This window comes from Candidatus Zymogenus saltonus, from assembly GCA_016929395.1.
Lineage (GTDB): Bacteria > Desulfobacterota > Zymogenia > Zymogenales > Zymogenaceae > Zymogenus > Zymogenus saltonus.
The window spans coordinates 1-57671 of sequence record JAFGIX010000003.1 but is presented as its reverse complement, the minus strand read 5'-3'; the positions used below and the strand labels follow the sequence as shown (position 1 = coordinate 57671).

The 57671-nt window shown below is 52.3% G+C and carries 52 protein-coding genes and 1 other RNA gene (1 of these 53 running past the window's edge); 35 read left to right on the top strand and 18 right to left on the bottom strand.

What is annotated here, in order from left to right:
• Positions 1 to 275, bottom strand: partial view of a 50S ribosomal protein L21 gene (gene rplU / locus JW984_00635; protein ID MBN1571684.1) — the 5' portion only. The gene continues 37 nt to the left of window position 1, outside the view; only the first 275 of its 312 coding nucleotides appear in the window; it begins with the start codon at positions 273 to 275; the stop codon falls past the left edge of the window.
• Between the two features lie 396 nt (positions 276 to 671).
• Here rplU and JW984_00630 point away from each other — a divergent pair, with 396 nt between their 5' ends.
• The 27 genes from JW984_00630 (at position 672) to rsfS (ending at position 30508) form a co-directional block, all read left to right on the top strand.
• Positions 672 to 1637 (top strand): diguanylate cyclase, encoded by a 966-nt coding sequence (locus tag JW984_00630; protein MBN1571683.1) that lies wholly within the window; start codon positions 672 to 674, stop codon positions 1635 to 1637.
• 58 nt (positions 1638 to 1695) lie between these two features.
• Positions 1696 to 2139, top strand: coding sequence for a DUF1178 family protein (locus JW984_00625; protein ID MBN1571682.1), 444 nt, complete (start codon positions 1696 to 1698; stop codon positions 2137 to 2139).
• Positions 2140 to 2459: 320 nt separating this feature from the next.
• Positions 2460 to 2750 carry a septum formation initiator family protein gene (locus tag JW984_00620; GenBank protein MBN1571681.1) on the top strand — a complete coding sequence of 97 codons (291 nt, stop codon included), beginning with the start codon at positions 2460 to 2462 and terminating at the stop codon, positions 2748 to 2750.
• A gap of 3 nt (positions 2751 to 2753) precedes the next feature.
• Positions 2754 to 4646 carry a tetratricopeptide repeat protein gene (locus JW984_00615; protein ID MBN1571680.1) on the top strand — a complete coding sequence of 631 codons (1893 nt, stop codon included), beginning with the start codon at positions 2754 to 2756 and terminating at the stop codon, positions 4644 to 4646.
• A gap of 556 nt (positions 4647 to 5202) precedes the next feature.
• A complete protein-coding gene (locus tag JW984_00610) occupies positions 5203 to 6165 on the top strand; it encodes a peptidoglycan DD-metalloendopeptidase family protein (protein MBN1571679.1) in 963 nt (320 codons plus the stop codon).
• A gap of 223 nt (positions 6166 to 6388) precedes the next feature.
• Entirely contained in the window at positions 6389 to 9313 is a 2925-nt protein-coding gene (gene secA / locus JW984_00605; protein MBN1571678.1) for a preprotein translocase subunit SecA, read from the top strand.
• Positions 9314 to 9551: 238 nt separating this feature from the next.
• Complete coding sequence (gene argJ / locus JW984_00600; protein MBN1571677.1) at positions 9552 to 10751, top strand: bifunctional glutamate N-acetyltransferase/amino-acid acetyltransferase ArgJ; 1200 nt, start codon at positions 9552 to 9554, stop codon at positions 10749 to 10751.
• Positions 10752 to 10754: 3 nt separating this feature from the next.
• Positions 10755 to 11675: a prenyltransferase gene (locus tag JW984_00595; protein ID MBN1571676.1), complete on the top strand. Its 921-nt coding sequence runs from the start codon at positions 10755 to 10757 to the stop codon at positions 11673 to 11675.
• A 336-nt stretch (positions 11676 to 12011) separates the two neighbouring features.
• Positions 12012 to 12893 (top strand): 30S ribosomal protein S2, encoded by an 882-nt coding sequence (gene rpsB / locus JW984_00590; GenBank protein ID MBN1571675.1) that lies wholly within the window; start codon positions 12012 to 12014, stop codon positions 12891 to 12893.
• Between the two features lie 83 nt (positions 12894 to 12976).
• On the top strand, positions 12977 to 13576 hold the full coding sequence (gene tsf / locus JW984_00585; GenBank protein MBN1571674.1) for a translation elongation factor Ts: 600 nt from the start codon (positions 12977 to 12979) through the stop codon (positions 13574 to 13576).
• Positions 13577 to 13613: 37 nt separating this feature from the next.
• The gene (locus tag JW984_00580; protein MBN1571673.1) at positions 13614 to 14336 is read left to right on the top strand and encodes a UMP kinase; all 723 of its coding nucleotides are present in this window, start codon (positions 13614 to 13616) and stop codon (positions 14334 to 14336) included.
• Positions 14333 to 14890, top strand: a complete 558-nt coding sequence (gene frr / locus JW984_00575) for a ribosome recycling factor (GenBank protein ID MBN1571672.1) — start codon at positions 14333 to 14335, stop codon at positions 14888 to 14890. The genes JW984_00580 and frr overlap by 4 nt, the downstream gene beginning before the upstream one ends.
• The gene (locus JW984_00570; protein ID MBN1571671.1) at positions 14887 to 15639 is read left to right on the top strand and encodes an isoprenyl transferase; all 753 of its coding nucleotides are present in this window, start codon (positions 14887 to 14889) and stop codon (positions 15637 to 15639) included. The genes frr and JW984_00570 overlap by 4 nt, the downstream gene beginning before the upstream one ends.
• A 298-nt stretch (positions 15640 to 15937) precedes the next feature.
• Positions 15938 to 16738 (top strand): phosphatidate cytidylyltransferase, encoded by an 801-nt coding sequence (locus tag JW984_00565; protein ID MBN1571670.1) that lies wholly within the window; start codon positions 15938 to 15940, stop codon positions 16736 to 16738.
• A gap of 9 nt (positions 16739 to 16747) precedes the next feature.
• On the top strand, positions 16748 to 17908 hold the full coding sequence (locus tag JW984_00560; protein MBN1571669.1) for a 1-deoxy-D-xylulose-5-phosphate reductoisomerase: 1161 nt from the start codon (positions 16748 to 16750) through the stop codon (positions 17906 to 17908).
• Positions 17908 to 19002, top strand: a complete 1095-nt coding sequence (rseP, locus tag JW984_00555; protein MBN1571668.1) for an RIP metalloprotease RseP — start codon at positions 17908 to 17910, stop codon at positions 19000 to 19002. The genes JW984_00560 and rseP overlap by 1 nt, the downstream gene beginning before the upstream one ends.
• Positions 19003 to 19044: 42 nt before the next feature.
• On the top strand, positions 19045 to 19788 hold the full coding sequence (gene tsaB / locus JW984_00550) for a tRNA (adenosine(37)-N6)-threonylcarbamoyltransferase complex dimerization subunit type 1 TsaB (protein MBN1571667.1): 744 nt from the start codon (positions 19045 to 19047) through the stop codon (positions 19786 to 19788).
• A gap of 97 nt (positions 19789 to 19885) precedes the next feature.
• Complete coding sequence (locus JW984_00545) at positions 19886 to 20110, top strand: DUF465 domain-containing protein (GenBank protein ID MBN1571666.1); 225 nt, start codon at positions 19886 to 19888, stop codon at positions 20108 to 20110.
• Positions 20111 to 20168: 58 nt separating this feature from the next.
• The gene (gene ilvB / locus JW984_00540; protein MBN1571665.1) at positions 20169 to 21860 is read left to right on the top strand and encodes a biosynthetic-type acetolactate synthase large subunit; all 1692 of its coding nucleotides are present in this window, start codon (positions 20169 to 20171) and stop codon (positions 21858 to 21860) included.
• Between the two features lie 269 nt (positions 21861 to 22129).
• Positions 22130 to 23146 carry a ketol-acid reductoisomerase gene (gene ilvC, locus JW984_00535; GenBank protein ID MBN1571664.1) on the top strand — a complete coding sequence of 339 codons (1017 nt, stop codon included), beginning with the start codon at positions 22130 to 22132 and terminating at the stop codon, positions 23144 to 23146.
• A 1-nt stretch (position 23147) separates the two neighbouring features.
• Complete coding sequence (locus tag JW984_00530; protein ID MBN1571663.1) at positions 23148 to 23813, top strand: phosphatidylserine decarboxylase family protein; 666 nt, start codon at positions 23148 to 23150, stop codon at positions 23811 to 23813.
• Positions 23810 to 24619, top strand: a complete 810-nt coding sequence (gene pssA / locus JW984_00525) for a CDP-diacylglycerol--serine O-phosphatidyltransferase (protein MBN1571662.1) — start codon at positions 23810 to 23812, stop codon at positions 24617 to 24619. Before JW984_00530 ends, pssA begins: the two co-directional genes overlap by 4 nt.
• Positions 24620 to 24830: 211 nt before the next feature.
• A complete protein-coding gene (locus tag JW984_00520; protein MBN1571661.1) occupies positions 24831 to 26369 on the top strand; it encodes a 2-isopropylmalate synthase in 1539 nt (512 codons plus the stop codon).
• Between the two features lie 321 nt (positions 26370 to 26690).
• The gene (leuC, locus tag JW984_00515; protein ID MBN1571660.1) at positions 26691 to 27959 is read left to right on the top strand and encodes a 3-isopropylmalate dehydratase large subunit; all 1269 of its coding nucleotides are present in this window, start codon (positions 26691 to 26693) and stop codon (positions 27957 to 27959) included.
• 195 nt (positions 27960 to 28154) lie between these two features.
• The gene (locus JW984_00510) at positions 28155 to 29411 is read left to right on the top strand and encodes a glutamate-5-semialdehyde dehydrogenase (protein ID MBN1571659.1); all 1257 of its coding nucleotides are present in this window, start codon (positions 28155 to 28157) and stop codon (positions 29409 to 29411) included.
• A 15-nt stretch (positions 29412 to 29426) separates the two neighbouring features.
• Positions 29427 to 30095 carry a nicotinate-nucleotide adenylyltransferase gene (locus tag JW984_00505; GenBank protein MBN1571658.1) on the top strand — a complete coding sequence of 223 codons (669 nt, stop codon included), beginning with the start codon at positions 29427 to 29429 and terminating at the stop codon, positions 30093 to 30095.
• A gap of 80 nt (positions 30096 to 30175) precedes the next feature.
• The gene (gene rsfS / locus JW984_00500) at positions 30176 to 30508 is read left to right on the top strand and encodes a ribosome silencing factor (GenBank protein MBN1571657.1); all 333 of its coding nucleotides are present in this window, start codon (positions 30176 to 30178) and stop codon (positions 30506 to 30508) included.
• A gap of 53 nt (positions 30509 to 30561) precedes the next feature.
• Here the strand turns inward: rsfS and JW984_00495 are convergent, their stop codons facing one another.
• The 4 genes from JW984_00495 to JW984_00480 all read right to left on the bottom strand — a co-directional run bounded on the left by JW984_00495 (position 30562) and on the right by JW984_00480 (position 34824).
• On the bottom strand, positions 30562 to 31065 hold the full coding sequence (locus JW984_00495) for a hypothetical protein (GenBank protein MBN1571656.1): 504 nt from the start codon (positions 31063 to 31065) through the stop codon (positions 30562 to 30564).
• A 96-nt stretch (positions 31066 to 31161) separates the two neighbouring features.
• Positions 31162 to 31881: a hypothetical protein gene (locus JW984_00490; GenBank protein MBN1571655.1), complete on the bottom strand. Its 720-nt coding sequence runs from the start codon at positions 31879 to 31881 to the stop codon at positions 31162 to 31164.
• A 100-nt stretch (positions 31882 to 31981) separates the two neighbouring features.
• Positions 31982 to 33385 (bottom strand): phosphomannomutase/phosphoglucomutase, encoded by a 1404-nt coding sequence (locus tag JW984_00485; GenBank protein ID MBN1571654.1) that lies wholly within the window; start codon positions 33383 to 33385, stop codon positions 31982 to 31984.
• A gap of 17 nt (positions 33386 to 33402) precedes the next feature.
• Positions 33403 to 34824, bottom strand: coding sequence for an NTP transferase domain-containing protein (locus JW984_00480; GenBank protein MBN1571653.1), 1422 nt, complete (start codon positions 34822 to 34824; stop codon positions 33403 to 33405).
• Positions 34825 to 35024: 200 nt separating this feature from the next.
• Here JW984_00480 and JW984_00475 point away from each other — a divergent pair, with 200 nt between their 5' ends.
• From JW984_00475 to JW984_00455, 5 genes are all read left to right on the top strand, one after another.
• On the top strand, positions 35025 to 35885 hold the full coding sequence (locus JW984_00475) for an SDR family oxidoreductase (GenBank protein ID MBN1571652.1): 861 nt from the start codon (positions 35025 to 35027) through the stop codon (positions 35883 to 35885).
• Between the two features lie 33 nt (positions 35886 to 35918).
• Entirely contained in the window at positions 35919 to 36725 is an 807-nt protein-coding gene (locus tag JW984_00470; GenBank protein ID MBN1571651.1) for a DUF72 domain-containing protein, read from the top strand.
• A gap of 81 nt (positions 36726 to 36806) precedes the next feature.
• A complete protein-coding gene (gene tsaA, locus JW984_00465; GenBank protein MBN1571650.1) occupies positions 36807 to 37361 on the top strand; it encodes a tRNA (N6-threonylcarbamoyladenosine(37)-N6)-methyltransferase TrmO in 555 nt (184 codons plus the stop codon).
• Between the two features lie 280 nt (positions 37362 to 37641).
• Positions 37642 to 38586: an alpha/beta fold hydrolase gene (locus JW984_00460; protein MBN1571649.1), complete on the top strand. Its 945-nt coding sequence runs from the start codon at positions 37642 to 37644 to the stop codon at positions 38584 to 38586.
• A gap of 55 nt (positions 38587 to 38641) precedes the next feature.
• Complete coding sequence (locus tag JW984_00455; GenBank protein ID MBN1571648.1) at positions 38642 to 39151, top strand: VOC family protein; 510 nt, start codon at positions 38642 to 38644, stop codon at positions 39149 to 39151.
• Between the two features lie 354 nt (positions 39152 to 39505).
• Here JW984_00455 and JW984_00450 read toward each other — a convergent pair whose 3' ends face one another.
• The 12 genes from JW984_00450 to hemB all read right to left on the bottom strand — a co-directional run bounded on the left by JW984_00450 (position 39506) and on the right by hemB (position 53233).
• The gene (locus JW984_00450) at positions 39506 to 40132 is read right to left on the bottom strand and encodes a carbonic anhydrase (GenBank protein ID MBN1571647.1); all 627 of its coding nucleotides are present in this window, start codon (positions 40130 to 40132) and stop codon (positions 39506 to 39508) included.
• Positions 40133 to 40530: 398 nt separating this feature from the next.
• Positions 40531 to 41775, bottom strand: a complete 1245-nt coding sequence (locus tag JW984_00445) for a tyrosine--tRNA ligase (protein MBN1571646.1) — start codon at positions 41773 to 41775, stop codon at positions 40531 to 40533.
• Complete coding sequence (locus JW984_00440; GenBank protein MBN1571645.1) at positions 41759 to 42592, bottom strand: TIGR00282 family metallophosphoesterase; 834 nt, start codon at positions 42590 to 42592, stop codon at positions 41759 to 41761. Before JW984_00440 ends, JW984_00445 begins: the two co-directional genes overlap by 17 nt.
• 70 nt (positions 42593 to 42662) lie before the next feature.
• The gene (gene rny, locus JW984_00435; GenBank protein MBN1571644.1) at positions 42663 to 44222 is read right to left on the bottom strand and encodes a ribonuclease Y; all 1560 of its coding nucleotides are present in this window, start codon (positions 44220 to 44222) and stop codon (positions 42663 to 42665) included.
• A 32-nt stretch (positions 44223 to 44254) separates the two neighbouring features.
• Positions 44255 to 44851 (bottom strand): 5-formyltetrahydrofolate cyclo-ligase, encoded by a 597-nt coding sequence (locus JW984_00430; GenBank protein MBN1571643.1) that lies wholly within the window; start codon positions 44849 to 44851, stop codon positions 44255 to 44257.
• A non-coding RNA gene (gene ssrS / locus JW984_00425) (6S RNA) lies at positions 44850 to 45032 on the bottom strand. The genes JW984_00430 and ssrS overlap by 2 nt, the downstream gene beginning before the upstream one ends.
• A gap of 537 nt (positions 45033 to 45569) precedes the next feature.
• Positions 45570 to 45788 (bottom strand): cell division protein ZapB, encoded by a 219-nt coding sequence (zapB, locus tag JW984_00420; GenBank protein MBN1571642.1) that lies wholly within the window; start codon positions 45786 to 45788, stop codon positions 45570 to 45572.
• Positions 45789 to 45937: 149 nt separating this feature from the next.
• Positions 45938 to 46861, bottom strand: coding sequence for a signal recognition particle-docking protein FtsY (ftsY, locus tag JW984_00415; GenBank protein MBN1571641.1), 924 nt, complete (start codon positions 46859 to 46861; stop codon positions 45938 to 45940).
• Positions 46861 to 47217, bottom strand: coding sequence for a roadblock/LC7 domain-containing protein (locus JW984_00410; GenBank protein MBN1571640.1), 357 nt, complete (start codon positions 47215 to 47217; stop codon positions 46861 to 46863). Before JW984_00410 ends, ftsY begins: the two co-directional genes overlap by 1 nt.
• Positions 47204 to 50770 carry a chromosome segregation protein SMC gene (gene smc / locus JW984_00405; protein MBN1571639.1) on the bottom strand — a complete coding sequence of 1189 codons (3567 nt, stop codon included), beginning with the start codon at positions 50768 to 50770 and terminating at the stop codon, positions 47204 to 47206. Before smc ends, JW984_00410 begins: the two co-directional genes overlap by 14 nt.
• A 150-nt stretch (positions 50771 to 50920) precedes the next feature.
• A complete protein-coding gene (locus JW984_00400; GenBank protein MBN1571638.1) occupies positions 50921 to 52057 on the bottom strand; it encodes a radical SAM protein in 1137 nt (378 codons plus the stop codon).
• 198 nt (positions 52058 to 52255) lie between these two features.
• A complete protein-coding gene (hemB, locus tag JW984_00395) occupies positions 52256 to 53233 on the bottom strand; it encodes a porphobilinogen synthase (GenBank protein MBN1571637.1) in 978 nt (325 codons plus the stop codon).
• A 163-nt stretch (positions 53234 to 53396) separates the two neighbouring features.
• Here hemB and JW984_00390 point away from each other — a divergent pair, with 163 nt between their 5' ends.
• From JW984_00390 to JW984_00380, 3 genes are all read left to right on the top strand, one after another.
• Positions 53397 to 54167: a hypothetical protein gene (locus JW984_00390; protein ID MBN1571636.1), complete on the top strand. Its 771-nt coding sequence runs from the start codon at positions 53397 to 53399 to the stop codon at positions 54165 to 54167.
• A gap of 183 nt (positions 54168 to 54350) precedes the next feature.
• Entirely contained in the window at positions 54351 to 54797 is a 447-nt protein-coding gene (locus tag JW984_00385) for a MerR family transcriptional regulator (GenBank protein ID MBN1571635.1), read from the top strand.
• A 105-nt stretch (positions 54798 to 54902) separates the two neighbouring features.
• Entirely contained in the window at positions 54903 to 55400 is a 498-nt protein-coding gene (locus JW984_00380; GenBank protein MBN1571634.1) for a hypothetical protein, read from the top strand.
• A 556-nt stretch (positions 55401 to 55956) separates the two neighbouring features.
• On the opposite strand, the gene JW984_00375 is transcribed toward JW984_00380, so the two are convergent.
• Positions 55957 to 57666, bottom strand: coding sequence for an AMP-binding protein (locus tag JW984_00375; GenBank protein MBN1571633.1), 1710 nt, complete (start codon positions 57664 to 57666; stop codon positions 55957 to 55959).
• Positions 57667 to 57671 lie beyond the last annotated feature (5 nt).

The following is a 57671-nucleotide window of genomic DNA, read 5'->3' as shown; positions in this document are numbered from 1 at the left end:
TCCTGCCTGTGTCCCTGCTTTCTCCTGTATCCCTTTCTTCTCTTGTACTTAAGGACGGTTATCTTCTTCCCCTTCCCCTGGGAGACGATGGTCCCTGAAACCTTTGCGCCCTTTACATTTGGAGAGCCGACCTTCGGCTCTTTATCCCCCCCAACCATAAGGACGTCTTCAATATCGATCTTATCCCCGACGTTTCCCGACAGCTTTTCCACGGAGATGGTATCTCCGGAAGACACCCTGTACTGTTTACCGCCGGTCTTGATTACTGCATACATACTTTTTCTGCTCCCCTCCCTAAAACATAAAGACAACCTAAGGCATAGGTTGATTAAGAACTTAAAAAACTAAATAGATTCAATAGAAACTATTAATTATATTTCTTTTTGAATTATCTTGTCAAGATAATTGTTGAAAAATTTTGATACAAAATATATGATCCCCCTCTTGCGATATTTTGTAATATTTTCATTTCAATCCCCTTTAGGCCTTAGCCTTGAAGGTTTTAGTACTCTAAAGGGGATTATCAAATTGAAGGTTGTGCCATTTTTTCTGACAACGCCCTTTTTCATTCTTAATCGATAAGGGATGTCGGGGATAAATCTTGACTGGAAATGTTATTACTGTTATAATGTTTTTGGGGTTTTACTATTATTAAAAAGGTCGGGGGCACATTGAAAAAAGTATTGATAGTAGAAGATTCCGAACTCACGCGGGAGATGGTTAAGGATACGCTCTCCACAAAAGGCTACGAAGTCGTCGAGGCGAAGGACGGGCTCGAGGGGATCAGGCTTGCCTACGAGCAAAATCCCGATCTCATCATATTAGATGTGATTATGCCGAGGATGGACGGGATATCTCTATGTAAGATCTTAAGCCAGGGCTCGGAGACCAGGGATATACCGATAATAATGCTGACTTCCAGGACATCCTCGAAGGATGTGAAGAAGGGTCTCGATGCGGGAGCGGTTGATTATATAAAAAAGCCATTTGACGAGATCGAGCTTCTTGCCAGGGTGAAATCGGCGCTCAGGGTCAAGTCGTACAAGACACAGATAGATTTTCTCAAGGCCAAGCTTAATGAGCTCTCGACCACCGACGAGCTGACCGATCTCAAAAACGCCGGCTACTTCTGGGATTACCTGAACCGCGAGATAAACAAAATCCCCCGACTCAAAAAGCCTCTTTCGCTGATCATTATTGACATCGATAACTTCAAGCGGGTAAACGACAATTTCGGGCATCTCGTGGGAGACAGGGTGCTGAAAGAGATCGCGACAATTTTAACGGTGAACCTGCGCAAATACGACCTACTGGCAAGGTACGGCGGGGAAGAATTTGTGGTGGTCCTTATAGACACCGACGAGGACGGGGCCTTCAAGGTGGCCGAAGACCTTAGAAGAAAGATCGGGGAAAATGTATTCAAAGAGAATGGAAAGAACTTTCATCTCTCAGCGAGCGCAGGGGTGGCCTCCGTCGTGCCGGATATGCCTAAGAACGCGATAAACACCATATCCCTTTTTGAACGGGCCGACAAGGCCCTAAACGAGGCCAAGACGAAAGGGATGGGGATGAGCGTGATTACGCCTATCTCATACGATGAAGATAAATTCGAGAATGAGGCAATAAATAAAGTGTAATCACGGATAAAAACCAAAGACTCGAAAAGGGCGTTTTTTTCTTGAAGCAAATAATAAAATGATAGCAATCGATATAAAGTGCGACAACGGCCACATCTTTGAAGGATGGTTTTCCGACAGCGATTCGTTTAAGGAGCAGAGGGAAAAACTCCTTATAAGCTGCCCGTATTGCGGCTGCAACGATGTCGAGCGGATACCGTCGACCTTTTCCATCGGCAACAGGTCGATCCCGGCAAACTCAAACGCCTCGGTAAATAAAGCAGGGGACAATAAGGGAAAGGTTCCGATACCCATCCAGGCAAACCTCTACGAGCTCCAGGAATACATAAGCAAGCACTTCGAGGATGTGGGGACCGGCTTTGCGGAGGAGGCGCTGAAAATCCATCTCGGTTTCGAGGAGAAGAAAAATATCCGCGGCACCACTACCGAAGAAGAGGAGAGGGAGCTTATGGAAGAGGGGGTTCCCTTTGTAAAGATCCCGATAATCAAGTTCGACAGCTGAGGGGAGATCGATTATTGTCAAAGGGAGCATTGACACAACGACTCATTGGACTGCGTTTTTAAAAGACTGCATTCCTGTTAAATACGGATTGAAGCGCCGACGATCTTTTCGGTCGGAAGGCCGAACTTTTATTAATAAATTGATTACGTAGCGACCTTCCCCGAATAGTCCACAGAAGATCGTCTCAAAGCATAAAGTAGCACTTTAAGAACGAGCCTGCAGGAAATATTAGTAATATTTTTACTTTCAATCTTTATACTCTTTAACCTTGACTTCCTTCTCCTTTTTGTTATAATTCGGGTAAAATGATTACCCGATAAGTGAAGATAGTGAAAAATCTCAGGCAAACCCTCACGATTGCATCCGTAGTCGTCTCCTTGACGATTTTGGGCTTTACCGTCTTCGGAAAGCGTGGATTCATCAGTTTTATGACGATGAAAGAGAGGAAAAAGAGCATCTCCCTCGAAATCGAGAGCCTGCAGAACCAAAACAGCGCCCTAAAGGACGAGCTCATCCGCCTTAAGAGCAAGGAATATCGTGAGCGCGTCGTCAGGTCAAAGATGGGGATGGCAAAGGATGGGGAAGTTATTTACATTTTCACCCCAGAGTAAGTCATGTTTTGTAATCTATGCGGAACAAATCTTCCGGATGGCTCACTCCAATGCAGTAAGTGCAAGAATTTCTTTCCGATAAACCTCGAAGAGCGAAGCTACAAGGTAATCCTCGAATCCTTTACCGACTATAACGCAAAAAAGGAGACGGCGAAGTACCTTGCCTCTCGCTCAAAAGAGAGCAATCTAAAAAGTATCTTATTGAGGCTCGATAATCTCCCCCTTGTCATCTCGAACAGAATGCCAAAGGGAAGGGCCGCCGAGCTTGAGCGCAACTTCACCAAGCTTGGGGCCCGGGTGAAGTTCGTCCCCGTAATCGAGAGTCCAGAGGATAAACAGAGGCTAATCGAGGAGCTGAGACGTCCCTTAAAAAGGTCTTATCTCAACGAAATGAAGCTCGAGATCCCGGAGTCGGTCGAGAAGCTCGAAGCGGAGACAAAATCTATAAATCCGAGCCTCAGGTATTTCATTTTATTACTGGTTTTTCTTTTGATTGGGCTCTCCCTGGCGTTCATGTACCAGTACTACAAGAAATTCTACGAGACCAATCAGCCGATCGGCCCTGGGGTTTCCCCCACCTCTCCCGCAGAAACTCCCTCGGAGGCTCCCGTCTCCCCGTTGCCGGAGACAACTCCGGAAGAAAAAAACGAGGGGGAAAATCCGACCATTGACACGGGTACGCTTAAGAAGGAACCGGAAATAGAGATCCCCGATTTGACGGCAAAATCCTCCCGTTCGTCATATGCCGAGGGAGTGGAACTTTTTCAAAAGGGGCGGTTTGAAGAGGCCCTGAAGATATTTCTCAAGGCGCTCGGTGAAAATCCAAACGACACGGCGCTGAAGAGGAGCGTCTCAATATGCTATTCGGCCATGGGATGGCAGGAGTTGAAAAAAAACAACATCGAGGGGGCGAAAGTCCACTTCAGCAATTCCCTTCATTATTCAAATCAGGAATTCTCGACGTATAAGGGGTTGGGACGGATCTCCGAAGTCGAGGGCGATTTAAGATCGGCGGAGAAATACTACAGAACCGCAATGAAGCTGAATCCCGAGGACGACGATATTTTGATGTACCTCGGGTATGTTTTATATCAGCAGGAAAAACTCGAAGAGGCGCTGGTATTCATCAAAAGGTATTCCGAAAAACACCCCAACGACGAGCTCGCCAAGCAATATCTTGCCAAGATCGAGCGCGAGTATTCCATCGAGGGCGCCTTCGACAAAAAGGAGGGGAGCCACTTCGTCATCAAGTACGAGGGGGGCTCCCGGGAAGTTGTAGGGAACTTTCTCTTGACCACCCTCGAGGAGGTATACGAGAAGGTCGGGGTGACCCTCGGCAGATACCCCACGAAAAAACTCACCGTAGTCCTATACGCAGACAAGGAGTTCAAGGAGGCGACAAAAACCCCTGACTGGGCGGGCGCCCTGTTTGACGGAAAGATACGGATTCCGATAAAGGGGCTGACCGGAAAAACCGAAGAGCTAACCGCAATGGTCACCCACGAATACACCCATGCCGTGATCTTCGACATCGCCGGCTCGGGATGCCCGGTCTGGCTCCATGAGGGATTGGCCCAATATATGGAGGGAAAGTCGACAGTGGAGGCCGACGAGCTCGTTCTCGAATATTACAGACGATACAAAGACCTCCCGTCGCTGAGACAGTTCTCAGGGGGATTTATGGGCCTTGGGACGACTCAGGCCTATTTCGCATATATGTACAGCCTCTCCGGCACCAACTACATGATAAAGACGTACGGAATCGGCTTTATAAGGGACCTCCTGGAAGCGATCGGCGAGGGGAAGGAATTCGACGAGGCCTTCACCGAGACATACTACATCACTTTCGACTCCTTCATGAACCGCTGGAAGAACAGCCTGAAGAACAAGTCGTAAGTACAACCTTTTAATCCATATTATCAAGTTTTAATCCCAGAATTGTTATTGTAAAAACGATTGTAATAAAGCCCCCTTCTCTCGAATAAATATCACGAATGGAGCTTAAAAAACCACTTGTTATATGACCGCTCTACCACTCCACGCCAAATAGCGATCGATGCTAATGAAATCGGAAAACCACAAGGAACACACAGAGACCTCTTTGAAAATCTTATATTTATTCACTAAAAAATTGGCCTTCCTTCGCTGTTATCAGTAGCTACCGTACATGACTTAAAGGAAATTTCATATTCCTAACGCAGATAATCTAAGTCCTTTAAAATCAGGAGGAGGAGAATCTCCCAATTTCTACATATTTTAGATTTCGTAGTGCGATCATACATATTGAAAGGTGATAACATTAGAATATTATTAGAAAAATTTTCTTGACATACAGAAATAAAATTGTTATCTTAAACTCTGCCGTTTTTATATCCTTATTGACAACAAAAACTGTTTTTTCAGGGACTTCGCTCTATTCTGATTTAATATTATAAATAACAGGAATAAAAAAATGAATAGAAAAATAGCTGTAAGTAATTTCCTTTCGACATTAGTAAATATTTTCAAGTCCAAGAAATACTTCACTATAATAATAGTCCCTCAAAAAGCCCAAAAGGTACACAAGTTCAAGATCTCCGATCTTTCCTTGACGATCCTGGGGGTTTTGACTCTCTTTTTCATCATCATTTCCGGATTTATGCTCTTTAACTACTTCGAGTTGGTCTCCAAGGCCACCACCGTGGGCGACCTGAGAGAGACAAACATGAGACAGAAGGAGAAGATCCGGGAGTTTCAGGACAAGATAGATACCTTAGAAGCCCAGATGGAAAAGATCCGTCAATTCGACGAGAAACTCAGGATAATCACCAACATCGGCGAATATACTAAGGGAGAGGAGATGTTCGGCGTCGGCGGCCCGCTGCCCGAAGAGGGGGAAAGCGTGACGGATGTCGATAAGTATACAAAATCATTGATGAAGGAGATAAGCGTCGACCTCGACAAGCTCCAGGAGGAATCGAAGCTTCGAGAGGAGAGCATCCAGGAGCTTTTGAGCTTCCTCGAGGATCAAAAGAACATCCTGGCCAGCACCCCCTCCATCTGGCCGGCCCGGGGATTTATAACGTCCGGCTTCGGCTATAGGCGCTCCCCATACACCAAGACCCTCAGGATGCACGAGGGCCTCGATATTGCCAATAAGGTTGGAACGGCGGTGATTGCCCCGGCAGACGGTATCGTCGTATTCGCCGGAATCGAGGGGGGATACGGCAAGCTCCTCACCATCGACCACGGATACGGAATCGCGACACGCTACGGACACCTCGATTCAATCCTCGTCAAGGAGGGGGACAAAATCAAGAGGGGTGCAAAGATCGGAACCATCGGACAGACGGGACTCACGACCGGGCCCCACCTGCACTATGAGGTCCGTGTAAACAGCGTACCAGTGAATCCGAAGAACTACATTTTGAATTAAAACACTTGTCATCTCAGTTATCGGATTACAAAATAACTTCATCAAGGTAATTGGGAGATACTTGGGAGCGGAAGAGATAATTGGGAGCGTAAGATATTTATCAGGGAAGGAGAGTTCATTAAAGCCGAGAGGTTTTAAATATCGCTAAAGCAACCCCGACGGGAAACCCTCCTTCGGGGTTTATTCTTAATTCCAAATCGTCTCAAGTACGGAGGAGAACACCATGTTTGGCGCCGTATTAAAAAAGATAATCGGTTCTAAAAACGAGAGGGAAATAAGGCGGATGCTTCCCATCGTCGAGGCAATAAATGCCCTCGAGCCGGAGATGATGAAGCTCTCCGACATGGACCTCAGGGCAAAGACGGAGGAGTTCAAAAAAAGGCTTGGAGAGGGGTGGGAGCTGGATGATCTCATAGAGGAGTCCTTCGCCGTGGTCAGGGAGGCGTCCCGGAGAACCATCGGGCTGAGGCACTTCGACGTGCAGCTTATCGGCGGCATAGTCCTACACGAGGGGAAGATCGCCGAGATGAAGACCGGCGAGGGAAAGACCCTCGTGGCAACGCTCCCCGCATACCTTAACGGCCTCACCGGAAGGGGCGTCTACATCGTCACCGTAAACGACTACCTGGCGAAAAGAGACAGAGAGTGGATGGGGCGTATATTTGAGTTTCTGGGACTTACCGTCGGCGTAATCCTCCACGACATGAGCGACGAGGAGAGAAAAGCCGCCTACGCCTGCGACATAGTCTACGGGACGAACAACGAATACGGCTTCGACTACCTCAGGGACAACATGAAGTTCAACCTCGAAAACTACGTCCAGAGGGAGCCATTCTTCGCCATCGTCGACGAGGTGGACTCGATTTTGATCGACGAGGCCAGAACCCCCCTCATAATCTCCAGCCAGGTGGACAGGGACTCTCACCAGTACGATACCCTGAAGCCCCTTATTAAGAGGCTCGTTACGAGGCAGAAGGAGCACGTAAATAACCTCTTCGTGAAGGCAGTGGAGCTGGAAAAGGGGGGCGATTTCGAGGGATCTATGATAAACCTCATCCGCGTGGAGAGGGGGGACCCGAAAAACAGGCGGCTTTTGAAACTGCTCGCCGACAGAAAAGAGATAAAAAAAGAGATGACCCGCATGGAGGGCTATATAGCTAGGGACAAGAGGACGCAGGAGCTCGAAGAGGGACTCCTCTACATGTTCTCGGAGAAGGAGCACAACGTCTCCTTCACCGAGGAGGGCCAGGGCATTATCAGGACCTCCCTAGGGGACCTTTTCGACTTCGGCGACATCAACGAAGAGTACATCAAGATAGAGCAGGACGAGTCGTTGTCCACCGCCGAGAAGGAAAACAAGAAGAAGGCGGTGGGGATGGAATTCGAGGACAAGACCGAAAAGATCCACAACCTCTCCCAACTCCTCAAGGCGTACACCCTCTTTGAAAACGACGTGGATTATGTCGTTAATAACGGGGAAGTAATAATAGTCGATCAATTCACGGGAAGGATGATGCCGGGGCGGCGCTACAGCGACGGCCTCCACCAGGCCCTCGAGGCGAAGGAGGACGTCACTATAGCAAAGGCTACGAGGACCGTAGCCACGGTCACCCTTCAGAACTACTTCAGGATGTTCGAAAAGCTCGCCGGCATGACCGGAACCGCAGACACAGAGGCGGAGGAGTTCAACAAGGTCTACAAGCTTGACGTGATGGTAATTCCCACAAACAGGCCCCTCAGGAGAGATGAATACTCCGATCTCATCTACAAGACCGAGAACGGAAAGTTTCTGGCGGTGGCCGACGAGATCGCGGAGCTCAACAGGGAGGGGAGACCGGTCCTCGTCGGAACGACATCCATTGAAAAATCGGAGAAGCTCTCCCGACTCCTCAAGATGAGGAAGATACCCCATCTGGTGCTGAACGCCAAGCACCACGAGCGGGAGGCGGAGATAGTGAGCGGGGCCGGCCAGTACGGCGCCGTAACAATCGCAACTAACATGGCCGGGAGGGGAACCGACATCGTCCTCGGCGATGAAGTTCCGGAGCTGGGGGGACTCCACATTATCGGAACGGAGCGCCATGAGAGCAGGAGGATCGACAACCAGTTGAGGGGCCGCTCCGGCAGGCAGGGGGACAAGGGATCGTCCCAGTTCTACCTATCCCTCGAAGACGACCTTCTGAGGATCTTCGGGGCGGACAGGATCATGTCCGTGATGAACCGCCTCGGGATGGAGGAGGGGGAGGCGATCGAGCATAGCCTCCTCACCAAGGCGATCGAGAACGCCCAGAGGAAGGTCGAGGGAAACAACTTTTCCATCAGAAAGAACCTCCTTGAATACGACGACGTGATGAACAAGCAGAGAGAGGTCATCTACGAGAGGCGCAGGGAGATTCTGGGAAAGGACGATCTCAGAGACGACATCATGGAGATGATCGAGGAGAAGGTCGAAGAGATCATGTATTTATATACCTCCGACAAGGGCTTCATCGAGGACTGGGACGCCATAGGGATAGCGGAATCGATCATGACCTACTTCTCCATGCCGATAAACCTCGAAGACCCGCAAATCTCCGAGATGAACAATGACGATTTCGCCGACTGGCTCCTGGACAGCGTGACCAAGAGGTACATGGCGAAGGAGGAGCACCTCACCCCGCCCCTCATGAGACATCTTGAGAAGATGCTTATGCTCGAAACCCTGGACTCCAACTGGCGGGATCACCTGGAGGCGATGGATCAATTGAAGGAGGGGATCGGGCTTCGGGCCTACGGCCAGAGAAACCCGTTGATCGAGTACCAAAAAGAGGGATTCAATCTCTTCTCCGAGATGGGGGAAAACGTCAAGGGGGAGCTTCTCGGCAAAATATTCAGGGTACAGATAGCCAGGGAAGAGGAGGTAAGGCCGAGACTCGCCATCGACAACCTCAACCTCGTCCACAGGGATTTCACCGGGGCCATGGCCGCGGCCGCCTCTCAGGCGGAGGCGGGGGAGGCGATGCAGACAAACAGGGGCGAAGACTCCGCACCACAAAAACCGAAGACGGTGGTCCGGGAGAGCGCGAAAATAGGCAGGAACGACCCCTGCCCCTGCGGAAGCGGAAAGAAATACAAAAAGTGCTGCGGGAAGGTGGCGGAGGCGTCATAGAGAGAATCTCGATCCACCCGCCTCAAGACTCAAAGACATAAAAACGGTTGAAAGGCCTCAGGTTCTGCTTGATTTGTACGTCTCAACTTTTTTTAGCAGTGGGAGGTAGAGGACGGGGACGGCTTTTTAAAATACCCACATTATGTACACTTGAAGCAGGGCTTTCATCGTAAACGTTATTTGAAACCGATTCTGATCTGTTATTGAGTTACAGAAGTTGAATAAAAGAAAGTACACCATTAATCCTTACGACTTTACCTGCCCCGGCTTTCGCGCGGCGGGTGTGGCCTCCGGTATAAAGGGAGACGGCGCCCTCGACCTTGGTCTGATCGTCTCCGACTCTCCGACTAATGCCGCCGCCGTCTTCACGAAAAACCGGGTGAAGGCCGCCCCGTTGACAGTCGCGGCGGAAAGGGTCAGGGGAAACTCGATCAGGGCCGTCCTCGCAAACAGCGGAAACGCAAACGCCTGCACGGGAGACGGGGGGGTCTCGGACGCCGAAAATACGACCTGGGTCGTGGCGAGCCTGCTGAAGCTTCCACCGGAGGGGGTGATCCCGGCCTCCACCGGAGTCATCGGTCAGAGGCTTCCCGCGGAAAATATAAACAGTGCCGCAAGGGGGCTCGTATCCTCGCTTAAGCCCGAGGGCTTCGTCGAATTCGCCGAGGCGATAATGACCACCGACACCTTCTCCAAGATATCAAAGAGGATTTTTTCGGCGGGAGGTTGCGACTACACGATATTGGGGATCGCCAAGGGGGCCGGGATGATCAGGCCAGACATGGCGACGATGCTCTCGTTTATCGTGACCGACGCCCCGATACGCAAAGACGCCCTCAGCAAAGCCCTCAAGGGGGCGGTCGAGGTATCGTTCAACGCCATCACCGTAGACGGGGACACCAGCACAAACGACATGGTCATCTTGATGGCAAGGGACGACGCTGCGTTCAAGGGGGACGTAGATACCTTGGCGGCCATCGAGGACAAGTTTAGGGAAAACCTCGGATCTCTCTTAGTGGAGCTTGCCGAGATGATCGTTAAGGACGGCGAGGGGGCGACAAAGATGGTGTCTATAAAAGTTTTGGGCGCCCCGAACAAGAGGACGGCGAGGGATGTTGCGTTCAGGGTCGCCAACTCCCCCTTAGTCAAGACCGCCTTTTTCGGCGAGGACCCGAACTGGGGGCGCATAATGGGGGCGGTGGGCTGCGTCGAGGGCGACTTCGACCCGATGGGGGCGGACATATACTTCAACGACCTGAAATTGGTGTCGGGCGGGGTGGGAAACGGGATCGAGAGCGAGAGGGCGGCGGCCCGGATCATGAAAAACCGCAGGTTTGACGTCACCATCGACCTCAAGGGGGGGAAATCCACTTTCACCGTTCTGACGACCGACTTTTCTTTCGACTATGTTAAAATTAACGCTGAATACAGAAGCTGAAAGATGAAGATATTTAAGGCGGTTAGGGCACCATTTTTTACGGCGTCGATAGTGCCGATCCTCTTGGGGGGCGTGGAGGCGGCCAGATATTTAAGGGGAGTGGGGGGATCTTTTGATTTTCTCCTCTTTTTCCTCGCCCTGATAGGCGGTCTCTCCTTTCACGCCTCGGCAAACGTCATTAACGACTATTTCGACCATCGTGGGGGAACAGACAATATAAATAAGTACTACAACCCCTTTTCCGGAGGGAGCAGGCTCATTCAGGACGGGATTTTGACCCCAAGGGAGACCCTCAATATCTCCCTCTTTTATCTGTTCCTGGGGATAGCCATCGGTATCTACCTGTTGTATCGCACCGGGCCGCTCCTTTTGATCTTCGGTCTCTCGGGAATATTTTTCACGCTGGCATACTCCATAAACCGATTCGGCCTGTCCTATATCGGGAGGGGCCTGGGCGATCTTACCATCGGATTGAGCTTCGGGCCCATTATGCTTTTGGGGACATACTACGTTTTGACGCTGAAACCCTGCTCGCCTTCGACTGTGCTTCTCTCCGTTCCGGTGGCCTTCTTGATAACGCTGGTCCTCTTCGTAAACGGCTACCCGGACTACGAGGCGGACAGGATAACCAACAAGCATTCCGGGGTGGTCTCCCTCGGGAGGAAGAGGGCGAGATACGCCTACCTCGCGATGGTCGCGGCCACATATTTATCCGTGATCCTTGGAGTAGTTTTTAAAGTAATCCCTCCCTTCGCCCTACTTTCGCTCTTGACCCTGCCCCTGGCGGTCAAGGCGGTGTCTACGCTCTTTCGTGAATACGAAGATCCGGTGGCCGTGGTTTCCGTCTGCGGGATGACGGTTGGGCTGCACCTTTTGACCGGCCTCCTCCTCGCATTGGGGATAGGGATCCACATTTTTATATAGATGTTCTTTTCTTGCCGGGGCATGGAAGAAGATGGGGAGCGTCTTTCGCAATTTTGGGATGAAGAGGGACAAAAGGTTCCTCAATTTATATATGGTTGGTTTTTTTAATAACAGTGCTGTGGACGGATATTTACACTACGGAACGGGGGGTGTTAATCAATTTTAAGATTGCTGTTTTTTGTCTTGCAAAAAACATTGCTTTATGTTATAAAATAGGATTTGAAACTACACACACCCGCAGATTGGGGGCAGGGCGGTGGTTACTGGATACCATCTGGGGTATCCGGGCTCCCGGGCCCCGGCGGGTGGAGGAAAAAAACCGGTAAGGGGGAAAAAATGAGCTACATATCTATGAAGGAGCTCCTCGAAGCGGGGGTTCACTTCGGCCATCAGACAAAGAGATGGAACCCGAAGATGAAGAAATACATCTTCGGGGCGAGAAACGGGATCTACATCATTGACCTTCAGAAGACAATCAAACTTTTCGACGATGCCTACGAGTTTGTTCGTGAACTTTCAAACGACGGGGGCACGGTCCTCTTTGTGGGGACAAAGCGCCAGGCCCAGGAGGCGATCGCAGAGGAGGCCGGGCGGTGCGGGATGCACAACGTCAACGGGAGGTGGCTCGGCGGCACACTCACCAACTTCTCCACCATTAAAAAAAGCATAGACCGATTGAAGAAGCTTGAGGCCCTATTGGCGGACTCCTCGGCGGAGTCCCTGTCAAAAAAGGAGAGGCTGAGCCTTGCCCGACAGAAAGAGAAGCTCGAAAAGAACCTTGGGGGAATCAAGGACATGGAGGGTATTCCGGAATGCATCTTCGTGGTGGACCCGAGAAAGGAGCGGATCGCAATACACGAGGCGAAGAAACTGGAAATACCCATCATCGCCGTTGTGGACACAAACTGCGACCCAGAACAGATAGACTTCGTCATCCCTGGAAACGACGATGCAATCCGAGCCATAAGGCTTTTCGCCTCGAGGATCGCCGACGCAATTCTTGAGGGGAAGAAACAGAAGGGGGTAGAGGTGATCGAGGGAATGGGGGATGACGAGTCGGACGAAAAACCGACGGAGGTGAAGTACGAAGAGGCAAAAGTGGACGCGGCTTCATCGGATGCCGACGGCACGGGCGAAGGTGAAGGGGAAAACGCGACCGCCGACGTTGATGTGACCGAAGCCGACGGAGACACGACCGAGGAAGACGTCGAGGCCTAAGAAGACAGCGGTGATCAGTGATTAAAACAGGATAGATTGAACGACACCCCCGGTCTGTTGTCCGGGGCTTTAAGGAGTTGATAATGGAGATTAATGCACAGATTGTAAAGGAGCTGAGGGAAAAGACCGGCGCCGGGATGATGGACTGCAAGGGCGCCCTGACGGAGGCCGGCGGAGACATGGAGAAGGCGATCGAGTTCTTGAGGAAGAAGGGGCTTTCCCGGGCCGCGAAGAGGGCGGGAAGGGCCGCAAACGAAGGGGCCGTCGGCTCTTATATCCACATGGGCGGGAAGATCGGGGTCTTGGTGGAGGTGAACTGCGAGTCAGACTTTGTGGCGAAAAACGAGGATTTTCAGTCGTTCGCAAAGGACATCGCCATGCATATCGCCGCTTCGTCCCCCCTTTACCTCAACGAGGAGGACGTTCCCGGCGATGTCATAGAAAAGGAGAGGGAGATTTACAAGGCGCAGGCCAAGGATTCGGGAAAGCCGGACAGCGTAATCGACAAGATAGTCGATGGAAAGCTCAAGAAGTTCTACACCGAGGTGTGCCTCTTGGATCAGCCCTACGTCAAGGACACCGACATGAGTGTTACCGATTACCTCAACAACTTTATCTCAAAGACCGGTGAGAATATCGTGATAAGACGTTTCGTTCGCTTTCAGCTCGGGGAGGAACTGTAGTCTGACGGAGATGGAGACTTTTTTTCGGGAGTAAATATTGGCAGGCTCTGTTTACAAGAGGATTCTACTCAAGCTCTCCGGCGAGATCCTGTCGGGATCCGACGGCTTTGGCATTTCCGCAGACGCCATAGAGTACATAACTAAAGAGGTGGAAAAGGGTTTCAATACGGGCGTGGAGATGGCCCTCGTCGTCGGCGGGGGCAACATCTTTCGGGGCATCTCCGCAGGCTCCCAGGGGATAGACAGGGCCACGGCCGACTATATGGGGATGCTCGGCACGGTCATAAACGGCCTCGCCCTGCAGAGCTATCTGGAAAATCGCGGGCTCGACACGAGGCTTCAGACGGCCATAGAGATGAGGGCAGTTGCTGAGCCTTACATAAAAAGGAGGGCGGTGCGTCATCTGGAAAAGGGGAGAATAGTAATATTCGCCGGGGGCACCGGAAACCCCTATTTCACAACGGACACCGCCGCGGCGCTTCGCGGAATGGAGATAGGCGCCGATGTAATCCTAAAGGCGACCAAGGTGGACGGCGTCTACGATAAAGACCCGGTGTCGAACCCCGACGCAAAGATGTTTGACGAGATCAAATTTATCGACGCCTTGAGCCTGGGGCTTAAGGTAATGGACTCGACGGCCTTGTCCCTCTGCATGGACAACAAGCTTCCCATAATCGTCTTTAATCTCCTTGAGGCGGGAAACATCGAAAAGGTCGTCTCTGGTCAAAAAATTGGAACGATAGTAAGAGGTGATAAATAATGGACGAAGTGCTCGAAGACTTAAAAAAAACGATGGAAAAATCGATAGGCTCCTTTAAAAGCGAGCTTAAGAAGATCCGTACCGGCAGGGCGTCAACCGCGCTTTTAGACGGGATAATGGTGGACTACTACGGCACTCCAACACCCCTAAACCAGCTCGGTACGATATCAACCCCGGAGAGCAGACTGATAACCATTCAGCCCTGGGACGTAAATTCGATAGGTGATATCGAGAAGTCGATATTGAAATCGGACCTGGGACTGACGCCCCAAAACGACGGCAAACTCATAAGAATCACCATCCCGAGCCTCACGGAAGAGCGCAGAAAAGAGCTTGTCAAGCACGTCAAAAACATGAGCGAGGATTACAAGATAGCCCTCAGAAACCACAGGAGGGATACGAACGACTTTTTGAAGGAGATGAAAAAGGAAAAGGAGATATCCGAGGATGATTTTTTTCGTCTCCAGGACAAGGTTCAGGAGATCACCAACGATTACGTCAAGAAAACCGACGAGATCTTCACGGAAAAAGAAAAGGAGATTATGGAGATTTGAGCGTAATTGATGAAATAAAGGGCCTCAAGAACATCCCCCACCACGTTGCCATCATAATGGACGGGAACGGACGATGGGCCAAGGAGCGAAATCTAAGCCGCGCAGAGGGTCACAGAAAGGGAAGCGAGATTGTAAGCACCATCGTCGATGTCAGCCGGAAAATCGGGATCGGCGTGCTTACCCTCTACGCCTTTTCCGAGGAGAACTGGAACCGGCCGGAGCTCGAGGTGGAGGCCCTCATGAGCCTTCTGGGGGAATACCTCCAGAAAGAGCTTCCGGACATGATGGAGAACAACGTAAGGTTGACCGCCATCGGAAGGCTCCACTCCCTGCCGGAATTTGTACGCGATATACTTTATGAGACGATCTCCGTTACCGGCAAAAACAGCGGCCTGAACCTGAATCTGGCCCTCTCTTACAGTTCAAGAACAGAGATCACCGATGCATTTGTCAATATAGCCCGGCAGATAAAAGAAGGCGCCCTTTTGATCGACGATATCAATGAAGAGCTCATCTCCCAAAACCTGTACACGAAAAACATTCCCGACCCCGACCTCCTGATTAGAACGAGCGGCGAGATGAGGCTCTCCAACTTTTTATTATACCAGCTGGCATACACCGAAATTTTCATAACAGAAACCCTATGGCCCGATTTTACGCCAGATAAATACCTCGAGGCCCTAAGAGATTATTCCAAAAGGGAGAGGCGCTTCGGGCTTACAAGCGAGCAGATTCGGGGTGAAGTTTAGGGACGGCGTTTTAACCCTAATACAGATGGTCAAGGGACTGCAATTTTAGGACTTTCATCTAATTTTGGTGCAATTTTAAATTAATTAAATTAAGCCTGTCACCCATGCGCAATTTGGAATTTAAGTATAGCAGACGGAAAGATTGATCAATAGGCCCGACGCTCGTTTTTACTCGATAATGGCTTTGAGAGCGCAAGGTTTTTTATATTTATTCGGCGGCAAGGTGCATTGCAACTCCAGAATGACTATTTGAATTTTGCTGCCGACAGCCCCGACGGTTTTATTAAGGAGAGCAAATATGCTCGGAAAACGTCTACTCACGGCCCTCGTGGCCATTCCCATCATTCTATCGATTATCATTTATTTTAAAGATATCGGGATCTTTTTCATTGTCCTAATAGTAATTGCAGTAGCTCTTTACGAGTTCCTCTCTTTTCTCTATCCCGAAAGGCTGAACATCCAGATAGTGGTCCACATCCTATTGGGATTGCTCTTCCCGATAGCCTTCTTCTTTGAGTACCCAAAATTCGTCGTGCCGACGACCGCCTTCGTCTTCATCTCCGTGATGGCCTTTTCCCTCTTTCGCGTTACCGACCCGAAAAGGAAGGCGGAAAACCTCTTCATCAGGATATTCGGTATCTTCTACATAGCCTTTCTCCTCTCCTTTCTGATCGCCTTGAGCAGGATTGCCGACGGCTGGAAGTGGACCATCATGGCGATTGCGATCAACTTCTGCGCAGACGCCGGAGGATATATCGTAGGGAGACTCTTTGGAAGGCACAAGCTTTACGAGGTTATAAGCCCCAAGAAAACCGTGGAGGGCACGATGGGGGGGATCCTCTTTTCCGTTGGCATCGCCTACGCCTTTAAGTACATCTTGGGACTCGAAATACTTGGCTATTGGGACGTCCTTATCCTGGGCCTCGGGGGAGGGATCCTCGCGGTGCTAGGCGATCTGGTGGAGTCCCTTGTAAAGCGCGGTTTCAAGGTAAAGGACGCCGGGGGACTGTTGCCCGGTCACGGGGGCTTTTTGGACAGGATAGACTCATTTGTCTTTTCGCTCCCGTTCATCTTCTATTATGTAACAAGTCTCTACTAAAACACAAAAATGAAGAAGGTCGCAATTCTGGGATCCACCGGCTCCATCGGCGGGCAGGCCCTCGAAATCATCGAGGAGAACAGGGACAGATTTCGGATTGTGGCCTTGACGGCCAACAGGAACGTCTCCCTAATCAAAGAGCAGGTTGAGAGATTCAAGCCCGAGGTCGTGGCGATGGGGGACGAGGGATCGGCCGATGAGCTTCGGGGCATAGTCCCGAAAGGGACCTCGGTCCTCTCGGGGGAGGAGGGCATAGCCGTTGCCTCCGCGGAAACGGGCGCCGACATCCTCGTCACATCGGTCGTGGGGTCGGCGGGACTCGTCCCCACAATAAGGGCGATCGAAAACGGGATAGACATCGCCCTTGCCAACAAGGAGACGCTGGTCGCGGCGGGTAAAATAGTCACAGAAAGGGCGAGGGAGAGGGGCGTCATGCTCCTCCCCGTTGACAGCGAGCACAACGCCCTCTTCCAGTCCCTCAAGGGCCACGAGGAGACGGGCGTCAAGAGGCTTATCCTCACCGCCTCCGGGGGGCCGTTCTGGAAAAGGGGGGTCGAAGATCTTAAGGATGTCACCCCTGAGGAGGCGGTAAGACACCCCCGGTGGAACATGGGGGCCAAGATCAGCGTCGACAGCGCCACCATGATAAACAAGGCCCTTGAGATCATCGAGGCTAGGTACCTCTTTGGCGTAGACGGGGAGAGGATAGACGTCCTGATCCATCCCCAGAGCATTGTCCACTCGATGGTGGAATATATCGACGGCTCAGTCATCGCCCAGATGGGAACAACGGACATGAGGATACCCATAGCCTACGCCCTGTCATACCCGGAGAGGATTAAAAACCGGGTGCCGGAGCTTAGCCTCGCCGACCTGTGCAAAAACGGGACGGGCCTCACGTTTTTCACCCCGGATCACGACAGGTTTCCGGCCCTTAGGCTTGCGTACGGCTCGCTGAAGGCGGGCGGCACAATGCCGGCGGTATTGTCGGCCGCAAACGAGGCGGCGGTCTCCCTCTTCATGGAGGGAAAAATCGGTTTTCTGGAGATCGTTGAAACGGTCTCCGAGGTAATGAACAGACACAATGTAATTGAAGCCCCCGGCCTCGATGATATTCTGGAGGCGGACCTCTGGGCGAGGCGGGAGGCGGAAAGAGTGAGGAATATATAATGGACATGGCAATAGAGACGGCGGGATTCTTTTCAACGGCGGGCTATTTCATAGTAGTCCTGGGTATACTGGTCTTCGTCCATGAGCTGGGACACTTTCTGGCGGCGAAGTCGGTGGGGGTGAGGGTCTTGAAGTTCTCCCTCGGCTTCGGACCGAAGCTCATCGGGAAAAAGATCGGGCATACCGACTACATGATCTCCATGCTGCCGCTCGGCGGTTACGTCAAGATGCTGGGGGAAAACCTCCACGACGAAATCCAGGATAAGGAGAAATCGGAATCGTTTCTGGCACAGAACAACTTCAAGAAGAGCGTCATCGTAGTCGCCGGCCCCCTCTTCAACTTCATATTCGCGGTGGTCGCCTACTGGGCCGTCTTCATGATAGGGATATCCGTGCCAGTGGACGTTCCCGTGGTGGGAAGCCTCTCGGAGGGTTATCCCGCCGCCGAGGCCGGACTCATGACGGGCGACAGGATCGTCTCGATCAACGGCGAGGCCGTGGAGAGCTGGGAGGGAATGTCGGAGATGATAAGGGCATCGGGCGGAAGCGCAGTCGAACTCAAGGTCTTGAGGGGCGACGAGGAGATGGCCTTTTCGATCACTCCGAAAGTGGGCGAGGGAATCGGGGAGGACTTTACCCCGAAGGAGTATTACATGATAGGGATCTCGCCGACCTTCGAGCTCAAGAGATACGGCCCCATAAAGGCTGTTGACCTGGGATTAAAGCAGACCGGAATGATCATCCGGGTTACCTTCAAGGTCATCGGGAAGATGTTCTCGGGGGATATCCCCCTGAACAACATCGGCGGTCCGATATTGATCGCCCAGGTGGCGGGGGAGGCCGGAAGGGGGGGACTCGCCCATTTCCTCGGCTTTCTCGCCCTGATAAGCATAAACCTCGGAATATTGAACCTCCTGCCGGTGCCCGTCCTGGACGGAGGACACCTACTCTTCTTTATCATCGAGTCGGTCATCAGGAGGCCTATAAGCCTCAAGGTAAAGGAGGTGGCGCTCCAGATAGGTCTTCTGCTTCTCGTTCTGCTCATGATAATGGCCTTCTACTTCGACATCGCCAGAATAATCTCGCCGGGTTAAATCACGGGGTAAATCACTGGTTAGATCACGGGTTAGATCAATATGATAGTCCTCGGTGTAGACACCGCAACCCCAAAGGCGAGCGTAGCGGTATTAAGGGATGACGCCCTTTCGGGAAAGGCGTCCACGGACGGGAAGAGGAGCCACTCGGAAACCCTCCTCTTCGCGGTAAACTCGGCCCTGAACGAGGCGGGTGTTTCCTTAAACGAGATAGGGCTCTTGGCCGTAGGGCTGGGCCCGGGGTCATTTACGGCGCTGAGGGTCGGCGTCGTCACCATGAAGGCGCTCTCCTACTCCCTCTCGGTTCCCATTGTGGGAGTCTCCACCCTCGACGTCCTGGCCGCAAAGACGAAATACGACGGCGTGGTTCTCCCCGTAATAGACGCAAGAAAGGGGGAGGTCTTCACCGCGCCATTCAGCGTCGACGCCTCGGGCAGCGTCAAAAGACTGGGGGAATATCGATCTTTAAATCCGCGCTCCCTAAACCCGCGATCCCTCAAGCCGGACAGGCTGCTCGACCTTATCGAGCTTCACGGGGGAGATTGTTTAATACTCGGGGGCGGCGTCCCGATTGTGGAGGAGATGCTGAAAGGCGGCGTGAAGATAGCGGAGAGGGGGCTTTGGGAGGTGGACGCCTCGATCTTGTGCCGCCTTGCCCTGATGAAGTATAAGGAGGCCGGGGCGCCCGATCTCGAGGAGATAAAGCCCCTTTACGTCAGGAAGTCTGACGCAGAGATTAATCTCGAAACGGGAAAACTTGGGAAACGCATCAACCGGAAGCGTTAATAAATTCCGTCAATTAAATATTGACACCGTTTCATCAATTTAATAGAATTATTAGATTATCTCTAATTTAAACCATAGGCTATCGGGGATAGAAAGGATGAATACAATAGAAGACGAATTGAAAAAGAGATTGATTATCGAGGATGAAGAGTTCAAAAGGCTGTCGGAAGAACATGAAGAATTTGAGAGGCAGCTCGCTCAACTTAACAGCAAGTCTTTCCTTACGCCGGCAGAAGAGATGGAAAGGAAGAAGATCCAGAAGCTGAAGCTCGCGGGTAAGGACAGAATGGAGATGATCCTCTCAAGCCACAGGAAAAATTAAGCCGTTGTAACTCGTTTTGTCTTTTGGAATCCTTATCTTGTCGTAAGATAAAAATAGTATGACGTTAACCGGAACAGAGATATTTTTCAAGACCCTCCTGGACGAGGGCGTGGACACGATTTTCGGATACCCCGGAGGCGCGGTGCTGAACCTATACCACGGGATGCCCGATTACGACATCCGCCACATCCTCGTCAGGCACGAGCAGGCGGCCGTCCACGCCGCGGACGGCTACGCCAGGGCGTCGGGAAGGGTCGGGGTGGTGCTCGTCACATCCGGCCCGGGAGCCACCAACACCGTGACCGGAATAGCCACGGCTCACATGGACTCCATCCCCATAGTCGTCTTTACGGGACAGGTGCCCTCGATGCTGATAGGAAACGACGCCTTTCAGGAGGCGGACATCGTGGGGATCACAAGGCCCTGCACCAAACACAATTATCTCGTAAAGCAGGCGACCGACCTCGAGGGCGTGATAAGGGAGGCCTTTCACATCGCTAAGACCGGAAGGCCGGGGCCTGTATTGGTCGATCTTCCCAGGGACGTGATGACCGACGAGTCCGATTACAACGGAAAGGGTAAGCTCAATCTTAAGGGCTACACGGTAAAGGACACCGCGGACGTAAAGAGGGTCGAGGAGGCTTATAATGCGATACTCTCGGCGAAGAAGCCCCTCTTCTATATCGGGGGCGGAGTGATAAGCTCATCGGCGGCAAAGGAACTTAAGGAGCTGGCCGAGATGCTGACCATCCCCGTCACGTCCTCCCTTATGGGCCTCGGGGGTTTTCCGGGCACCCACCCCCTGTTTCTGGGGATGCTCGGGATGCACGGGACTTACAGGGCTAACATGGCGGTGACGAACTCCGACCTCCTGATCGCGGTCGGCTCCCGATTCGACGACCGGGTAACGGGGAAGGTCGACGAGTTCGCCCCGAAGGCCAAGATAGTCCATATCGACATCGATCCAACATCGATCAGCAAAAACATCATCGTCGATATTCCGATAATAAGCGATGTTAAGGTTGCCCTTAAAAGTCTCATAAAGATCGCCGCCAAGGGGAAGAGGATAATGAAGGCGGACAGGAAGGAGTGGCTGTCCCAGATCGAAAAGTGGAAAAGCACCCACCCCCTGAACTATGAGCAGAAGATGGAAAGCGGAATTATCAAGCCGCAGTTCGTCGTGGAATCGATCTACAGGGTAACCAAGGGAGACGCGATAATAGCAACCGAGGTGGGGCAGAATCAGATGTGGACCGCCCAGTTCTTTAACTTCGACAGGCCGAGAACGCTCCTTACCTCCGGAGGGTTGGGGACTATGGGCTATGGATTTCCCGCCGCCATCGGCGCCCAGGTGGCCTTCCCGGAAAAGCTCGTTTTCGACATCGCCGGCGACGGGAGCATCCAGATGAACATCCAGGAGATAGCCACCGCCGTTCAGCACAACCTGCCCGTCAAGGTGGCGATTATCAACAACGGCTTTCTCGGGATGGTGAGGCAGTGGCAGGAGCTCTTCTTCGAGGAGCGCTACTCCCACACAACGATGGACTTTGCCCCGGATTTCGTGAAACTCGCCGAGGCCTACGGTGCTGTGGGGATAAAGGTGGAAGATCCGAAAGAGGTTGAAGGCGCCGTCGAGGAGGCGATCTCCATCAAGAGGCCGGTGATTATCGACTTCCGTGTGGACAAGGAGGAAAACGTCTACCCGATGGTACCCGTCGGCTCCCCTATAGACAAGATGCTTCTGGTTTAGCTTGTTTGACTGCTCGTTTCTTTGTTTGATATAATCACAGGGGGGTCGGCATTTATTGGGTCAGGGGATCAGGCTTTTTTAGGGGCGGGGGGTCGGGCATTTATAGATTTTGATGGATACCGGAGGCCCTTGAAAGAGTCTTAAAACGTTGTTGGGGGAACAGGCTGAAAAATATTTTCAACGCATTTTCAAGGTTGAGGCCACTGCCACTTATAAAAGTTTATAATATTATAAAGGATTTTTTCATTTTTTAGTATTTGGGGGAGATCGTGGAAGTATTTTACGATAAAGACGCGGACATAAAAAAGATTGCCGGAAAGAAGGTCGCCATAATAGGCTTCGGCTCCCAGGGCCATGCCCACGCCAACAACCTCAAGGATTCCGGCGTCGAGGTGAGGGTCGGGCTTCGAGAGTCGAGCCTGTCGAGAAAGAAGGCCGAGGATGCGGGCCTCAAGGTCATGTCGCCGTCCGACGCCGCCTCCTGGGCGGACATAGTGATGATCCTCGCCCCGGACGAGACGCAGGCCGACCTCTATAAGGAGGTAATAGCCGGCTCCATATCGGGGGGAGGCTACCTCGCCTTCGCCCACGGCTTTAACATCCACTACGGACAGATCGTGCCGGACAGTGACATCAACGTCTTCATGGTGGCCCCGAAGGCCCCCGGACACATGGTCCGCTACGAGTACACCCAGGGACGGGGAGTCCCCATGCTGATAGCCGTCGGGCAGGATCCCACTGGCGACACCAAAGAGGTGGCCCTGGCCTACGGGTCGGCCATCGGCGGCGGAAGGGCGGGTATGATCGAGACGACCTTTCGCGAGGAGACCGAGACCGACCTCTTCGGCGAACAGGTCGTCCTATGCGGCGGCGTAACCGAGCTTATCAAGGCCGGCTTCGAGACCCTCGTAGAGGAGGGATATTCCCCGGAGATGGCCTACTTCGAGTGCCTCCACGAGCTGAAGCTGATAGTCGACCTGATATACGAGGGGGGTATATCCAACATGAGGTACTCCATAAGCAACACCGCCCAGTACGGCGACCTCACTCGCGGGCCGAGGATCATAACCGAGGAGACCAGGCGCGAGATGAGGTGCATCTTAAGCGAGATAAGGGACGGGAGCTTCGCCAAGGAGTGGATACTGGAGAACAAGGTGAACCGCCCGGTCTTCAACGCCCTCACCAAGAAGGACGAGGGACACCCCATAGAAGAGGTGGGCAGAAGGCTCAGGGGGATGATGAGCTGGCTCGACAAGAACAAAAAGGTAGACAAGGATAAAAACTGAGATGAAAAATCAGAATACACTGTTCGTCGTGGAGGGCTTTCCCTTTATTTTTGCGGCGCTTGTTTTGACCATCGTGGTTGCGGTTTTGCTCTATTTCTATGCCCCGAAGGCGATGCCATATGTGACAATCCCATTAATCATACTGACCCTGTTTGTTACCGCCTTTTTCAGAAACCCGAACCGGACGATACCTCAAGACCCGAGGGCGGTCGTATCGCCCGCCGACGGAAAGGTAATAGAGATAGCTAAGGTTCAGGAGAAGAGTTTCTTAAACACCGAGGCGATCAAGATAAGCGTCTTCATGTCGGTCTTCAACGTTCACGTCAACCGAGTGCCGATGGCTGGAAAGGTCGTCAAGGCGAGGTACTTTCCGGGCAAGTTTTTCGTTGCCAGCCTCGACAAGGCGTCCTCCGAGAACGAGAGAAACGGACTGGTCATTGAAAACGAAAAGAGTGAGAAGATCCTCGTGGTTCAAATAGCGGGGATCGTCGCCAGGAGGATCGTCTGCTACGCAAAAGAGGGGGACACCCTCCAAAAGGGGATTCGTTTTGGACTCATAAGGTTCGGCTCCCGCCTTGATCTATATCTCCCCGTCGATTCAGAAATAAAGGTGACGCCGGGAGAAAAGGTCAAGGGCGGTGAGACCATAATGGGGGTATTGCCATGAAGGAGAAAAGGGTAAAAGTAAGGAAAAAGAAAGAAGGAATGAGAAGAATTAAGAGGGACGACCTCAAGAAGGGGATTTACATCCTCCCCAATCTCATAACCACCATGTCCCTCTTTGCGGGCTTCTTCTCTATCATATTGTCCATCAACGGGAAGTTTGTGCAGGCCGTGTGGGCCTTGATCTTTGCGGCCGTCTTCGACGGTCTTGACGGCAAGGTCGCCCGCTTCACCAAGACGGAGAGCGAGTTCGGCGTCCAGTACGACTCCCTCTCGGATCTCGTCTCCTTCGGGGTTGCGCCGGCGATCCTCGTCTATCAGTGGGCGCTCACGCCCTTTGCCCGTCTGGGATGGCTCGGGGCGGCCCTGTATGTTATCTGCGCGGCCCTGAGGCTCGCAAGGTTCAACATCCAGATAACCACTATCGAAAAGAGCGTCTTCAACGGCCTTCCGTCGCCGCCCTCCGCGCTTATGCTGGCGACTACGGTCCTCTTTTTCAGGGATACGGGACTTTCCCTTGAAGAATATAGAGTGTACATACTAGTCCTCGTCTATCTGTTGGCGTTTCTCATGGTGTCCAACGTAAAATATTCGAGCTTTAAAGAGCTGGAGGTTGCGAGGAGGAGGCCGATCAACATCCTTCTCCTCTTAATCCTTATATTGATTCTTATCGCCATAAAGCCTGAAATAATGCTCTTTGCCATTGTCGCCTTCTTTGTCATGTCGGGAATAGTAAATCTCCTCTTCAGATTGTTGACGAGAAAAAGGGGAGAACAGGTAAGCGAGGTTCCGGCGGAAGAGGAACGGTAGAGGCAAGGGAAGGGATTCGGCAGGGCATAACTTCCGATTGAATTATTTTCTGTTTTGAGGGGCTTTCGGGTCAATTGTGGGAACGATTTTACCTCCACTTTTCACTTCAAGAATCAGTGTCTTTCTTGCGGATTTTCGGCCCCATAATATGTCCTTTTAAAAAGACAAAACACCACCCAGCACCCCTCTTGACGGTAAAAGGAATATAGTTATGAGTGATATAGTTTTAATATTTGACACAACGCTGAGGGACGGCGAGCAATCCCCAGGGGCGAGCATGAACGTCAGGGAGAAGGTCACTGTCGCCATGCAGCTCGAGAGGCTCGGCGTGGACATCATCGAGGCGGGATTTCCCGTGGCAAGCCCCGGCGACTTCGAGGCCGTGAGGGAGATCGCCAAGACCGTAAAAAAATCGACTGTGGTAGCCCTGGCGCGGGCCAAGATAAAGGATATCGACGTAGCGTTCGACGCCATAAAGGACGCCAGAACGCCCATGATCCACACCTTCGTCTCCACCTCCGACATACATCTGAATTACCAGCTCAAAAAGACGAGGGACGAGGTTATAAAGATCGCCAAGGCCTCCGTCAAGAGGGCGAAGTCCTTGACTGAGCTGGTGGAGTTTTCCGCCATGGACGCAACAAGGAGCGATCTTGGATACCTTGCCGAGGTTATAAAGACCGCCATAGAGGCGGGTGCCACAACCGTAAACATCCCGGACACGGTCGGCTACACCGTCCCGGACGAGTACGCAACCATAATCAAATATCTTATGGAAAACGTCCCCGGAATAGAGAAGACCACCGTCTCCGTTCACTGCCACAACGATCTCGGTCTTGCGGTGGCGAACTCGGTGGCCGCCGTGATGTGCGGGGCGAGGCAGGTCGAGTGCACTATAAACGGGATCGGCGAGAGGGCCGGGAACACCTCCCTGGAGGAGTTCGTAATGTCGCTCAAGGTCAGGAAGGACCGATTCAAACTCGACACCAACATCAAAACGGAACTTATATTTCCCACGAGCAGGATGGTCAGCGCCATCACGGGGATCACCGTCCAGCCGAACAAGGCGATCGTGGGGGCGAACGCCTTCTCCCACGAGTCGGGGATACACCAGGACGGATTATTGAAGGAGAAGCTCACCTACGAGATAATGACGCCCCAGAGCATCGGCTACTCCCACACGAGACTCGTCCTGGGCAAGCACTCCGGGAGACACGCCTTCAAGGAGAGGATAAGAAAGCTCGGCTATCAGCTTAACGACGAGCAGATGGAAAAGGCCTTCAAGAGCTTCAAAAAGCTCGCGGACAAAAAGAAGGACATCTTCGACGAGGACATCGAGGCGATCGTGGCCGAGGATATCCTGAGGATTCCAGAGCGCTACCAGCTTCAGTTTCTGGCGATAAGCTCCGGAACCGACACGATCCCTACCGCCACGGTGACGCTTTCCATCGACGGCAACATCAAGAGGGAAGCCGACTTCGGAGACGGCCCCGTAGACGCCGTCTACAGAACAATTAAGAAGATGGTGGGGGCAAAGTGCAAGCTTCTGAGCTACGAGGTCAAGGCGATAACCGGGGGAACCGACGCCTTAGGCGAGGTGACGGTGAGACTTGAGGACGGAGAATTCCGCTCCGGAGGGGCTGGGGCGCACACCGACATCATCGTGGCCTCGGCGATGGCGTTCATCAACGCCCTGAACAAGTTAGAGGGAAGAAAGAAGAAGGAGGTCAGGGAGTCCCAGACCGTTTAGACCAGACCTTTTAGAATATTGGACGGCCCGATTCTCCCGTACGTGGGCTGAAGGGCAAAAGCCCCTTGTATACATTTTTTGTAAGTAGCGGATTTGGGAGCGTCGGGGCCTCGGATTATGCGGCGGGAGGCACAAGGGGGTGGTCGCCGGCGGCGATCGATACCCTTTTTAGGAATTCCCGGGAGTTTTGCCATAGTTGAAATGGTTTTCCTTGGATAATCAAGGTCTTTAGAAACAAGTTTTTTTACTTTATGATGACCTCAACATCAAGCGGAAGGTGGAGAAGAGAAACAAATGTCCCAAGCTAAAGCGAAAGGCAAAATGACGATAACGGAAAAGATTCTGGCGTCCCATGCGGGAGTAGAAAAGGTCGTCCCCGGAGATCTGATTATGGCCAAGGTCGACCTCGCCCTTGGAAACGACATCACGGCGCCTATCGCCATAGACGTTTTCGAGGAGGCGGGGGCAAAGGAGGTCTTCGACAGGGATAGGGTGGTCCTCGTCTGCGACCACTTCACCCCCAACAAGGACATCAAGAGCGCCGCCCAGTGCAAGCGGGTCAGGGAGTTCGCCGTTAAGATGGGGATCGCCCACATCTACGAGGGGGGGAACTCCGGCGTGGAGCACGCCCTCCTCCCGGAGCTGGGCCTTGTCCACCCGGGCGATCTTATCATCGGCGCCGACAGCCATACCTGCACCTACGGGGGTCTCGCCGCCTTCGCCACCGGCGTGGGTAGCACCGACCTCGCCGCCGCAATGATAACTGGGGAGGTGTGGCTCAAGGTCCCCGAGTCGATGAAGTTCGTCTTTCACGGCACGCCCAAGAAGTGGGTGACCGCAAAGGACTTCATCCTCCACGCGATAGGGGACATAGGCGTAGACGGGGCGCTTTACAGGGCGATGGAGTTTACAGGCCCCGCAGTGTCCGCCCTTACGATCGAGGGGAGGCTCACCATGGCGAACATGGCCATCGAAGCGGGGGGAAAAAACGGCATCTTCGAGGCGGACGAGAAGACAATCGCCTACATAAAGGGAACCAGACAGAAGACCTCGATGAAGAACGAGGTTTATAAAAGCGACCCGGACGCCGAATACGTCTACGTAAGGGAGTACGACGCGGGGAATATCCCGCCGCTGGTGGCGATGCCCCACCTCCCCTCCAACGTTAGGCCCGTGGAAGACGTCGGAAACATCGAGATAGATCAGGTCGTCATCGGCTCCTGTACGAACGGGAGGATCGAGGACCTGAGGCTCGCCGCCGAAATCTTGAGGGGAAGAAGGGCGAACAGGAACGTCAGGCTCATCGTAATCCCCGCAACGCCCGCGATCTACCGGCAGGCGATGAACGAGGGGCTCTTCGAGGTCTTTCTTGACGCGGACGGCGTAATCTCGCCGCCGACCTGCGGCCCGTGCCTCGGGGGGCACATGGGGGTTCTGGCCGCGGGGGAGAGGGCGGTCGCCACGACGAACAGGAACTTCGCCGGCAGAATGGGCGACCCGAAGAGCGAGGTCTACCTGGCGAGCCCGGCCGTCGCCGCTGCATCGGCGGTGCTGGGTAGGGTAGCCGGCCCGGCGGATCTGGGGCTGTAGTCTATTTAGGTAAATCGAAGGAACGAGTTCTTTAAAGCTCTTAGAATCGAAGCTTGCAAATTTTCTAACAAGATAATATGATGGACGGGCGGCATTGAACGATATTTGGACAGCGTTTAATGCTATTGGACGAACGAAAAACAATAAATATCGCAATTTTAAAATCTGAAGATACCGAGACTTGGGAGATTTGACATGTCGGTAAAGGAAGAAGTAACGGCCGTGGCGAAGAGGGCCAGGGAGGCGGGAACAAGGCTCGCCAAACTCGGCTCCGAGGTGAAAAACAGGGCTCTGATCGAGATGGCCGACGGACTAGTCAGGGAGAAGAAGAAGCTCCAGGCTCAAAACGAGAAGGACCTGAAACTCGCACGGGAGAAGGGGCTCTCTACCGCCATGATAGACCGTCTGACCCTCTCGGACAATGCCATCGACTCTATGGCCGAGAGCCTTAAGGAGGTTGCGGCGCTCCCGGACCCGGTAGGCGAGGTGACGAGCATGTGGCGAAGGCCGAACGGGCTTTTGGTCGGAAGGCAGCGCATACCCCTCGGCGTCATTGGGATAATCTACGAGTCGAGGCCTAACGTCACGGCGGACGCGGCGGGCCTCTGCCTCAAGAGCGGAAACGCGGTGGTGCTTCGCGGCGGCTCCGAGGCGATCAACTCCAACATCGCCGTTGCCGACCTGCTCAAAAAGGCTGGAAAGGCCGCCGGGATCCCTGAGGACGCCGTCGGGATGATAACGACCACCGACAGGGAGGCGGTTGGGGAGATGCTCAAACTCGAGGAGCTTATCGACGTGATAATCCCCCGGGGGGGCGAGGAGCTCATCAGGAGGGTCGTCGAGACATCGATGATACCGGTGATAAAGCACTACAAGGGGGTCTGCCACGTCTTCGTTGACGAGTCGGCGGACTTTACCATGGCGACCGATATCGCCGTCAACGCCAAGGCCCAGAGGCCCGGCGTCTGCAACTCCATGGAGACGCTCCTCGTCCACAAGAATATCGCCAAGGATTTTCTCCCGGTTGTCGTCGGTGCCCTGAGAGACGCGAACGTGGAAATCAGGGGGTGCAAGGAGACGATGAAGATCATCACAGACGCAGCCGAGGCGACCGAAGACGACTGGTACGAGGAGTACCTTGACCTGATCTTGGCGGTCAAGGTTGTCGACGGACTCGACGAGGCGGTCTCCCACATAGAAAAATACGGCTCCCTCCACACCGAGTCGATCGTGACGAAAGACTACAACAACGCGAGGCGCTTTTTGGACGAGGTCAACTCCTCCTGCGTATTCGTCAACGCATCGACCCGCTTCTCCGACGGCTTCGAGCTGGGCTTAGGAGCCGAGATCGGCATATCAACCACCAAGCTCCACGCCTTCGGGCCGATGGGGCTGAACGAGCTTACCACGACGAAGTTCATCATATTCGGAGACGGCCAGCTCAGAACCTGATAGATAATGAAAGGAATGCGAAGCGACCTTAAAGATAAAAAAATCGGCATAGTCGGTGGGACGTTCAACCCGATACACCTCGGCCACCTCAGGAGCGCCGAGGAGAACAGGGAGGCGTTCGATCTCTTCAGGGTCATCTTCGTGCCGTCGGCCGAGCCGCCCCACAAGGCGGGAAACATCATCGACGCAAAACACCGCTACCGAATGGTCAAGAGGGCCATCGCCGCAAACCACAGCTTCTCCGCCTCAGACCTCGAGATCAAGCGGGGCGGGAAATCGTACACGATAGACACGCTGATCCACTACAAAGAGCTGGTGGGGGAGACGGGCGAGATATACTTCATCATCGGGCTCGACGCCTTCAGGGAGATCGGGTCGTGGATGAGGTTCAGGGAGCTCTTCGAGTACGCCCACTTCGTCGTCACCGACAGGCCCGACGCCGGGTCGAAAAACCCGAAGTTCACGATACCGGGGGAGATCAAGTCCGCCTTCAAGAAAGGGGCCGGAGGCAGGGGCGGCTTCTGGACGCACACGTCCGGGAGCAAGCTCTACTTCCAGGACATCTCCGCCCTCGACATCTCGTCCACCACAGTAAGAAGGCTCGTCAAGGAGGGGCGGTCGATCAGCTACCTCGTGCCGGAGTCGGTGGAAAAGTACATTAACAAGAGGGGTTTATACCGCTGAAAGAGAAAGGAAAGGAAAATCCAGAGGGGGGGGCGAAGCCCGGCCCCGACACGCCAGACACGATATCTCTCAAGGAGAGGATCGTCCGGGCCGCCTCGGAGCGGAAGGTCAAGAACCTGATCGTGATGGACGTGAAGGGGGTCTCCAGCTTCTCCGACTACATCATCATCATGAGCGGCACCTCCGACAGGCAGGTGATCCGGTCGGCGGAACACATCAAGGAGACGCTCTCCAAGGAGAAGATCTACCCGCTCGGGATCGAGGGTATGCGCGAGGGGCACTGGGTGCTTATGGACTACGGCGACGTCATCGCCCACCTGTTTCTGGAGGATACACGGCTGTTTTACGACCTCGAGGGCCTCTGGCCGGACGTCCCGGTCCACCGCTACAACGAGGAGGGAAAGGAGGTTTAGGGGGGAGTTTTAAATTTTATAGAGAGTTGATTAATTTCTTTTAGAATTCAACATTAAATATTATCATTTTCAAATATATTATTTATTTTGCATTTCATATTCTCGCATATATTCATCAACTCTGACCCTGCATTAATTGCTTTGATTGATATATTTGTCTTGGATTCTTTTTCCATTAAATTAAAAAAATCGATCCTCTCAAGGCCAAGATTATTCCATTCGTTATCAAAGTTTTTAATACTTTCTTGAAAATCTTTACTATATAAACTCAATAACATCTTTAGATGTTCTCTAGAGGATTCAGCCTTGAAATGTGGTTCTTCTGGTTCTAATCCTTCAATTTCGGAAAAACCTCTTAACTTATAAGTATAAAATTTCTTTATTTGAAATATATAAATTTCAATTTTTATAATTTCCTTAAACGCTTCTTCTAATTTTTCACGTTTCTTAGCCTTTCTTTCCTTTATTACTTGAAGCTTAAAAAGGATATATGCAGGTATAAATGCAATTAATCCACCAACGATTACAGGGAGCAATTCTATTAATTTCTCACACATGATCAATCCCTCCTTAAATATCCTAAACACTCCCTTCATTTTAAAACATATTTAAGAAGAATAAGTTTGAGGACGAATAAATTAAAGTTTTATGTTTTACAATTCTTCTAATGAAAATGAGGATGGTGGTATTTTTATCGGAAGATAAGTATTTCTTCGGACATCTACTATTAATATTTCCATTGAATATGCATTTTTAAATAGGTCTACGAATATATCCTCTTTTACTTTTTGACGTGAAAAATATACGGATCCCTGGTCCTTTTTAAATCTAAAAAATAGTTCCTTTGATTCTCCCGGAGGTATTATCATAGATTTAAATTTTGAATAATCACTATTTTTGTCGTCCTTTACATCAAAATCAAATGAATTGATATCAATTCGAATTTCGATTATATCAATAGTATTAGTATTTATACTGGGGTTTCTAAATCTAATTAGAAAATAAATGTAGTCAGCTTCTTGCATTATTTTTGTTTCTTCTTCCTTTACGATATTTAACTTATCTTTATCTAAATATTTAACAAAGATTTTTTCTAAATCAGGTGTTGGGTTAAAAAAATCCGATAAACTGCTATGCCGAGTAATGATAATTTCTAAAGGTTTGTCTATGTATTCTGTTTGCCTGTTTAAAATTTCAGTTTGTCGACTCATTATTTCTAATTGTAGGTAAATTACTACAACAAGAATAAAACTTGACACAGCACTTAAAATATTCAAATAAGGATTTATTTCAAAGTAGTTACTTAAAACAAAAATCCCAGCTAAAAGCAAGACAACAAAAACAAGAATAAGGATTCTTATGTTTTTATTCATCTTATACTCTCACTACTACTATTTTTAAGCATTAAAACCCTTAAAAAAACTTATGTCAAGTAATTTTGTCGGGACAAAATAATTGAAATAACTACCCCCCCTACACCCCCGCGCCCACCCGCTCGAGCTCACCTTTGAAAAAGGCCTCGATCTCCCCAAGCCTCTCTTCCGTCTCCGCCTCGAAGCGCATGACCAGCGCCGGCTCCGTGTTAGAGGCCCGGATAAGCCCCCAGCCGTCGGCGAAGTCGACCCTCACGCCGTCGATGTCGTTGACATGATATTTTTTATATTTGCCCTTTAGTCTTTTCTTCACCGCCTCAACGACCTCGAACTTTTTTTCCTCATCCACCGGAACGCGGATCTCGGGCGTGTTGTGCATCTTCGGGAGCGCGTCGACCATACGACTTAGGGTCACACCACCGGCGGCCTTCTCCTTTGCAATTATCTCGCATAGCCTCAGGCCCGTGTAGATGCCGTCGTCGTAGCCGAAGTAGTCGTGCTTGAAAAAGATATGCCCGCTCATCTCCCCCGCCAGCAGCGCCCCGGTGTCGTTCATCTTTTTTTTGATCAGCGAGTGGCCCGTCTTGAACATGACGGCCCTCCCCCCGGCCCGCTCGATCTCGTCGTACATCACCTTGGAGCACTTCACGTCCCCGATCACGACCGCGCCGGGGTTTGTTTCAAGGATGTCGCGCGAGAATATCGTCATGAGCTGATCCCCCACCACGACCCTGCCCCTGTCGTCCACGATACCCACCCTGTCCGCGTCGCCGTCGAATCCTATGCCGAAGTCGGCCCTCGTATCCAGGACCGCCCGCTTCAGCTCTTCGAGGTTCGCCTCGTCGGTGGGGTCGGGGGGGTGGTTCGGGAAGTCGCCGTCCACCTCGCTGTATAGCTCGTGGACGGTAATCCCCAGCGAGCGGAACAGTCGAGGGGCCACCGGGCCCGCCGTCCCGTTAGCGGAGTCGAGGACGACCTTCAAGGGACTCTTTACATTCAGCTCCTTAAATTCCTCGAATTTCTCCTTCAGGTATTTACTATAGTCGAAGATTGTATCGTGGGTTTTGATCTTCTCTTTAGAGACCCCTTTAGGCGGGGCGTCCCCCGCCAACTCCCTGATCGCCCTTATATCGTCCCCGTAGATCGCCTGGGTTCCTACGCACATCTTGAAGCCGTTGTACTCCGGCGGGTTGTGGCTCGCGGTGATCATTATCCCCCCGGATACCGGGAGGTTGAAGAGGGAGAAGTAGAGGACGGGAGTGGGGCAGAGCCCGATGTCCACGACCGCAACGCCGGCGGCGTTAAGCCCGGAGACGAGGGCGTCGAAGACCGGGGCGGCGCTTCTCCTCCCGTCCCTCCCGACCGTAATCTTAGGGTCTTCTACGCCGATGCGCTCTTTCAACAGCCTCCCGTAGGCGAAGCCGATTCTCTTTGCTCCGTCCTCGGTCAGGTCGCGCCCGTAGACGCCCCGGATATCGTATTCCCTGAAGATCTTAGGGTCCATTGCCGCCGCCGCTCAATTTAGAGATACTCCTCCAGCCCCGACTCCTTGAGCTTCTCCACCACCAGCTTCACGTCCTGGGCGCGCTCCTTGGTCGAGACGAGGAGGGCGTCGTCCGTCTCCACTATGATGATCCCCTCAAGGCCGATCGTCGCGACGAGCTTCTTAGGGCTGTAGATGATGCACTCCTTCGTGTCTATGCTGATGTGCTTCGACCACGTTATGTTGTTATCCGCCCCCTTCTTCTCGATAAGCCCGTCGAGGGCCGCCCAGCCGCCCAGGTCGCTCCAGCCGATGTCCCCCGGAACCACAAGGACGTTGTCCGCCCGCTCCAAGACACCGAAGTCTATCGAGATAGGCTCGATCTTGGGATAAATGTCATTGAGGAGCTTCGGAAGCTCGGCCTTTTTGTCCAGTCCCTCGGAAATCTCCAGTAGGGAAGCGTGAAGCTCCGGCAGGTGCTTTTTAATCGACTCCAGGATCACCCTCGCCTTCCAGACGAATATCCCGGCGTTCCAGTAGTACTCGCTAGACTTCAGGAACTCCTCCGCCCTCCCCCTCTCCGGCTTCTCCTGAAACTCGTCGACCCTGAAAAAGTCGAATCCGCTGAAGCTCCGAAAGAGCTCCCCCCCCTTTATGTAGCCGTAGCCGGTCTCGGGATACGTGGGCATCATGCCGAGGGTGATCAGCATGTCGGTCTGGGAGGCCAGCTCGAAGGCGGTCTCGAGGAGGTTCGCGAAGGTCTCGTCCTCCGTGATCAGGTGGTCGGCGGGAAACACCGCCATAACCCCCTCCGGGTTCATCCTCTTGATCAGCATTGCCGCAAGGCCGATGCAGGTGGCGGTGTTTCTGGCCATCGGCTCGAAAATAATATTGTTGTCGGGAATCTCCGGGATCTCCTTTTCAAGCTCGGCGCGGTGCTCCTCGTTGGCCACGACCACGATGTTGTCCTCTGATATGACGCCCCTTATCCTCTTTATCGTCTCCCTGATCATCGGCTCCGTGCTGATGATGTCTAAAAGCTGCTTGGGCCTCTTTCTCCTGCTCCTCGGCCAGAGGCGAATCCCGGAGCCGCCGGCCATGATTACGCCGTACTTGTTCTTGGATACCCTCCCGTATTTGTCCTCGAGGCGAATAACGTCGTGAACCTCCGGCGTCGACGCCTCCAGTACGTCCGACTCCTCGAGAGCGGATATCCGGTGCTTTATCTTCGGCCCCACTCTGTAGGTATCCCCGGGCTTCATCGTAATCTTCTTAAGCTCGCCTCCCTCCTCCACAAAAAGCTCAACGAGGCCGGATAAAAGATACAAGGTCTCGTCCTTGAACTGGTGGTACTGGAGACTTAGCATCTCCCCCTTCAGGACGTGGAGGATCTTCCCGACGTAGCTTTCGTTCTCGGCGTATATGATCTCGTATCCCCACGGTTTTTCGACCTTCTTCATCGGTCACCCCCGATTTTTATATTTTCTATTTCCCTCTGTGCGAAACTGAAACCTTAAAAAGATTATACCTTTTAAAGGGCAAAAAGGCCATAAAACTTTTGCCAGCAACTCTTCCGTTTCCTCCCGCCGGCCGATTAATATTGACACGTATCGAGCCATCTCATATACTCATCTCCAAAGAAAGGGGGATGAGGTAGAGAATGGTCAAAAGCGGTTCAGACGGTTTCAATAAAAAACGTGTTCTCGTCACAGGGGCTTCGATGGGGATAGGCTTCGCCATCGCCCGATTCTTGGCTAAGAGGGGAGACGGGGGCGAGTTTTCGGTCGTGGGCACTACGAGAAATATATCGAAGCTCTCCAAAGGACTCGCGAAAGATTGTCCCTTCAGGTTCGTCTCAATGGATGTTACGGATAACCACTCCGTCAAAAAGGGGCTGGTGGACGCGATAGATATCATGGGGGGGATAGACGTCCTCGTAAACAATGCCGGCATAAGCCACCTCGGCCCCTTCGAGGAGATGCCGGACGACCAGGGGAGGGCGATATTCGAGACGAACTTCTTCGGGATAGTGAACACGATCAGGGCGGTCTTGCCGGAGATGCGAAAAACCGGGGGCGGGCTCATCATCAACGTGGGGTCTCTGGCGGGAGTCGTGGGGATACCGTTCCAGTCCTTCTACGCCTCATCGAAGTTCGCCCTCGAGGGACTGACGGAGTCGATCAGGATGGAGCTTTTCCACCAGAATATCGGGGTCGTCCTCGTGGAGCCGGGGGACATCAAGACCGACATCGCCTCCCACCACCTCATAACAGAGGCGAAGACGGACCAGTACACCAAGCCGTACAAAAATGTCGTCGACGTGGTGAGGGGAAATGTGAAGAACGCCGGCCCCCCGGAGGACGTGGCGAGGGTGGTCTATAAAGTAATAAAGACGAGGTCTCCCCGAATCAGGTACCCGGCGGGGAAGGGGGCGGTGTCATCCTACATTGCGCTTAAGCTCGTTCCCCAGCGGCTCAGGGAGTACATCCTCAAGGGATACTACAACCTGAAAAAGATTTGATGATTCACTCAATTTCTTTTTCAAGGCGGGCGGATGGATATAAGGATCGGGACGAGCGGCTTCTCCTTTGACGACTGGGTCGGCCCCGTCTATCCCGTTGGTCTTAACAAGCGGGAGTGGCTCAGGTTCTACGAGGAGGAGCTCGGCCTCAAGGCGGTCGAGATAAACTACACTTATTACGCCATGCCCTCGGCAAAAACCTTATCCTCGATGAGCGACAAGACATCCGGCGACTTCAGCTTTGTGGTGAAGGCGCACCGGTCGATGACCCACGACCTCTGGGGCGACAAGAAGAGGGAGGAGATGGCCGAAAACTCCGGGGCGTTCGAGAGGTTCAACGCCTCCCTCTTCCCGCTGATAGACGAGGGAAAGCTCACCTGTGTCCTGGCGCAGTTTCCCTACTCCTTTCACAACAGGGGAGAAAACCTCGATTACCTCAAGAGATTCAGGGAGAGAATGGGGGATATACCGACGGTCATCGAGTTCAGGAACAGAAACTGGCACGGGGAGGAGGCGATCGATTTTTTGAGGAGGAACGGCCTTGGCTACTGCGTCGTGGACGAGCCGAAGATAAGGGGCCTTATGCCATTCAATCCCGTGGCAACCACGGACCTCGCCTACGTTCGGCTCCACGGCAGGAACAAAAACTGGTACAACGCCCCCCTCGAGGTGCGATACGACTACCTCTACTCGAAAGACGAGCTGGCAGAGCTCCTGGAGGACATCGTGAATCTCGCCATGAAGGCGACGACGACGATGGTCTTTTTCAACAACTGCCACGCTGGCTCCGCCGCCAAAAACGCCATAGAGCTTGCGAAGACGCTTCTTAACGGGGAGTGATCGTCTCAATTCTGCTTTGTTGGCCGATAGATATCCGCCCCCGACCTCTCTTGAAATCGTTAAAAATAAGGAGGAGCAGATATGTCCAAAAAGAGCGGGGATCTCCTCGACATCCACCTGAAACCGATAGGGACGATAAGAACGCCCTACAGGGAAACGGCGCCCTTTCAGCCTATCGAATCGGAGACCGGCGATGGGGAATTCAAAATCATCCTGCTCCCCGAGTACGAGGCGGGCCTCGAGGAGCTCTCCAAATTCAGGTATATCTACGTCTTGTCCTACCTGAACAGGGCTGGAGCCGGAGGGAGGATGAAGGTGTCGCCCCCCTGGGCCGGGGGAAGAGAGGTGGGGCTGTTTGCCAGCAGGTCCTCCAGCCGGCCGAACCCGATTGGGCTCTCGATAGTGAAGGTCCTTCGCATCGAGGCAAACGAGCTATTTACATCCTCCATGGACCTGTTAGACAACACCCCCCTCCTCGACATCAAGCCGTATTTCAAAGACCTCGACGCAAAGGAGGACGCAAACTGCGGCTGGCTCGAGGGTACGGAGGGGAGAGGGCGATTCATAGACCACATCCGGGGGGCGTCCAATACGGACGGTTATACCCACGGGGGAGACGACCGGAAGGACGAGTAAAGGATGACTACTTATATATCACCATTTCTTTACCTTCGACAACCGGCATCTCAAATTTCAACGGAAAAAATCAACATAGTCTAAAGACGCCGCCGTTATATGTTGAAAAGTCCTTTGAGGGAAGGACGCCGATCCATCCTTTAATCAAGAGCAGCAAATATTCAAAATATTCTTTCCTAAGAAACGTCTTCTATGGTACGATACGATGGTTGTTTTCAGTCCCAGATGCGATGGAGCAATATTTGCATTTACCGCGATCATTTACCACAGGAGGTAATAGATGAAAAAATTATTGGGAGTTATCTTGATTCTAATCTTGGCCCTGGCCGTTGCCCTCGGCGTAAACTACGCCGTGCAGGAATTAAAGGCCCCGGTGCCGGCGGTCGACCTTGTCGACTACGGCTCCTTCACCAACGTCGACGGGATTAACCTCCACGTCCGGGTCGAGGGGCTTGAAAACAGCAATAAGACGCCTATCATTCTGATTCACGGATTTACGGCGAGCCTCTACACCTGGAGGTTCAACATTGAGGATTTAGGAAAGAAGTTTCCGGTATACGCCCTCGACCTGCCCGGCTTCGGCTACAGCGACAAGCCTAAGGACTTTCAGTACGACCTCGACGGCTACGCCGATTTCATTGTCAAGTTCATGGACGCCATGAAGATCAAAAAGGCTATACTTGTCGGGAACTCGATGGGAGGGGGGATCGCCATGAAGACGGCGCTCAATCATCCGGACAGGGTGGCAAAGCTCGTGCTCATCGATTCTGTAGGATACGCCGAAGTCAAGAGGCGGTTTCTGGTCTTTGCCCTGATGGGATATCCGGTTGTGGGCGAGGTCCTCATGTCCCTCAACCATCGCTCGGTACTGGAGCATTCCCTGAAGGGAGGGCCTTACTACGACAACTCCTTTGTGACCGACGACGTAGTGGACTCCTACTACAACGTCTACAAGACCGAGTACGCCAGAAAGGTCCCACTTATTGTAATGAGAAACCTCTTAAAGAACTACCCCTTTAAGGAGGGGGAGATCAAAAACATCGCGGCGCCGACCCTTGTTATCTGGGGGTCAAATGACAGGCTTATCTCCGTCGACGTCGTCGAGAACTTCACCCGGGATATCAAGGGTTCCAGCGCCGTCGTATTCCCAGAGACGGGACACATGCCCCAGGAGGAGAAGGCTGATCTGGTAAACGGTCTAATCACAAACTTCGCCAACGAATAAATACTGTCAAACCGCGGCGATTAACGGACGGTTGACGTCTCAAGCGGGGAGTAAAATGAGAATAAAGGGATTGAGCCAGGTGGGGATGGCGGTCAAAGATTTAAAAAAGAGCCTCCGGTTCTACACCGAGGTCCTGGAATTTCCGATCATCTCGATCAAGGAGCTGCCGTCCGGGGTGATCAAGGAGGTATACGGGCTCAAGGACGATCAAAAGGTGAAGTTCGCCGTCCTCCGGACGGGGTGGGGAACGATAATCGAGCTCTTCGAGCTGCCCCATCTGAAAAGCGGGGCTAAGGCCGACCCCGACCGCCCCGCCATGACGCACGTCGCCCTGGACGTGGGAAACATCAAGAGGGCGAAAAAACGTCTGGCCGAGGCCGGGATTGATACCGTCTCGGGGCCGATGTTGGTCGAGGGGACGGAGGTCATGTTCCTTAAAGACCCGGACGGCCACCTGGTCGAGCTTATCGACATGGGGATATTCTATTACATCAACAGGTACATCGGTTCGATCGTAGGCTCGCTGATCTCTAAATTGAAATATGGAGATCTCGACAAGATTTAGGGGAGGTCGGAGGTATTTGGATAGGGATGACGGCCAGTTTTTGGTCTCCCGGGGGCCGATGAAATCCTTCATTGAAAGGGGGCCGATAATTTCCGAGTGTAGAAGGCCTTTCCCGAAACGGCAGGACTCTCGGCTTTTAGGACGAGTCTTCTTCCAAACCCTTTTCGGCACGAACGAATTCCCCTTGCCTCACCAACCAAATTAACCAAATAAAGTGGCGGATCCAAAATCCGCCCCTTTATTTTTATTTAATTTCAATTTATATATATTGCCCTCTAGACGTTGAGTGATCGGATTGCACCTTTATCCCCCCGTCATTTGCCCCACGTCCCCACCGGCCTTAAGCTTAGACTATCACTTATTCTTGAAAAATTCGGCCTTGTTGTATCCGTCGGCCAAGGCGGTGTTCACGTGGACGACACCGGCGTTCAACGTCTTGAAGGGGTAATCGTTGGTGATCGAAGGCAACCTGTCCGCATCTCCCTGATCCTTCAGCACCGTTCCCGCGGGGACGTAGCGGCCCCCGGCCACCTTGACCCCCATCAGGATGCATCCCGGCTCCACCACTGCGCTCTTTCCCACCTCCGATTTGAAGACGAGGGTCTGCATTCCTATAAACGTGTCGTCGTCGACCTTGGCCGGTCCGTGGATCTGAACCTGATGGGCCAGAGAGACCCGCTTGCCGATGTATACGGCGTACTTTTTCCCGTCCGCCTCGACGAGGTTTTTCGGTATTTCTACTCCATCCTCTTCGGTCTCAAGGGCATGGATAATCACCCCGTCCTGAACATTTGATTCATCGCCGACAAAGAGGGGCTGGCCCTCGTCCCCTCGAACCGAGGCGAAGGGGGAGACCAATACCCTCCTTCCGATCGTCACGTTTCCTATTACGGCGCCCAGGGGATGGACGAAGGCGGTCTCGTCGACCGCGGGCGTGTGTTCCCTCGACGAAAAATCGGTTATTACGTTTTTATGCTTCATGGGCCCTCTCTTGCGATAAGGTTTTCATTCTATAATTTCTAACGGAATTGGAAATCTTCTATTCTGTCAATCCCGCCCGATGCACAGATCATGCCCCCTGGATTCCCGTTTTCACGGGAATGACAAGCACTACAGAATTTCGGTTTACTCGAAAATGTCATGCGCCGTAATTCCCAGCTTGACATGGAATCCTAATTGTCATTCCCAACTTGATCGGTACCCTTTATTCTGTCATTCCCGATTTAACGGGGATTGCATATTAGATTCCTTCCAAACGGTGATCTCTTATCCCCTTTACTAAATTCTATTTGAGAATAAGAAACCCGTCAACAAAAAATTGTAGACGGGCAAAACTTTTTACATATTTAAAGCGTTCGTGATATTTACGGGAATCCCCGCTAAAGAAAGGAGATTCTCATAAACTTCAGCCTGCCGACCTTGAAGAGGTGGGTCTCCCCCGGTTTTATATCCCTATTCTCCCCTTCGAGCTTCTCACCGTCCATGCTGACCGCCCCGTCTTTTATCATCTGCTTCGCCTTGGTGGTGGAGGTCGTAAGTTTGAGGTCCGTCAGCACCCTTGGAATCCAAAGGCCGTCTTGAGCCACGGCTTTTTTTTCAGCCATCTTCTCGATTACACACTCCCCCTCGGGAACATCCGTGGGGACCTCCCCCTTGGCGAAGACCCTGCCGAACTCCTCGAGGGCGTTGTCCGCCTCCTCCTTTCCCCAGAAACGGGCCGCCAGCTCCAGGGCGAGCGCCTCCTTTGCCTCCTTCGGATTTTTCGTGCCCTTTTTCATCTCCTCTTTCATAGCCCTGAATTCGGCCGTGGTAATATCCGAAAGGAGCTCATAATATTCCAGCATAAGCTCATCGGAAAGGCTCATCACCTTTCCGAATATCTCCTTTGCCGGCTCCGTAATACCGATGTAGTTATCGTTTGACTTTCCCATCTTCTTGACGCCGTCCGTGCCCACGAGGATGGGAACCGTTATGACAACCTGCGGCTCTTGGCCGAAATGCCTCTGGAGGTCACGCCCGACGAAGAGGTTGAATATCTGATCGGTGCCGCCCAGCTCCACGTCGGCCTTCAGCGCCACGGAGTCGTACCCCTGAACGAGGGGATATAGAAACTCGTGAATAGATATGGGCTTGTTGCTCTTGAAGCGGTTATTGAAGTCCTCCCGCTCGAGCATCCTCGCAACGGTCTGCTGGGCCGCAAGCTCGATAAGCCCCTCCGCGCTCATCTTGCGCATCCAGTTGGAGTTGAACTCGATGACCGTCTTTTTCTCGTCGAGTATCTTGAAAACCTGCTCCTTGTAGGTCTCGGCGTTCTTCAAAAGCACCTCCCGGGTAAGCTGCTCCCTGGTGTCTGATCTGCCGGAGGGGTCTCCTATCATGCCGGTGAAGTCGCCGATGAGAAACACGGCCGTGTGCCCGAGCTCCTGGAAGTGTTTCAGCTTCTGGATCAGGACCGTGTGCCCGAGGTGGAGGTCAGGCGCAGTGGGGTCGAACCCCGCCTTGACAATCAGGGGCTTCTTGCTCTTAATGGCTCCCGTTACCTTCTTTTCCATCTCCTCTTCCGAGATAATCTCGACCGTCCCTCTCAGTATCAAGTCCATCTGTTCATTAAGATTGTAGTTCATCGCTCTCCTTCTTTGGATATTTTTCACTGAATCTTTCAATATTTAAGCTCTTCCCGCTTTTTTTGTCTATCTCCACCACAACCCCCTGGGCCTCGACTCCTCCCTTGGCCGTCTCGAACCTCTGGGGAATGGACGTAAGAAAACGGGCCAACGCCCGCTCTTTCTTGACTCCTATAACGGAGTCCCTCGGGCCCGTCATCCCGGCATCCGTTATATAAGCCGTGCCGCCGGGGAGGATGCGCTCGTCCGCCGTCTGGATGTGGGTGTGGGTGCCTATTACCGCGCTTATCCTCCCATCCAGGAAATGGGCCAGGGATACCTTCTCCCTGGTGTCCTCGCCGTGAAAATCGAGGATGGTAATCGGCGTTTTGACATCCGAAAGAATCTCCTCCGCCCTCGAAAAGGGGTCGTCAAAATATCCCATATAAATCCTTCCCACGAGATTCATTACACAAACTTCCGTCCCGCCCCTCGTATTTATATTTATATATCCACTGCCCGGGGTGGATTTCGGATAGTTATCTGGCCTCAGGAGTTTCGGGTTTCTCTCAATGTAGTCAAATATCTCCCGCTTGTCCCAGATATGATTTCCGCTGGTCAGGACATCGACCCCGGCATCAAAGAGCTCCTCGGCGGTATCCACGGTCAGCCCGAACCCGCCGGCGGCGTTCTCGCAATTCGCGATAACGAGGTCACAGCCGTACTTCTCCAAAAGCCCAACAATAGTGGACTTCAGCCCCCTCCTCCCGGGCTTCCCGATAATGTCCCCGAAAAAGATTACTTTTAAAGCGGTTTCTTTCCCACCGTTTTTAAACATAGTCGCTTTTAAACATAGATAAAAATGCCCCTTCCCTCAAGATAATTTCGAGAAGGGGCCCTAAATATTGTTATCTTGCATATTCTACGGCTCTGGTCTCTCTTATCACGGTTACCTTGATCTGGCCCGGATAGGTGAGCTCCTCTTCGATCTTCTTGGCGATGTCCCTTGACATTATCAGTGAATCCTCGTCCGTCACCTGATCGCTGGTCACTATAATGCGAAGCTCCCTTCCCGCCTGAATCGCGTAGGACTTCGATATTCCGTTAAACGACTTTGCGATCTTCTCCAGATCGTTCAAGCGTCTCACGTACGTCTCCAGCATCTCCTTTCTGGCCCCGGGCCTCGCCGCCGAGAGCGTGTCCGCGGCCTGCACGAGGACCGCCAACGGAGTCTCCGGCTTCTCGTCGTTATGGTGCGCCGCGATGGAGTGCACTATCCGGTGGGATTCGCCGTAACGCCTTGCCAGGTCCGCCCCGATGACGGCATGGGGGCCCTCCACCTCATGATCCACCGCCTTTCCGATGTCGTGGAGCAGTCCCGCCCTCTTGGCCTGTCTGATATTGAGCTTCAATTCCGCCGCCATAACACCCATTATAAAGGCGACCTCGAGGGAATGTTGATAGACGTTCTGGGCGAAGCTGGTCCTGTACTTGAGCCTGCCTATAAGCTTGACCAGCTCGGGATGGAGGCCGTGAAGTCCAAGATCGAAACAGGCCTGTTCTCCGGCCTCCCTTATCTTGGTCTCCAGTTCCTCCGTCACCTTCTTTACGATCTCCTCTATCCTGGCCGGATGGATGCGGCCGTCCGTGATGAGCTTTTCAAGGGAGATCCTGGCAATTTCCCTGCGAACGGGATTGTGGGAAGACAGGATAACCGCCTCCGGTGTATCGTCGATAACGAGGTCTACGCCGGTGGCCGCCTCTATGGCGCGTATGTTCCTCCCCTCCCTCCCGATGATTCTGCCCTTCATCTCTTCGTTGGGTAGCGTTACGATCGACACCGTCCTTTCGGTTACAAATTCCCCCGCATAGCGCTGTATGGCGGTAGACATTATCTCGACCGACTTTTTGTCGGCGTTTTCACTCAGCTCCTCCTCTATCTTCCTGAGGCTTTTTGCCGCTTCGTGTTTTGCGTCGTCCTCTATAAGCTTGACCAGTTCCTGCTTTGCGGCCTCTCTGGTAATGCCGCTTATATCCTCGAGGGTTTTTTTCTGTTTCTCGACGAGTTCCTCTAATTCCTTTTCTTTCTCCTCGGCAGTTTTTATCTGAAGAGAGAGACTCCTATCCCTCTTTGAAAGCTCCACCTCTTTTTTATCCAGCTGCTCTATCTTCCTGTCGATATTTTCTTCCTTCGAGACCAGTCTCCTCTCCATGGAGCTCAGGTTATTTCTCTTCTCCTTCGTCTCCATCTCAAAGTCATGCTTCATCTGGTAAAGCGTGTCCTTTGCCGATAGTGAGGCCTCCTTCTTTATTGAATCCGCACTACGGTGAGCTTCATCAATGATCTTTGCGGCGGTATCTTCCGCGGATTCGATCCTCTTATTCGATAGAATCCTCTTCAGCCAGAAGCCTATAAGCACTCCCATGACCAATCCAGAACTCACCGCAAGTATAATTTCTGCTGACAAGGTTTACACACCTCCTTTTGTAAGGCTGCTTTTTATAAACATTTTATCATCCGACTTTCGGTGATAATATAGTCCACTTTTTTATCGTGAGGCTCGGCCGGGAGGTTTTCTACAATCTGCATATCAAATGCAAGCGCCGCCTTCACTGCTCTTAAATCGTTTTCTCCGGTCAGCCTGTCGTAATAGCCTCCCCCGTATCCCACCCGATGGCCCCTCTCATCAAATACGACTCCGGGGATTATCAGAAGGTCAATTTTATCGAGGGAGATAAAACTTTTTTTCAAAGAGGGCGGCTCATTTATGCCAAATGTGCCTACGGAAAGCTCCTCCAAGGCTTCGACCTCAAAGAAGAGGAGCCTCCCGATAGACTTCGAAGTTATCGGGAATCCCACCCTTTTTCCCAGGCCTTTTGCAAAATCAAAGATATTATCAGTTTTTACCTCGTTTCTTACGGGGGAGTAGAGCCCCAAATATACGGCGTCCTCGAAAAACGGGGTTTCTATCAGTTTCCTGCAAATTATCTCGCTTTTTCGAGCAACCTCCCTATTATCTAAACACTCCCTCTCTTTAAGGATAGAAATCCTCAGATCTGCTTTATCCAAATTTTTTAAATCTACTTTCTGGATCATGCCCCCCGCCGGGTGCCGTGTGTTGGTCTCATTTGAACCTGCATATCGCAGGTGGGCGCCATATTGCCGCTTAAGGTTTCCCACCTAATAGGAAGGCATACACACCGCGGCAAGGGACGGCTCCCTGTTTTTTAGCGTTGGCTCAAAATTAACTCCTCCATCACGTACATCGCAGGGGGCATGAAAATTAGCTAAACGGTCCCTATAAAATTATTCAAGGGATCAAACAAGGTTTTTGTTTTAAAAACGAGCCTAAAAAGAATAAGGAAGGGAAGCGGAGGATATTTCTATCTTCACATCGAGGGGATGCGGCCTTTTGAGGCCGCTGTTGATCTTCGCTCTTCGCAGTTATTTCAACCTTGAGATAACTCCTTGGATTGGGGAGGACAGCTTATATGATATTAAGGGCTCTTCTCCCTCATTTTTTCTTACTAACGCTCCTTGAAACACGAGGAATTTTCGGAGCGCTTTCCCTATCTTTCACGTTATACATCCCACATTCACTTTACACCCTTTATATCTGCCGGCATTGCGCAAAAAAATTGACCGAAAAACCCTCCATCCCCTAAAGCCCATAAGGTAATTTTCAAATTCGCACAATGCCTACCCCCCCAGCCTAAAGCCACCAGACCGCTTATCCCCTTAGACCTACCTCCTCCCTCACCCTCCTCCTTCATCTCCCCCCAATTACCCCCTCCCCGCTACACCCCTTCCGCCACTATAAAATCTCCATCTTCTTCAAAAGGTCTTCAATCCTTGAATCGGCCTCCTCCCTTCCCGATGTTATCCTATCAATCTCCTTTCGAAGCTCTCTAACCTCCAGATCTTTTTGAGCTAACGTTTGGCTGAGCCTAAGATTATCATCCTTCAACTCAGAACATTTTTTTACAAGTAAATCTATCTTCTCTTCTAAAACCTTAAATCTATCGAAATCCATTATTTCTTGCTTCTCTTGGGACTCAATCTTGTAAATTTGAAACCCCACGCACCCCAATTATCTATTTTATTGAAAAAAAAGTCAAGAAATTTATAAAATTATGCTATTATTAAGTTTCTTGTATATATAAAACCGTTTCCCTCCCTCCGCTAATCTTCGCTCAGAAGCGCGGCGACAAATTTGTCCGGCTCGAATCGATCCAGGTCATCCACCCCCTCTCCGACACCCACGTACTTAATGGGTATCTTGAGCTCATCGAAGAGGGGAAAGATCGCCCCCCCCTTGGCGGTCCCGTCAAGCTTCGTCAGCGCTATTCCGGTAATCCCGATTTCCTCCGAGAACTTCCTTGCCTGGACGATGTTGTTTTGCCCGATGGATGCGTCCAAGACCAAGAGTGTCTCGTGGGGGGCGTCCGGCACTCCCTTTTGGAGGACCCTCTTTATCTTCTTGAGCTCCTCCATCAGATTGTATTTCGTGTGAAGCCTTCCGGCCGTGTCCACGAAGATATAGTCGACTTCCTTCGCCTTTGCCCTCTCGAGGGCATCGAAGGCAACAGACGCGGGATCCGAGCCGCGATCCTGCGATATGACCTGAACGCCCACCTTCTCTCCCCACAGGATCAACTGCTCTATGGCGGCATCGCGGAAGGTGTCCCCTGCGGCCAGAAGGACGCTTTTCCCCTCGGACAACAGCCGGTTCGCTATTTTTGCGATGGTGGTGGTCTTGCCCGTCCCGTTTACCCCCACAACAAGGACGACCGTGGGCGGTTTTGCGCTTTCGATCAATTCCCCTTCGGATCCGTCAAGGATTAAGAGGAGCAGACTGTTAAGCTCTTCGATAAGTCCCGATTTGGTGGGTTTGTTTTTTTTGGCCCATCCGGATATATCATCGATGATGGTCTCCGTAAGCTTCACTCCGATGTCAGACGTCAGAAGGATCTCCTCGATCTTGTCAAAAGTATCGTCGCTTAACTTTTCGTGCTCCGCGGTCAACAGGTCCACGCCCTCGGCAAATCTCTTTCGCGTACCGCTCAAACCCTTGGCAAGACGGGAGACAAAGCTACCTTTAGACATCAGTCTTCCTCGATAATATCCCTTATGGCCTCCTTGAGATTCATTATGGAAGGGGTTATGCTTGGGGTGGGCGCAAGTCTCAGAATGAGATAGTTCTCTTTTTGGATTGGGGAGGTTATGATGTAGAAGTTATCGGTTCTTACGACTATCTCGCTGTAGTCCCCGGAATCGATCCTTTGAGATATGGCCTCGAGGCGTTTGTGGATGGGGACCATGTGCGCTCCAAGAAGCTTCATCTGATACTCGTTGTCCTTTGCATAGACCACTATCTCCTCCCCGTTGTTGTCGACCATTATACATCCGGTCGCCCCTGGGATTCTCTCAACAAGCTTCTTTATTGCGTCAAGATACAACACTTAATCCCTCGTGATCCGTAAGCTTGACCGAAACCATCTTGGAAACGCCCGGGTCTTCCATCGTAATCCCGTAGAGGGTGTCGGCCATCTCCATTGTTTTCTTGTTATGGGTGATCAGGATTACCTGAGAGGTCAGAGATATCTCCTTCAACAGATCAATAAACCTCTCGATATTTATATCGTCCAGCGGGGCGTCCACCTCGTCCATCATACAGAAAGGAGTCGGTTTTATCAAGAAAATAGAGAAGATCAGGGCGATCGCGGTAAGCGCCTTTTCCCCACCCGAAAGGAGCGTGATGCTTGAAAGCCTCTTATCCGGGGGCTGGGCCATAATCTCCACCCCGCTTTCGAGGGGATCGTCTTTATCGGTCAGGACTATTCTTGCCTTCCCCCCCGGGACGAGACGGGGAAAGACCTCCCCGAACTTTTCGTTTATCTCGTTGAACGTGTTTAGAAATCTCTCCCTGGATTTCTTGTCGATTTTCTTTATCGTCTTGTTCAGGGAATCGATAGAATCCAGTAGGTCCGACTCCTGACTCTTAAGGAACTCGTATCTCTCCATTCGGGAGTTGTACTCCGAAATCGCCAGCAGGTTTACCTCACCGAACTTGTCTATCCTCTTTTTCAGCCTATCTATCTCTTCTTTGAGATCAACATCGTCTATTTTCTCAGACACATAGTTCATGTAGGTCTCGCCGATCTCCTCGTTGTACCTCTCTTTAGTATTAGCCGTCAGCCTCTCCAGTTCCCACGCGAGCTCCCTGATTTCATCCCTCTTTTGCTGAAGGCCCTCCCTTACCTTAGCGAGCTCCCCTTGAGCTTTTTTCCGCTCATTTTCCAGCTCCTTTTCCCTCGACAGCCCGCCGTCCACTTCCGCCCTTGCGTCTCTCAGCTTGTCTTCGAGCTCCTTTGAGGCCATAATCTTCTCGGAGAGCTCCCTCTCGCTTTCAGAGATCTTCCGGGTGAAATCCTCTATCTCCGCCTCCCCGTCCGATATGCCCCTCGCCTTGTTGTCCCTGTCCCGCTCGGCGCGCTCGATCTGCCTTTTCAGTTCCTCCAGCGACTCGGAAAGGTGCTCCTTTAAGTCGATCGCCTTGTTCAGTGAGAGCTTAGCCTCTGTCTCCTCCTCCTCGACCTCCCTCATCACCTTTCTTTTTTCCTGAAGCTCGGATCTCAAAGCCTCATCATCCGCCTTGAGTCCATCCTCCCTCTTCCCGGCACTTTCAAGCTCCTTGACGGACTCTTCCCTCTCCGACTTGAGCCTCTCTATTTCATCCGACTCCTTGCGGACGGCCGCCTCCGTCTCCGTCACTGCCTTTTCAACCCGCGTCCTGTCCTTTATTGACGCATCGAGCTCCGTCTTTAGCGTCTGCGACTTCATTTTAAGATCAGAAAGCCCCTTTTCCTCCCTCTTGAAATCGGCCTTCGCCGAGGAGAGCTCGTCCCTCGTCGTGTTGAGGTTTTCTTCGATATTTATTAGTCCCCTCTCCAGCCCGATTACATCTTTTTCAAGGCCCTCCCTCTCCCTCCTGTTTTTAAAGACGCTGAATCCGCCCTCCCTGCTCCCCCCAAAGATGAGCCCCTCCGGGGTTACAAGCTCGCCGTCCAGCGTGACCAGTGAGAAATCGGGCTTTTTCTCCTCCCATACCCTCAGGGCGCTCTCCAGCGTATCGACGAGGTGGGCGTCGCCGAAAAACGAGAGGATGTTCCCCATCCCCCCCTCGCCCTTGACCTTCACGCTTTCCCTGAGTCTTCCGAGGACGCCGTTACCCGAGAGGGACGCGCCGCCCCCCCTCCCGTTTATATTTTCCATAGGGATGAAGACAGCCCTTCCCGAACCGTCGCTCTTCAGACGGTCGATCTGCCTTCTGGCATCCTCGAGGCCCCTCACAACAACCGCCGAGACGGCCTCCCCAAGATAACCCTCCAACGCCTTTTCGTGCCCTTCATCTGTCTCTATGAAGTCGGAGAAGATACCAATTACCCCCTCCCCCTTTCCGGTCATTATCCCCTTTACGCCCTCGCTAAGTCCCTCATAGTTCTTCTCCATCTCCAGCAGGATCGCAAGTTTTGAATTCGCCCTGGCAAGCTTCGACCCCGCCTCCTCCCTCTCCCTTAAGACCTCCGACTCCCTTTTCGTAAGACCCTCGATTTTCAGGTCCAGATCGGAGAGCCTCCCGGAGCAATCCTTTACCTCGGCCTCAACACGATCTCTCTCGGAAGACCTCCCGTCCACAAGGTCGTTGAGCCTCGTAATCTCGGCCTTCAGGGAATTGAGCTCCCCGGCCCTTTCCTCGATCATTCCGGTGAATCTCGCTATCAATCTGCCGGTCGAGTCGATGCCGTTTCTCAGCTCCGATATCCGGGAGGCCTCGAAAAGCCTTTGCTTCTGGAGCTCATCGCCCCTTGCCGCGAGATCGTCGACTACGGCCGTAACATCTGAGAGCCTCCCCTCTATCTCGTTTAGATTGGATCTCAAGGATTCGGCTTCTTCCCGGGACGACCGGATACGGCCTTCGAGTCCCTCGATCCGCCCCGACGTCTCCGTAATGAAGCCTTCAAGCTCGCCCCTCTCGCCGTCCAATGACTCGTTTCTCCTCCTCGTCGACTCGATCCTGTCCTTCAAATGCCTGATCGATTCCTCCACCGTCTTTATCTCGGCCTCGTTGGAGAAGAAACTCCTCTGTATCTGGGAAAACTGCTCTTCCACCTCCATCGATGAGGTCTTCATCTCCTCTATTTTCCCCTCGACAACCAAAAGCCTGGCCTCGGCCACGGCTTCCTCCTCCTCCTTCCCCTTGAGCCTCTTCTGCTCGGCTTCTATCTCTTCGGTAAGGCGCAAATAGCCCTTTGCGGCGTCCATCAACTCGGATTTCTTGAGATTCTCCTTCAACTCCTTATAATCCTCCGCCCTCTTCGCCTGCTGGGCCAGGGAGTCCATCTGCCGCTTGACCTCCCCGATTATGTCGCCGATCCTCAAGAGGTTGTTCCTCGTCGACTCGATCTTCCGTATCGCCTCTATCTTCTTGGCCTTGTATTTGGTGATCCCCGCCGCCTCCTCGACGAAAACCCTCCTTTCTTCGGGACGGGCGGAGATTATACTCCCTATCTGCCCCTGGGCGATTATCGAGTAGGTCTTTGCGCCAACGCCGGTTCCCATAAAGAGGCCGTTGATATCCTTCAAACGGCACGGCGCCTTGTTCAGGAAATACTCGCTCTCCCCGGAGCGGTAGATCCTTCTCCTGACCGTTATCTCGTGATAGGTGGAAAAATTCGGGGGGACAATTCCGTCGGCGTGGGTGAACGTAAGGGTGACCTCGGCCATTCCCAGGGGCTTTTTGTCCCCGGAGCCGTTAAAGATTACATCCTCCATCGCCTTTCCCCTGAGGGACTTGACGCTCTGTTCCCCCAGGGCCCACTTTATGGCGTCAACGATGTTTGACTTACCGGAGCCGTTCGGCCCCACCACGGCGGTTATCCCCCTGGGAAACGTCAGGGTCGACTTGTCGATGAAGGACTTGAAGCCAAGGATTTCTAATTTCTTTATTTTCATCGAATTTTCATCGGCAGAAATTTCAGCTATTTAGTATCATATTTTGGCGACCATGTAAAGGGAAAAGTGGATATATAGTTATTATATTCTCTTAAAATACCACATATAGTGTATAATTTGCCCATTTATGACTCGACCGGACGCGCTTTTTTATCTCCCCTTCTTGAGCTTTGCCGGGACGTACGGACACAGCGGCTCAGGGGCGAGGTAATCTCCGTGATGGTAGTAGGCCCTCGCCCTGCATCCGCCGCAGACATCGACGTATTCGCACCTGCCGCACTTTCCTGTCAGCAGGGAATAGTCCCTGAGGCGCAAAAAGAGCTCCGATTTTTCCCATATCTCCCGTATCGGCCTCTCCCTGACGCTCCCTCCAGAGACCTCGAGGTAGCCGCAGGGCTGGGTATCGCCGCCGTGGGAGATGAAGAGGAAAGATATCCCGCCGAGACACCCCCTCGTGGAGGCGGAGAGATCCCCCGAGCCGCCGGGGTGACCGTGAGCGGGTTTGTCTCCCCTCCCCTTTGAATCTATGTCTACGCCGTCGATTGCGGCCGTCTCCCTCTTTATCCGCATGTACTGGGGGGCACAGGTGACCTTGACCTCGTGGGGGGCCTCCCTCTCATACCGGCAGATGTCTTTCAATATTCGCTCGTACTCCTCGCCGTCAAGGGAGTCTTCGGCCATATCCCTCCCCCTCCCCGTGGGAACGAGGAGAAAAAGGTGGTGGGCGACGGCCCCGAGGCGACGGACCAGATCCTCTATCTCGGAAAGCTCGCCCATGTTTCTTTTTGTGATGGTGGTATTTATTTGAAACGGGAGACCTTCCGCCTTTGCGCTCTCGACACCGAAGACCGCTCCGGCAAAGGCCCCGGGGACTCCCCTCAAGTCGTCGTGGGACTTTGCGTCTTTGCCGTCTATGCTGATCGACACCCTCTTGATCCCGGCACCTAAAAGCTCCCTCGCCCTCTCCCTTGTCAGGAGTGTCCCGTTGGTGGCAAGGACCATCCTCAGGCCCAGCTCCGTCCCCGCCCTTGCGATCTCGGAGACATCTTTCCTCATCAAAGGCTCGCCCCCGGTCAGGATCACAATCGGGCTTGAGAAGGCGGCGATATCCTCTATGAGCCTCAACGACTCCTCGGTCGTAAGCTCCCCAGGGTAGGGCCCCATCTCCGAGGAGGCCCTGCAGTGATCGCAGGCGAGGTTGCAGGAGCGGGTAATCTCCCAGGCAACCAGCCTCAGTCCCGACTCGATTTTATCACGATTTTTCAAATCTGGGCTTCTTAAAAAAATGGATGTCGAAAAAGTCTTGGATCTCTCCAATTCTACAACAACATATCAAATTGCTAAAGGGGAAAATCAATGACAAAAACGGCGGCCCCCCGAGAGAAAAATCACCCCAACCTCCCCACACTATCGCATATCCTTCATTAAATAGAAGGTTTCCAACACCCACAAGACACAAATTGCAGCGCCGTGCCCCCCCTCCCTCTAAATATCCGCGAGGAGCCTCGCCGCCTCGGGGGCGAAATAGGTCAAAATCATATCGGCCCCAGCCCTCTTGATGCAGGTCAGCATCTCCATCATGACCCTCTCCCCGTCGATCCAGCCCTCCTTTGCGGCGGCCTTTACCATCGAGTACTCCCCGCTGACGTTATAGGCGGCGACCGGAAGGTCGAAGCGCTCCTTGACCCTGAAGATGATGTCGAGATACGCGATGGCCGGCTTTACCATTACGATATCGGCCCCCTCCTCGATATCCAACTCTATCTCCCTCATCGCCTCCCTGGCGTTAGGGACCTGCATCTGATGAGAGCGCCTGTCGCCGAAGGACGGGGCGGAATCCACCGCATCCCTGAACGGATTATAGAGACTTGAGGCGTACTTTGCGGCGTACGACATAATGGGGGTGTTTATAAACCCCTCCCTTTCCAGACCCTCCCTTATCGCCCCCACCCTTCCGTCCATCATATCGGACGGGGCCACCATGTCCGATCCCGCCCTCGCGTGGGAGACGGCTATCTTCACCAAAAGGTCGAGGGTCGGGTCGTTTTTTATCTCGCCGTCGGCCACTATCCCGCAGTGACCGTGGCTCGTGTAATCACAGAGACACACGTCGGTTATGACCAAGAGCTCCGGGAGACTGTCTTTCAAGGCCTTTATGGAACGTTGAACTATCCCGTCCTTATCATAGCCCTCGCTTCCCGCCTCGTCCTTCACCTTCGGGATGCCGAAGAGGATCACGGCGGGAATGCCCAACTTGTAAATCCTTCCTGCCTCCTCGACGAGTCGGTCGAGGGAGAAGTGAAAGCACCCGGGCATGGAGGGAATCTCGTCCTTCACCTCCTTTCCGTGAACCACGAACATCGGATAGATGAGATCCTTGACATCGAGCCTGGTCTCCGCCACCATGTCCCTGATCCCCTCTTTCATCCTCAGACGTCTCATTCTCGTGCGTGGAAAGGACAATTCAAATCCCCCTAAATGAAAGTAATTATAATTATCTATGGAAACAATCTAACATCTACCACCCTTTATTTCAAGAAAATTTGACAGAACGAAGAAAAAGCTTTAGAATATAGAGTCGTTAAGCGAATACTTTTATGGAACTTACATTATCTTTCGATAAAAAGTGAAAACCCGACTTCCAATAACGCTCTTTATCGCTGCATCAATAACTTTTGTAATCCCCGGCTCTCCGGCGGCAAAAATCCCCGACAAGGACGCCACGAAGGTCGTTGTACTGGTGCACGGCTTTATGAGGACAAAGCACTCGATGCACTTCCTCGAAAGAGAGCTTACGCTTCAGGGATATTACGTCATCAACGAGACCTATCCCAGCCTGGAAAAGAGCCTTGAAGAGAACGCGGATTTCTTAAACAACACGATTGTTTTAGAGACGGAAAAGATAAAGGGTGACTATGAGATCTACTTCGTCACCTACAGCATGGGGGGACTTGTTACTCGCTGCTACCTCAACAAATATCGGCCTGCCCATACCGTCAGGATGGTCATGATAGCCCCGCCCAACCGGGGGGCGATAAAAGCCGAGTTCTTCAGCGAGTTTCCCCTCTCCGATAAGTTTCTCGGGCCGAGCGGGCTGGAGATGGCAAGGGGGGAGGACTTCCTGACTGAGCTGTGCGGCGGCACCCCGAATATCCAGTTCGGCATAATATCCGGAGGAAAGGGGGATAACGAGGGATACTCAAAGAAAATTCCCGGCGACGACGACGGGACGGTTAGCGTCTGGAGCACGTACCTGAAAGGTTCAAACGATTTCATCCTCCTGAACCATCAGCACACCTTCATCTGTTACTACAAGGACGTCATAGAAAACACAAAAAATTTCCTTGAAAGGGGGGTGTTTCTCGTTCACTCCACGCCGCCCACAAAAGAACGGTAGGCACCCTTAACAGCCGTCGTTTTTGTATGAATGGATGCCGATTTTGGGACACGGCTCATTGAAATCTCGATTAGGCACAAATCCCTTGTGAAAAAAGTCTAAAATAATAGATTTAAATTTTTACTTGACTTGAGCTTCAAAATAGATTATTTTATCGAGTAATAGAAATGGAGGAGGTTATCAGTGAAGAGAGATGACGATAAGAATCCAATAAATATTAAGGAACGGTCTTATCCCGCCAATTTTGTGATGGAGCTTTTTAATATCACCCGTCAGCAGCTCTACTACTGGAGAAAGAACCTCCTTAAAGCGACGGGAAACGGTACAGGGAAACAAACCCTATATTCATTTCAGGATCTGGTCGGCATAAAGACCATTCTGAAGCTTCGGGAAGAGGGGGTTTCCACCCATATGATCACCAGGGTGATCAAAAAATCGAAAGACCTCTTTCCCGATATGGAAAATCTCCTCTCCAATACGCCCGTCATACCATCCGGAGGAAGGCTGATAGTCCTCTACCGCGGAGACGCCTTCGACGGGGCGACGGGGCAGGGTGTATTTATCAGCCTGCTCGAAGTGGAAAAGGAGCTGGAGGAGCGCATCAGGGAGAAGCTGAGAGAAACCGCATAATGGAACTCTTATTGTGCTAAGAAAAATGCGATCTGTTTAATTTGGTAAATCTATATCCCTTTTAAATTTTATATCTTCTCTATCTGAAATAGTAATTGATATTCCATGAACGGTGATAATCAAGCCTGCCCGCTGTGCAATCCGAAGCCGGAGGATATACTTTTCGATACCCATAATTTCTACATCATGGCGTCCAAAAGCACCTCCGACATCATTATCATCCCCAAAAAACACTACTCCGCCATGGCCGACATCCCGAACGAGATAAACCTGGAATTTGACGAATTGAGGATGCTGATCAGAAAGGTCCTCAACGTGGATTTCAGTGATTGTGTTTTTTACGAACACACCGGCGGAGACCACGCCAAGGTCTTTATAGGACACGGCGAAGGACACGGGCATGCCCATTTCCACTTTTCTCCGAAGGGGTACGAGCTCCTGCAGAAAATCCCCGACACGCACATTCGGGAAGTCGATTCCTGGAACGATCTGATCGCATCGAGGAGGAACGGGGAACAATATCTTTACATAGAGGACAACGTCAACAAGAAGTACGTGATCATGATCGACGACGTAAGACACATCCTTGAGGAGGGTAAATAGCCGCGTAATTCTCCCCCGAAGAGCACCGTCCGACAAGCTTATGCGGTTCAACTTAAAACGGCACTTTTGATCCGTCGCCCGCCGCTGCCCGCGCTCGCTGACATTTCAAAAATTTTCAATTTTAGTTTTTCCGTAAAAAAGAGCCGCGCGGCCTCCTGTGTGACTCTTTGCAATCTCTTTTAAGCTTATTGTATCAACGTCATTTTTCGACCATATCTTCCATCAAAAGTCTATTTTGTCATCTTATTCAACTCGTCCAACAGCTTCATCTCATCGTAGATTCCGGCACCGGCCTAATAGGGCTGGCCCGGGACCTTAAGCATATAGGATATCTTCCTCACAGGCGAGTTGCCTCCCTGCTTGGTCTAATAGTACTCCACCCAACCGCCGGTCGGCCGTCTCCCCTGCCGATCCAATCCTCACAGCGATTACCATAACAAAGGCCTTTGAAGTGATTAAAAAAAAATCGGGGCGGATTCAAAACCCGCCCCGGCACTATTTATAATATCCTGAATGGCCGGACCAATGCTCAGCCCTGAGCCATCCACCCATCACACTATTTTCTCAACACCTTTTTGTCCAGCTTCCCGACGCTGGTTAGTGGCATCTCGGAAAGTATCTCTATCTCCTTCGGCACCTCGTAGGGGGCAAGCCTCTCCTTGGCGTAACCCAATATCTCTTTTTTCAAGGCCTCCTTGTCCGTTCCCGGATCAATTGACGGAGAGAGCGTGAGATAGGCCCTGACCATCTCGGAGCCCGGCCTGTCCGGGTTCGGGACACCGACCGTTGCCGCAATCTCCACGGCGGGGTGCGTTGCGATGATGTCCTCGACCTTCTTGGAGAAGACCTTGAAGCCGCTGACGATTATCATGTCCTTCGTTCTGTCGACGATCGTCAGATACCCGTCCTCGTCCTGCACCATAACATCCCCGGTGTGCATGTATCCCTCCGAATCGACCGCCCGCTTCGTCTCCTCGTGATTTTTGAAATAACCCACCATAAGCTGGGGACACCTTATGAGGAGCTCCCCGGGCTCCCCCTGCTTTGCCTCCTTTCCCGTTGCGGGGTCGACGAGTTTAATGTCGGTATTTATCATCGGAAGCCCGATGGTCCCCAGCTTCTTCTTGCCCTTGATCGGATTCATTACCGTGATGGCGGCGGTCTCGGTCATCCCGTACAGCTCGATGAGCTTTTCCTTCCCTATAATAGACTCCAGCTCCTTCTGGGAACCGACCGGGAAGGGGGCGGCGGCCGAGATGCACTGTGCGAGGTCCGAGTGATCGAGCTTCCTGAACTTGGGGTTGGATAGAAGCAAGTAGTAAAGGGACGGGACGTTGGCTATCAGGTGCGGCCTGTACTTTTCGAGTATATTGCAGAGGAAGTCGGTATTTCTGGGATCAGGGAGGAGGAGCTGGGTCCAGCCGTTATAGACCGAGAACTCGTTGAATGCCATTCCCGCGATGTGAAACATCGGAAACGCCGAGAGGACGGGCCCCACCTCCTTTTCCCACTCCATGTACTTGTTTGCCACGAGGATCTCCGCCACGTTGTTTCTGTGACTCAGAAGCGCCCCCTTGGGGACTCCCGTGGTGCCGCCGGTGTACATGATAAGGGCGATGTCATCCGGGGATATTTTGACATTCGGCGCCGTGTCCGAGTAGGCCCCGGCCTTGATTACATCGGGTAAATTCAGGACTATTTTCCCCTCGATGGGGGTGACTTCCCCCGAGGGGAGCTTCTTCAGGAGCTTTCCCAGCACCCGCTTTATCTTGGGGAGAAAGTTGCCCACGTTTGTCGCCACGATCAGATCGAGCTTGGGAAGCTTTTGGGCGATCTTCGTAACCCTCTCGGCGAATATAATATCGAGAGTCACAAACCCCTTCATCTCGGAGTCCTTGATCTGGTGCTCCATCTCATTGATAGAAAGAAGGGGCGACACCCCGCTTACGACGCACCCGGTCTTCAACGCCCCCAGCCAGGCGATCGGAAACTCCGGAATGTTGGGAAGGCAGATCCCCACCACGTCCCCCTTCTTGAACCCGTTCTTGATGAGCAGATTGGCGAACCGATTGGAGTACAGGTCGAGCTCCCCGAAGGTCACCGGCACGTCCATGAATACAAACGCCGGCTTTTCCCGCTTTTCCGTAAGGCTCTTCTTGAAGAGATCGAGCAGGTTGTTTTCAAAGAGCTTCGGATCAACGTCCGGGATCTTCCGACCGTACGATTTTGTCCAGAATCTCTTTTCCTCTGCACTATTTTTTGCCATAATAT

What these genes read in the sequence shown, in the direction of transcription:
- JW984_00625 (MBN1571682.1), top strand. Translation starts at nt 1,696, where the DNA reads ATGATAGCAATCGATATAAAGTGCGACAACGGCCACATCTTTGAAGGA.
- JW984_00615 (MBN1571680.1), top strand. Translation starts at nt 2,754, where the DNA reads ATGTTTTGTAATCTATGCGGAACAAATCTTCCGGATGGCTCACTCCAA.
- JW984_00610 (MBN1571679.1), top strand. Translation starts at nt 5,203, where the DNA reads ATGAATAGAAAAATAGCTGTAAGTAATTTCCTTTCGACATTAGTAAAT.
- secA (MBN1571678.1), top strand. Translation starts at nt 6,389, where the DNA reads ATGTTTGGCGCCGTATTAAAAAAGATAATCGGTTCTAAAAACGAGAGG.
- JW984_00595 (MBN1571676.1), top strand. Translation starts at nt 10,755, where the DNA reads ATGAAGATATTTAAGGCGGTTAGGGCACCATTTTTTACGGCGTCGATA.
- rpsB (MBN1571675.1), top strand. Translation starts at nt 12,012, where the DNA reads ATGAGCTACATATCTATGAAGGAGCTCCTCGAAGCGGGGGTTCACTTC.
- tsf (MBN1571674.1), top strand. Translation starts at nt 12,977, where the DNA reads ATGGAGATTAATGCACAGATTGTAAAGGAGCTGAGGGAAAAGACCGGC.
- JW984_00565 (MBN1571670.1), top strand. Translation starts at nt 15,938, where the DNA reads ATGCTCGGAAAACGTCTACTCACGGCCCTCGTGGCCATTCCCATCATT.
- JW984_00560 (MBN1571669.1), top strand. Translation starts at nt 16,748, where the DNA reads ATGAAGAAGGTCGCAATTCTGGGATCCACCGGCTCCATCGGCGGGCAG.
- rseP (MBN1571668.1), top strand. Translation starts at nt 17,908, where the DNA reads ATGGACATGGCAATAGAGACGGCGGGATTCTTTTCAACGGCGGGCTAT.
- tsaB (MBN1571667.1), top strand. Translation starts at nt 19,045, where the DNA reads ATGATAGTCCTCGGTGTAGACACCGCAACCCCAAAGGCGAGCGTAGCG.
- JW984_00545 (MBN1571666.1), top strand. Translation starts at nt 19,886, where the DNA reads ATGAATACAATAGAAGACGAATTGAAAAAGAGATTGATTATCGAGGAT.
- ilvB (MBN1571665.1), top strand. Translation starts at nt 20,169, where the DNA reads ATGACGTTAACCGGAACAGAGATATTTTTCAAGACCCTCCTGGACGAG.
- JW984_00530 (MBN1571663.1), top strand. Translation starts at nt 23,148, where the DNA reads ATGAAAAATCAGAATACACTGTTCGTCGTGGAGGGCTTTCCCTTTATT.
- pssA (MBN1571662.1), top strand. Translation starts at nt 23,810, where the DNA reads ATGAAGGAGAAAAGGGTAAAAGTAAGGAAAAAGAAAGAAGGAATGAGA.
- JW984_00520 (MBN1571661.1), top strand. Translation starts at nt 24,831, where the DNA reads ATGAGTGATATAGTTTTAATATTTGACACAACGCTGAGGGACGGCGAG.
- leuC (MBN1571660.1), top strand. Translation starts at nt 26,691, where the DNA reads ATGACGATAACGGAAAAGATTCTGGCGTCCCATGCGGGAGTAGAAAAG.
- JW984_00510 (MBN1571659.1), top strand. Translation starts at nt 28,155, where the DNA reads ATGTCGGTAAAGGAAGAAGTAACGGCCGTGGCGAAGAGGGCCAGGGAG.
- JW984_00505 (MBN1571658.1), top strand. Translation starts at nt 29,427, where the DNA reads ATGCGAAGCGACCTTAAAGATAAAAAAATCGGCATAGTCGGTGGGACG.
- JW984_00495 (MBN1571656.1), bottom strand. Translation starts at nt 31,065, where the DNA reads ATGTGTGAGAAATTAATAGAATTGCTCCCTGTAATCGTTGGTGGATTA.
- JW984_00490 (MBN1571655.1), bottom strand. Translation starts at nt 31,881, where the DNA reads ATGAATAAAAACATAAGAATCCTTATTCTTGTTTTTGTTGTCTTGCTT.
- JW984_00485 (MBN1571654.1), bottom strand. Translation starts at nt 33,385, where the DNA reads ATGGACCCTAAGATCTTCAGGGAATACGATATCCGGGGCGTCTACGGG.
- JW984_00480 (MBN1571653.1), bottom strand. Translation starts at nt 34,824, where the DNA reads ATGAAGAAGGTCGAAAAACCGTGGGGATACGAGATCATATACGCCGAG.
- JW984_00475 (MBN1571652.1), top strand. Translation starts at nt 35,025, where the DNA reads ATGGTCAAAAGCGGTTCAGACGGTTTCAATAAAAAACGTGTTCTCGTC.
- JW984_00470 (MBN1571651.1), top strand. Translation starts at nt 35,919, where the DNA reads ATGGATATAAGGATCGGGACGAGCGGCTTCTCCTTTGACGACTGGGTC.
- tsaA (MBN1571650.1), top strand. Translation starts at nt 36,807, where the DNA reads ATGTCCAAAAAGAGCGGGGATCTCCTCGACATCCACCTGAAACCGATA.
- JW984_00460 (MBN1571649.1), top strand. Translation starts at nt 37,642, where the DNA reads ATGAAAAAATTATTGGGAGTTATCTTGATTCTAATCTTGGCCCTGGCC.
- JW984_00455 (MBN1571648.1), top strand. Translation starts at nt 38,642, where the DNA reads ATGAGAATAAAGGGATTGAGCCAGGTGGGGATGGCGGTCAAAGATTTA.
- JW984_00450 (MBN1571647.1), bottom strand. Translation starts at nt 40,132, where the DNA reads ATGAAGCATAAAAACGTAATAACCGATTTTTCGTCGAGGGAACACACG.
- JW984_00445 (MBN1571646.1), bottom strand. Translation starts at nt 41,775, where the DNA reads ATGAACTACAATCTTAATGAACAGATGGACTTGATACTGAGAGGGACG.
- JW984_00440 (MBN1571645.1), bottom strand. Translation starts at nt 42,592, where the DNA reads ATGTTTAAAAACGGTGGGAAAGAAACCGCTTTAAAAGTAATCTTTTTC.
- JW984_00430 (MBN1571643.1), bottom strand. Translation starts at nt 44,851, where the DNA reads ATGATCCAGAAAGTAGATTTAAAAAATTTGGATAAAGCAGATCTGAGG.
- zapB (MBN1571642.1), bottom strand. Translation starts at nt 45,788, where the DNA reads ATGGATTTCGATAGATTTAAGGTTTTAGAAGAGAAGATAGATTTACTT.
- ftsY (MBN1571641.1), bottom strand. Translation starts at nt 46,861, where the DNA reads ATGTCTAAAGGTAGCTTTGTCTCCCGTCTTGCCAAGGGTTTGAGCGGT.
- smc (MBN1571639.1), bottom strand. Translation starts at nt 50,770, where the DNA reads ATGAAAATAAAGAAATTAGAAATCCTTGGCTTCAAGTCCTTCATCGAC.
- JW984_00380 (MBN1571634.1), top strand. Translation starts at nt 54,903, where the DNA reads ATGAACGGTGATAATCAAGCCTGCCCGCTGTGCAATCCGAAGCCGGAG.
- JW984_00375 (MBN1571633.1), bottom strand. Translation starts at nt 57,666, where the DNA reads ATGGCAAAAAATAGTGCAGAGGAAAAGAGATTCTGGACAAAATCGTAC.